The organism is Rhodopirellula sp. J20-39 (assembly GCF_057365095.1).
Genome location: NZ_CP195123.1, coordinates 2,295,206 through 2,352,876, shown reverse-complemented (window position 1 = coordinate 2,352,876; position 57,671 = coordinate 2,295,206). Strand labels below are relative to the sequence as shown.

Below are 57,671 nucleotides of genomic sequence, written 5' to 3'. Positions count from 1 at the left end.
AATCATCCACCTCGCCAAAACCGATGATCGTGAATCCATTGTTGGCGGCACACGCAACTTGCTCGAAGCAGCGGTCAAGCACGGCGTCGACAAATTCGTCTTCTTGAGTACCGCCGAAGTCTACGGTCCCGAGGTTCATGACCAGGTCACGGAAACGCAAGAACGTCCCAAGACAGGCCGGCTCTACGGCGACGCCAAAGTCGAAGCGGAAGAACTATGCCATGCATATCACAGCCGAGGTTTACGACCCACGATCCTGCGTCCTTCGTTGATCTATGGGCCATTCAGTAATTCTTGGACCACCGATTTTGCCAAGCGACTGGAATCAGGCAATTGGGGAACATTTGAAGAGTGCGGTGACGGCAAGGCCAACTTGATCTATGTCGATGACCTGGTTCAAGCGATCATGCGATCCTTGACCTACGAAGCAGCTCGCGGCGAAGCGTTCAACGTCAATGGACCGGAAGTCTTATCGTGGAACGAATACTTCCAACGCTTTAATGACGCGTTGGGACGCAAGCCACTTCCTGAGATCTCGGCGACTAAGTCAAAGCTTCGCACCAAAGTGATGGACACATTCGGTTTTTTAGCTGACAAAGTGGTCGATCGCTTCGAAGACAAGCTGATGGAAATCTATCTGCAAGGTGGATGGCCTACCAAGGTAATGAAGCGGATCAAGGGCACCTTGAATTCAACGCCCAGTGGCAATGAATTGAACGATCTATTTTCCCGCGATGCCGTTTACAACGACAGCAAAGCTCGTGAAACGATCGGCTACACCCCGAACTTCGATATGAATGAAGGGCTCCGCCGTAGCGTGCAGTGGCTGCACTTGAATGAAGTTTTGCTGGAATCCAATCCTGATCGAAGCGCCCCCGACGGTTCGGGCACCGACCAACTTTCAACGAGTCACCAACACCAGGAACTCGTCTCATGAAGATTGTTTGGATCTCTTACGGTTTTGAAGAATACAGCGTCCTGCACGTCAACGCACTTTGCGAACACCACGAAGTGTTGCTGGTGATGCCGCGCGCCGGTGAAGGGGAACGCGAATACGATATTGACCCACGCGTTAAACAACACCGTTTCGACAAACCACGTTTACGTGAACCGCTGCGTCAATGGGCATCGGTCCGTCAAATCGTGGCGGAGGTCCATGCATTCAGCCCAGATGTGGTTCATTTTCAACAAGGACACTTGTGGTTCAATGCGGCATTACGCCAACTGAAACGATACCCACTGGTGATTACAGTCCACGACCCACGACACCATGCTGGCGATGTGGATTCATTGAAGACGCCCCAGTGGTGGATGGACTACGGGTTTCGCAAAGCGGATCACGTAGTGGTTCACGGCGAAACGCTTGCGGTGGAAGTGAACCGTTTGTTTGGTTTCACTGAGGATCACATTCACGTGATTCCGCATGTCGCAATGGGCAGCATTGATAGCGAATCCAATATTCAAGAAGAGCCCAATACGATCCTATTCTTTGGCCGGATCTGGGAATACAAGGGTTTGCAAACCCTGATCGCGGCGGAACCACTGATCGCACAACAGGTTTCTGATTTCAAAATCATCATCGGTGGTGCCGGCGATGATTTCGAACAATACACCCGAGCGATGAAGAACCCAAATCGTTTCGAAGTCCATAACCGCTGGATTGATGACAAGGAACGGGCCACTTTCTTTCAAAGGTCTTCGATGGTGGTGCTGCCTTACAACGAAGCAACCCAAAGCGGTGTCGTCCCGGTCGCGTTCAACTACGCCAAGCCCGTCGTGGCGACACGTGTCGGTGCGTTAATCGAATGCGTCGACGATGAACAAACCGGATTGCTTGTACCACCCCGCGATCCACAAACGCTCGCCGATGCCATTGTACGATTGTTACAAAACCCGGAAGAGCGGATTGCCATGGGACTTGCCGGGAAGCAAATGCTGGATCGAGATTGGTCGCCGCCTGTGATCGCGGCACGAACCGCCGCTGTATATCAGCATGCAATCGATGGCCGCAGTGGTGCCTCAGCAACAAAGTCCCCTGCACGCACACGAGTCAAAAACGCTGGCAAGCCTCGTCCGGTTGGCCAACCCACCGAGGTGATGCGATGAGTTCGACAACATCCAAACTCAACGGTCCCATGCATGTCGGCGTTGTCGCCTCGTTAAAGCATGGCTTCGAACACTTTGTCTTGCGAGAGCTCACGTTTTTCGAGGAACGTGGTGCGCAAATCAGCGTGTTCCCAACCAAGCTCAACAAAGGACTCTATGGGCCGCGGCCAACATGGAAGCTGTACCCGTGGAACTTGGTATCACTGCTGATTGCCCAACTGTTGACCTTCTTGGGGTCGCCACTTAGATACCTTCGACTGCTAAAGACCGCACTTTCACACGGCGCTTTGATCGACTTCGTGCTGGCAATGAAATTCGTTCGCAATATGCAAGATGTCGACCTGGTCTACGCCACTTTTGGCGACCACAAATTATATATCAGCTACTTTTGCAAACAGTGGCTCGACATCCCGATGGTTTGCACGATCCATGCCTACGAGATCTACGAAAATCCGAACGAGTCGATGTTTCAACTCGCGATCTCGGATTGCGATCAAATCATCACGGTCACCGATTACAACAAACGCGAACTTCAAACTCGTTACGGTATCTCACCAGACCGAGTCGAGGTCGTGCGACTTTCGATTGATTTAGACAAGTACCAACCCAGCAGCAAATTTGTTGTTTTGATCGTCGGCTACTTTGCTCAAAAGAAGGGGCACCGTGTCCTGCTAGACGCAATCGCCAAACTCAACAATCCCGACATTGAACTTTGGGTCGTCGGCACGGGCCGCGATTCCATTGACAGTGTTGATGTCCAAAGCATTGCCAAAGAGATGAACCTGGAGTCGCAGGTGGCCTTCTTTGGCGGCCTTTCGGGAACCGCGTTGCGAGCGGTCTATCACGCTTGTGATGTGTTCTGCCTGCCTAGCCACTTCGATGATTTCGGTGGTGCCGAAGGCTTCCCCACCGTCATCATTGAAGCGATGGCATGTGGCAAACCGGTCATCAGCACCCGGCACGTTGAGATTCCCGCTTTGGTGGAAGAGATTCTTGTTGATGAAAAAGACGTCGCTGGTCTCGCTGATGCAATCGACCATGTCTACCGGTCAGGCGAAAAGCGGAGTCAAATGGGCATTCGCAATCGTGAAATCGCCGAAAGAGAATTCACCACGGCCAATGTAGAACGCACGGTACGTGCCATGGCGACGCTTTGCGGACGCGAACTGCAGGTGTTGCCAGACGCTCAATCGTCCCCCGATCCAGATCGAACATCCGATCAAAAGCTTGTCACCGGAGGCGTATCGTGAGTAAGCCCAAACGCATTTTGATGTTGCTCGAAAACGAGAGCATGCCGGACGATAATCGTGTATTGCTTGAAGCTGAATCACTCGACGAAGCCGGCTATCAGGTCACCGTTATCTGTCCCACCGGTGAATTTTCGGCTATGCACGAATTGATTGGCAACGTGCGGGTCTATCGCTACCCCAAGCCTATGGAAGTCGGCGGCTTCATCGGCTACGTCTGGGAATATGGCTATAGCCTTGCGATGATGTTTGTGTTTTCGTTGTACGTCTTCTTGCGGCGTGGTTTCGACGCGGTGCACGTGCACACGCCCCCAGACATGACCGCATTGATTGCGATCTTCTATCAGTGTTTTGGGAAAAAGTTCGTCTTTGACTTACATGACCTTTCGCCAGAATTGTATCTGGCTCGAGGCGGGAAGACAGAACCCAACGCGGTCTACAAAGTCTTGCGATTCTTTGAACGGTTGGCTTGCCGAAGTGCAAACCGTTTGATCGCCACCAATGAAACCCAACGCAGCGTTCAAATCGATCGTTGTGGTGCCAAACCCGAACATTGCTATGTGGTGCGCAACGGTCCCAATGAATTCTTCTTGAATGACGTCCAACCGCTTCCGGAATTCCAGACCCCAGGAAAGTTGGTCTTAGGCTATGTCGGCGTAATCGGAATTCAAGACGGCGTCGACTACATGATCCGCACGCTTGAGAAGCTAAAGAACAAGCACGGTCGCGATGACATTCAAGTCATCATTGTGGGCGGTGGCCCTGCGGCGGCCGACTTGATGACCTTGGCCGAAGAACTCGGTGTGGCGGACATGATTCACTTGACTGGGATGATTCCGTTTCCAACCGTTCCGCGTTACATCGCAACGTTCGATATCTGCTTCACGCCGGATCCTAGCAACGATTACAACGATAGTTGCACGACGATCAAAACGATGGAGTACATGGCATTGCGTAAGCCAACGGTCTGCTATCGCACTCGCGAAAACGTGCTGACCGCCGGTGAGGCGGCACTTTACGCCGACAACAACGACATTGACGATCTAGCCCGCGTCACGCTGCAGTTGATGGACGATGCAGGGTTACGAAAATCCATGGGCGAGTTTGCCCGTGCTCGGGTGGAAGATGGACTGACTTGGGCCCACCAAGCTCCCAAACTGATTGCCTGTTACGACGACCTGTTTGATATGCCTCCACGCCCCAACCAAGGTGCTTCTGCGGTAGGGTCCGATTCGCTCACCGAACACCGTGAACCAGCCAATGCGGCAAGCTAAATGAGCACGCCAGTCCCACTGTTAACCGCAACCGCGACTCAATCGTCAAGCAAGTCCTTGACTGATCCCGTTGCCGCTCGTGATGACGAAAAAAACGCAATGGGCGTCCTCTTGATCGGGGCTGACTTCCAAGCGTTGGGCGTTGTCCGTGCCTTACGTGAAGCGGACATTCCGGTCTACGTGGTTGCTCACGAAAGAGGAATCGCGAACTCATCACGCTACGTTAAGCGTCGATCTCGCAAGTATGACCTGATCGACGACGACCGCGGCGTCGAGTGGTTGCTCGAGCTCGCTGACCGAGAGTCGCTCAACGGATGGGCGATTTTTTGTGTTGATGACGACACGGTGGAGTTCCTCGCCAAGAACCACGAGCGACTGTCCAGCCGATTCGTAATGCCGGTTCCGGCTTGGGAAACGACCCAGCTATTTTTCGAAAAGGACCGTTCGAGTGTCGTCGCTCAAGCCGCCGGTTTGGCCGTGCCCATTGAATACCCAAGCGATTCACTTGAAGAGTTGCTAGCCAACGAGATTCAATATCCGGTCATATTGAAACCGACCTTCAAAAAGAACTACTACGGCAAAACGAACGACAAGGCGATTTTGGCTCCTGACGAAGAAACGCTGATTCGTGAATTCAAAGCCATGAATTCGCTAATCGACACGTCTCAAATCCTGGTTCAGGAGTTTCTAACTGGTGGCCCCAAGAACCTGTTTTCATTTGCTGCGATTTTTGATGGCGAAAACGTTGTCGCGGGACTGGCCGGCCACCGTCTGCGTCAGCATCCGATGGACTTCGGACACGCTACAACCTTCGCGGTTTGCAAAGAGATGCCCGAATTAGAGCAGCTCGCGACTCGATTTCTGCGAAGTCTGAATTACCGTGGAGTTGCCGAGGTGGAGTTCATGTTTGATGAACGCACGGGCACCTATAAATTCATCGAAATGAACGGCCGGTTTTGGGGGTGGCATGGATTATGCCGCGCCGCAGGCCTGAATTTCCCCCTAACACTGTTTCGAACACTTCAAGCCGTTCCTGTCACAAGAGTTCAACCCAACATTAACGCAACATGGGTCCGCATGCTGACCGATGCACCGACCGTCATGCGGGAAGTAGCTTGTGGACGGATGCGTCCGACCACGTTGTGGCAAACCTTTTTTAATCGCACACAAGATGCTGTCTGGTCATGGAAAGACCCCGCCCCATTCCTCGTTGAATGCATGATCGCACCTTACCTTTGGTGGAAGAAAGGGTTTTAGAACCGTTCTTTAGACCGCTCCCATCGCCCCGACTAATCTCTTCCCAACCCTGAATTCCCGCTATGTTCCTGGCACTCGCAACTTTCGTCGTGCTTCTCATTTTCCTCTCACTTCCAGCACGGAAGTGGGAATTGAAGGAAAAACACTACGTCCCGTGGAATCTATTCATCGCGACGGTTGGTGCGGGATTGGTCTACGCAGCCACACAAACGATTCCGGGTGTGCCTGCGGTCCTGGTGGCGTTTGGCACGGTCGTGCTGGGCGGTGTTTTGTCCGTTGCCGCGATCATGTTTTTCTTTTTCCGTGATCCTGAGCGGAATCCGCCTAACGATCCAGGGCTGATTGTATCGCCTGCCGACGGGACCGTCGTTTACATCAAAGAGATCGAAGACGGTCGATTCCCGTTTGCCGTCAAGAACGACAACACGATTCCACTATCGGAATTTTCGCGTGCGGACCTGATCCCTGAAAAGGGAATACAAATCGGCATTGCAATGAACTACTTAAACGTTCACGTCAACCGCAGCCCCATCGCCGGTGTCGTGAAGATGCTCGAACCGATCCACGGCAAGTTCTTGTCGCTCAAACACATCCACGCATTGCTGGAAAACGAGCGCACGTTGATGGTCTTCGAAAATGACAATCTGAAAGTCGGCATCGTCCAAATTGCTTCTCGTTTGGTTCGCCGGATTGTTCCCTACGTGCAAGAGGGGCAGACACTGGAACAAGGCCAGCGAGTAGGCATGATTAAATTTGGTTCACAAGTTGACTTGCTAATTGCTTATCGGTCTGACTTAGAAGTCAAGGTAAAGGTAGGCGATGAGCTAACCGCCGGTGAATCGGTTGTGATGACTTGTAGCCCGACACCGCCGAAAACGCACGCGGACAAGGAGATGGAGACCGCCCGCGCATGAGCACTGACCAACATTCAGTTGCCGTCATTGGCTTAGCCGGTCGTTTTCCTGGATCTGCTGATTCGCGAGAGTTCTGGCAGAACCTAGTCAACGGAGTTAGTGGCGTCACATCGGTGCAACCGCGGTCGTGCAGTTCGCTTCCAGATCAACCCAACTACGTTGCCAAAGCGGCCGTTGTCAAAGATGCAGATCACTTCGACGCGAAATTCTTTGGGATCTACCCAAAGCAAGCGATCGATATGGATCCCCAGCACCGTCTGTTTTTAGAAATGTGCTGGCATGCAATGGAAGATGCTGGTTACGTCCCTGACGCTGCTCCAGGTCGTGTCGGGGTGTTTGCAGGCTGCCACATGAACACGTATGTGTTCACCCGCATCGCAGCAGACGAAGAATTCCGCCGTTCACTCGCGGACTCTTATCCCGGCGGCAGTTTGACGGCCGAAATTTCCAACGACAAAGATTACTTGGCGACACGCGTTGCTTACCAACTGAACCTACGCGGTCCCAGCGTTGCGGTTCAGTCAGCATGCTCGACATCGCTGGTCGCAATCTCACAAGCCTGTGAGAGTCTTGTCTCGGGTTCCTGCGACATGGCTATTTCCGGCGGTGTGACGGCGACGTTCCCGCAAGAACAAGGCTACCTGCACACCGAGGACTCCATCATCTCGCCGGATGGAAATTGCCGGACGTTCGATGCCGAAGCACGTGGAACCATCTTTGGCGATGGCGTCGGTGCGGTGGTACTGAAACGACTTTCCGATGCCGTTGCGGATCGGGACGAAATCTACGCCGTCATTAAAGGATGGGGCGTTAACAACGACGGCGGCGACAAAATGGGCTACACAGCGCCCAGCGTGTCGGGGCAAGCAACCGCAATTCGTTTGGCTCACGCCCGCGCTGGCATTAAAGCGGATTCGATCAGCTACGTCGAAGCTCATGGTACCGGCACGCTTGTCGGCGATCCGATCGAAGTCCAAGCCTTGACCGAGGCGTTCCGCGACACCACCGACAAGAAACAATTTTGCCGTATCGCTTCGCTAAAAACGAACGTCGGACACCTCGATGTTGCCGCCGGCGTAACCAGCGTGATCAAGACCAGCATGGCGTTGAAGAATCGACAGATTCCGCCGATGCTCCACTTCAAGTCACCCAACCCCAAAATCGATTTTGAGAATAGCCCGTTCATCGTCAATACGGAACTGAATGATTGGGACACCGACGCGTTGCCTCGCCGCGCGGGCGTTAGCTCCTTTGGTGTTGGTGGCACGAACGCACACCTGGTCATGGAAGAGCCACCTGAGTTACCGCTGGCGAAATCACGTCGACGAAACCATTGGCTACGATTATCCGCTAAGTCACCAGCGGCACTCGAAGAAATGACCGACGACCTCGCTGAGTTCTTCGAGTCGAACCCCGAGACCAACCTCGCCGACGCAGCCTACACTTTGCAGGTTGGTCGCCAATCGTTCCGACACAAACGCTTCATCGTTGCTAGCGATGCTGCTGAAGCGGCCAACATATTACGAGGTCGCAGTGCCAAGGATTGCGTCACCAGTGACCATCGTGGCAGCGAAACACCGGTCGCATTCCTATTCCCCGGCCAGGGATCTCAGCATGCCAACATGGCTCGCTATCTATACCGCTGCGAGCCCGTATTTGCGAAACACTTTGACGCATGCGTCGACTGCCTGACGCCGCACTTAGGTGTGGACTTACGGTCGCTGTTGTTCCCAGCGGATGGTTTCCCGCGTTCACCGCGTTTGAACCAAACCGAGATTGCCCAACCCGCACTGTTCCTGGTTTCGTACGCCATGGGTCGCTACTGGCAATCGCTAGGAATTGATCCCGCTATCATGATTGGCCATAGCGTTGGTGAATTCGCGGCGGCGGCAATCGCCGGCGTGATGTCGATGGAAGACGCCGCGCGACTCGTCGCGATTCGTGGCCGACTGATGCAAGCCCTGCCCAGTGGTTCGATGGTTGCCATTCAGCTTCCCGCTGAAAAGGTTGAATCGATTCTTCCGGAAACGCTAGAGATCGCTGCAATCAATGGACCCGCATTTTGTGTTGCCTCAGGACCGACCGAGGCAGTCGAGAACTTCACCACGGAATTAGAATCAGGCAAGCACGGTGAAGACATCGCTTGCCGAATGCTGAAGACATCCCACGCGTTTCATTCAAGGATGATGGACGCGGCGATCGAGCCATTTGAAGCCGAGGTTCGCAAGGTCAAACTGAACGCACCGCTCTTGCCGATCATGTCTTCGGTCACGGCCGAGATGATGAGCGACGAAACCGCTACCGATCCGGTTTACTGGGCCCGTCAAATTCGCGAACCCGTTCGCTTCTCGGACGCACTCGCGAAAGTACTTGCTAACCAGTCCGGCAAGGTCGTCCTGCTAGAAGTCGGTCCCAATCATGCCTTGAGCACGCTGGCCCGACAACAACCATTGGACCCTAAGCGGCACCATGTCTTGCCATCGCTTCCACATGTCAAGCAAAGCGAAGCAGACGATCGATTCCTAGCAACCACGATCGGCAAACTTTGGCAGGCCGGCGTTACCTTCGACACCGCAGCGATTTATGGCGACGAGGCTCGGCGGCGCGTTCACTTGCCGCTTTATCGTTTTCAACGTGAGCGATACTCCTTTGAAACGGAGTTCGAGCAGGCAGCCGAAACTTCCACGTCGAACTTCAATACGAACAACGCGGCAGATCCCACGCTATCGGTTGAGACGTCTTCATCCGTAGCCGACGACCTCGATGCCAGAACGATTGATTCACCGACGAATTCAGCGACCGCTGATCCGTCAATCGTCGCGAGCGTCCAACCCAATCCACATACACACAGCATCCTTGCGAATACCATCATCACTCAACAGATGGAAATGATGGCCCGACAAGTGGCACTTCTACGCCAGTCGCAAGCAACGCCAACCTCCTCCTCTGAAAACACTTCGGGAGTTTGAAAACATGGATCGTCAAGACCCAAGATTTGTACAAGTTGAATCCGTTCTTGCGACGCTACTACGCGAACGCACGGGATACGACATCAACGATCTCGATCGCGATGCCACGTTCATGGAACTCGGCTTCGATTCCTTGTTCCTGATTCAACTCAGCCAACAAATCAAGCAACGTTTTTCGGTGAAGGTGAGTTTCCGCCAATTGATCGAAGAGATCACATCAATCGACGCATTGATCCCACACTTAGTGGAACAACAACCCGCTGGTGCGACGGCGAAAGTGGAAGCGGTAGCCGCTGCGTCTGCGCCAACCCCGGTGACTTCAACACCCAAACAAACGACTCCACGACCAGCAGTCTCACCCGCGGCAGCACCAGCCACCAGCCACCAGCCAGCGAGCAACGAGCTTGCCTCGCTCAATGGCAGCGGTTCGGCCACAATGAACGGTCAACCCAGTGGCCAGGTATCCGCTGCGACGACACCTGCCGGCACAACGTCAACGCCAACTAGCCCTACTACTACGCCAGCACCTCAAGCCGTTACTGCCACTACGTTGCCGCCCGCTGCACCACCGGTATTCACGGCTGCTCCTGTCATTCCACCCGCTCCCGCCAATCCAGCGGGCATGAGCCCAATCGCGGCCGGAAGTGCCATCGAGCAAATCATCCTGCAACAGAACCAACTGATGGCTCAACACTTGGCAATGCTGAGTGGGGTGCCTGCTTCGGCCCCAATCGCCACCCCGGCCGCGAATCCCACAACGCATCTCGCACCGGCAGTCATGGATCAAACATCGGCTCCTCAAACATCCACAGCATCGACCGTCCCAGCGATCACCGATGAAACCGGTTCGACATGCGAAACCGATTGCTGCGATATTGCTTACAGCGAAGTCCCCGAAGGCGTTGCCGAAGCGGTCAAGCCAGTCACCAAGCGAGAACGCTTTGGACCATACAAGCCCGTTCGCAAAGGCTTGAACAATGGACTGACCGATCGTCAGCGTGAACATTTGAATCAGTTCATGGATCGCTTCACCAAACGCACCGCGAAATCGCGTCAGTTAGCCGAGAAGCACCGACCCCACTTCGCCGATCCACGTGGCGTCGCTGGCTATCGCCGCATCTGGAAATCAATGGTCTACCAGATCGCGGTGGAGCATTCCAAAGGTTGCAAGCTACGCGATATAGATGGCAACCAATACGTCGACATCGCGATGGGTTTCGGGCTAAACCTATTCGGTCAATCGCCTGACTTTGTCACCAAGGCAATCCACGAACAACTTGACCGCGGAGTCGAGGTCGGGCCTCAATCACCCATCGCGGGCGAAGTCGCCAAGATGCTCTGCGAGTTTTCTCGCAAGGAGCGTGTCACGTTCTGCAACACCGGATCAGAAGCTGTCATGGCAGCCCTGCGTTTGGCCCGCACCGTGACCGGCAAATCCAAGTTCGTTTATTTCAACAAGGACTATCACGGCAACTTTGACCAAGTGCTGTGTCGCTCAACTTCCGTTGGGCAACGCCGGATTTCTTCACCAGCCGCCCCGGGTGTTCCACAAATGTTCGCGGACAATTCCATTGTCCTAGATTACGGCACACCGGAAGCCTTACGAATCATCGAACAAGAAGCTGACGACATCGCTGCGGTACTGATCGAACCGGTGCAGAGCGCCGATCCGTTCCTGCAGCCTAAAGAGTTCATGCACGAAGTTCGCCGGATCACTCGCGAAAACAACATGGCGATGATCATGGACGAGGTGATCACTGGGTTCCGTGCTGCTCAGGGCGGGGCCCAAGAGTACTTCGACGTTTGGGCCGACATGTCGACTTACGGCAAAATCCTGGGTGGTGGCATGCCGATTGGAGCACTTGCCGGATCGCCTGAATACATGGATGCACTCGATGGCGGTCAATGGCGTTATGACGATGACTCCGAACCCGAAGCTGACATGACGTTCTTCGCGGGGACGTTCGTACGTCACCCGCTCGGAATCGTGGCCGCCAACGAGATCTTGAAAAAGATCAAACAAGAAGGTCCGCAGCTTCAACAACGCTTGACCGATCGCACGACGTACTTGGTCGAAACGCTGAACACCTTCTTCGAGCACGAACAGTTTCCGATTCGCGTCGCGCAATTCGCGTCACAGTTCCGGTTCATGTTCCCACCGGATTTGGAGTACGCCGACATGCTGTACTTCCACATGCTAGACCGTGGCGTGTTCACACGCGGCTGGGGCGATAACTGCTTCCTTTCAACGGAACATACCGACGAAGACGTAGAGTTCGTTATTAACGCGATCCAAGACAGTTGTCTGGAAATCCGACGCGGTGGCTTCTTTCCCGATGCGGTGGACGAAGCGACCAGCATCGCGGCTTACGAAGCTCGCGAAGCCAACGGCCAAGAAAAAAAAAACGGCTTACTGAGTCTGTTCGATAACCAGTCGGCCGCCCCGACCTCCGTGCCCGCCGCAACACCAACCGGCGTGTCGAAATACACCAAGGCTTATCCTCCCACAAGCGACGCCATGTCGACGCTTGTTGAAATCCAGCCCGAAGGGACTCGAACACCGATCTTCTGCACGCCCGCAGCGGATGGATTCACACGTGTGTATCACGAACTGTCCGATCGTCTGGGCGAAGATCAACCCTTGTATGGTCTTGATTCCCCCGGGATCTACGGCGAAGCGTTGCCAGACACGCTGGAAGAGTTTTGCGCCGGGATGGTCAACGACATTCGTGACGTGCAACCTCATGGACCGTACATTTTGATTGGCTACTGCTCTGGCGGTACCGTTGCCCTGGAGATTGCGCACCAGTTGATTGCTCTGGGAGAACGGGTCGCCATGCTGGGAATGATCGAAACCTACAACTGGGCGACTGCCCCATCGACCAACCCAAGTCTGATGACACAATTGGGTTACGGGCGGCAACGAATCGATTTCCACCTTCGCAATTTCTTGCTATTGGATGCACCGGACAAAAAGGTCTTCTTGGCTGCAAAGTGGCATGCGTTAAAAATCCGAACGTCGGTTTGGAAAGGATCGCTCAAGTCGTTCTTCTCACGTAAGAAAAGAGTGAAACCAAAGGAGCTAGTCAACTTCAATGATCTGTGGCGTAAGCACGATGAACTTTGCGAACAATATGTGCCAAAGGTCTATCCGGGCAAGCATGTCCACTTCCGACCGGCTCGTGATTACAAATGCCATATGGGTGAAGAACTCCAAGCGGCTGGGGGCATGGAAGTGCATCGTATGCGAGCCTATCCCGCCGGCATGATGGTCAGCCCCTTCGTTGACGAACTCGCTGATGCGTTAACCAAAACAATCAACCAGGCAATCGCGGATGATGCCTCCCTGCACAACCGTGACGAAGCCCCTAAGGCGATCGAACTGGCTGGAGATCTAGCGCATGCTTGATCCAGCGTCTCCCCATATTCCCCTCCGGTTTGCCTTCGAAGGTCAGGCCGGCGAAGTGATGCAACAACACTTCGAGCTAGACCGTGAACAGGCCGTTCTATCAGCCAAGTTCCGCCTGTATTACAAACTACGCCCGTTCATTCCGATTCCCATGCGGCAATGGCTCCAGCGGGGACGCAACCAATCGCTGGAAACGCCAACGGATTGGTACATTCCCACTGAATTCTTAAAAGACTTCCAAACCGCGGTTCAAATCGATCCCAAACAATCCGTCATCCATCCTTGGCCGGACCAATTCCAGATTGCGTCGTCGCTAACTCACGATGTGGAAACAAATATTGGCTTTGGCTTGATCGACAAACTGGCCAAGCTGGAGGAACGGTACGGACTTCGATCCGCTTGGAACGTTATCCCATACAAGTACAAAGTTGACCACGGCTTGCTGCGTGACTTAACGCAACGAGGGCACGAAGTCGGTGTGCATGGCTACAACCACGACGGACGTCTTTTTGAATCAAAAAGAACTTTTGACAAGCGAACCGGCCCGATCAACCAAGCCATTGAATCCTATGGTTCGACTGGCTTTCGCGCCCCGATGGTCCACCGCGATCTCGATTGGTTGCAAGCGATCAACGTGGACTATGACGCTTCCTGCTTTGATGTCGATCCGTTCCAGGCGATGCCCGGTGGCGTTGGCGGTGTGTGGCCATTTATCGCAGGTAAGTTTGTCGAACTTCCCTACACCTTACCGCAAGATCACACGCTGCTGGTTTCGCTCGGTGAAACCACGCCCGACACTTGGATCCGCAAGTTCGAACTCCTTCGCACCGTCGCGGGCATGGCCATGCTTGTGACCCATCCCGATTATCTGGATACACCATCGCGGTTGGATGTCTACCAAGGCTTCCTGGAATACGTTGCGGAACAAACGGACTGTTGGCAAGCACTCCCGCACCAGATCGCAACTTGGTGGCGTTTGCGGGACGCGATGACAATCCAGCATGATGGCGATCAACCAAGTCCAGTCGGTGAAGCCGCAGGCCGTGCTCGAATCGTTTCGCTCGGCTCCTTGAGCCCCAAGATTAGCTAGCGACTGGTCTTTTCATGCTGCTCAACTTGGCGACGAAGCGCCGATCGTTCGCGGTTGTACTTCGCCTTTGCTCGCTGATATTCACCCGCTTTTTGATGGGCGTGAAAGGCACTGAAGAGTCCAAAACCGATAAATAGAATTCCAAAGAATGGAAAGATACCGGCACCACCAAACGGACTGTTCGAAGTAATCCCAAAGGCCATGATGGTCCAAAAGATTCCGAATACGGTGACAATCAACGCACCGATCGCAGCCGAACCGCTTTCCGGCAGATGCTTGGTGCCATTCTTCCCAGTGATCATGAAATCTTGCCGCTCCCGTTCCCAGTTGCGATCCAAATCCGCGACTTTTTGTTGGGCGGTTAGCTTGGCAATTTGATCAGTCAGATTCTGAGTTGTCTGTGTGAGTTTTTCGATGTTCTCTGTAAACGTCACTCCGGATTCGCGCCGGATATGCAACTGGGTTTGACAATGGTTGCACCGAACGAAGTTGGCCGATGCAGGAACATCCAGCGGGGCTCCGCAAGAATTACACAACAAGGACTCGACCGATACCATTGACTCACCCATTGAAAAATGCCAACACAATTACCGATGCCGCTTGAAGCGGTTACGGAGTGCCCGTCCCCAGTCGCTAATGTAGACCGTGACGCCCCATCTTGTAATGCAGCGTACGCACGCTGACACCCAATCGCTTCGCGGTGTTTTCGCGATGGAATTCACAAGCTTCCAAGGCCGCTGCGATGACTTCTCGCTCAGTGGCCTCAACCGCTTCAGCAAGCGAACCGTACGATAAGTTTCGTGCATTCGATGAAGCTGTTTTGCTCGCCAGTTGAACCTCCGAAGGCAACTGATCCGCATCGATAATATCGCCGGTGTGCGTGACCACCATTCGCTCAACCCAGTTTCGCAGTTGGCGAACGTTGCCCGGCCACTGATTCTCAACAAGTGTTCGCATCGCTTCGGAAGCAACATGCTTCAGTGGGCGTCGATGGCGTGTGCAAAAGTGTTGCAAGAAATGCTCGATCAACAATGGAATATCGTCGCGTCGCTGTCGCAGCGAAGGCACTTCAATGGGGATGACATTAAGTCGGTAATACAAGTCTTCTCGAAACGAGTTTTCTTCGATCAATTCGACGACTGACTTGTTGGTCGCTGAAACCACACGAGCATCCGCCTCAAGAATCTGCTCGCCGCCGACTCGATTGAAACGTCGCGATTCCAAAACTCGCAAAAGATCCACCTGACTCTTCGGTGACATCTCCGTGACTTCGTCCAAAAACAATGTGCCGCCGGCCGCTTGTTCGAAACAACCCGGTTTTTGACGAGACGCTCCACTGAAGGAGCCTTTTTCGTGTCCGAACAGCTCACTTTCGAGAAGCGTTTCTGGCATCGCCCCTAGATTAACCGCAACGAAGGGACCGTTAGAGCGATCACTCAGATCGTGCAATGCTCGAGCGACCAGTTCTTTACCTGTCCCGCTCTCGCCGTGAATCATCACGGTCGCTTCGGTCGCGGCGACTTGCCGGATTTGATGAAGCACGTCCTGCATCGCGGCGCAGTTCCCGATGATCCCCGACAGTTCACCAGCATCCGCCAAACGGCTACGCAGTTGAACATTTTCAGCTCGCAACTCCAAATGCTGGCGAGCCTTTTGGACCTGTTGTCGAACCAGGTTCAAATCCAGTGGTTTGGCGATGAAATCAAACGCGCCCGCTCGCATGGCATCGACCGCCGTTTCGACAGTACCATGGGCAGTGATCACAATCACCGCGACGGACGGACGCAACTTACGCATCCGTCGCACCAACTCGATTCCATCAATGTCACTATTCAGACGAACGTCTGCGATCACGAGGTGTGGCGAAGTTTCTTCGAACTTCGCCAACGCTTCGTGAGGATCCGCCGCAACGTCGATAACATCCACCTCCTTCACCAGTCCCTTCGCTAAACCGGATCGGATATTCGGTTCGTCATCGACAATCAATACTCGGAATTCAGTGTCGTTCATTTAGACACTGGGTCCGGGCTGGCGATTCTGGATACTGAGTTCCCCTTCGCCGTCGTCACCGTCATATCGCAACACAGCATGCACGTCGTACGGTTCCATCCGAGCGGCACCGCCCAACGATTCCAAATGGATCAAGAACGAACAGCCGACAATCTTGGCTTCGCACTTTTCAAGCAATCGCAAACAGGCTTCGATCGTTCCACCGGTGGCAAGCAAGTCATCTACAATCAAGACCTTTTGGCCAGGCTGAATGCCATCGACGTGAATCTGCAGTTCGTCGGTGCCGTACTCCAGTTCGTAGGCGAACGAGTGCAAATCAAAGGGAAGTTTGCCAGGCTTGCGAATCGGCACGAACCCAGCACCCAATCGCATCGCAAGCGGCGTGCCGAAGATAAAACCTCTAGCTTCCGCTGCCGCAACCACTTCCACACCGGAATCTAAGAACGGCTCGGCCATCAAGTCGATTGCACGATTAAGTGCTTCGGCATCCGCCAACAGCGGAGTGATATCGCGGAACAGGATTCCTGGTTTGGGGTAATCAGGAATATCGCGGACGAAGGATCGTAAATCTTTCATGAAAGTCCTAGCGGGATGAAAAGGATTGCAAGTGGAAGAGAGTTGCAGGATGAAGAGGTTCGATGGTAGGCGACGAAATTGAATGGGTGTCGAAACGAGCACTGAACCTAACGTAAGTGGCGTGACGCAAGTGGCATGCCTAAGCGGGTTCCTACATTATCCAGACGTGAATCATCTGAACTTTCTAAGCAACCGACGCGTTTCGATCCGCTGGCCCAGCAATACCAATTTACCAGCTAGGCGTATTCTTACTAGCGAACGCCTCGATCCCTTTTGCAGCAGATTCCGTTGTGCAAGCCGTTGCACTATCAGCCGCTGCCGCCGAGATCTGGGTCATCAAATTTTCACCGATTGTTTCGTTGAGCAATCGCTTAGTGGCTTGAATAGCCTGGGGCGATCCGAGCGAGGCCTGTTTGGCGGTTTCCGTCGCCGCAATCCAAACCTGTTCGCTGGCGACGGGTGGTCGACAAAGCAGGCCTACCGATTCCGCTTCATCGGCTTTCATTTCCGTCCCGGTTAGGCTCATCCGCGCCGCCAGAGATGCCTGAGTTCGAAACGCTAACAAAGCCGTAGTGATCCCACCCACCAAACCATGCCGGACGGCTTGGGCTGAAAACACCGCTCGGTTAGACGCAACGATCATGTCGCAAGCCAAAGCAATGGCGAAACCCGCGCCAATCGCGTGCCCATCGACCGCCGCAATCAACGGTTTGGGGAACCGCAGCATCTCTTCACAGGTTTCCGCGAGGTCACGCCAATACGTCAGCCATTGTTCGAGCTGCTCGCGTTCAGGCAGGTCGCCGATCGCTTTTAAAACCGACATATCCACACCACTGCAAAAGTTATTGCCGTGGGCAGTCAAGATCACGGCACGCACCCGCTTTTCTTGGTGGACGTCGCTGATCGCTTGGCGAAGATCGGTCAGCAACCCAGGGCTCAGCGCCCCGTGCTTTTCCGGACGGTCGATTAACAGAGTCGCGATCGACTCGTGAACTTTGACTTCAACGTGTTGCATAATCAAACACTATAGCAGCAACAAAAACACTCCGAACAGGATCCCTAGCACGCAAATCGCTTTCCGCTTCAGATTTTGTTCACCGACCATGCGACTACCGGCAATCAACGCGACTAGAACGCTGGTTCGTCGTAGTGATGATACGATCGACACCAGTGCATCGGGGTCCGCCAACGCAGTGAAATAAGCCATGTCGGCTGCCAGCAAGAGCGGGCTGATCCACAAAATCGAACGACGGAATTCAAACGCGTGCGTCGATCGGTCTGTCCCCGGGCGTTGACGATCTCGCCACCACTTCCACGCCAACGGAATCATGACAGGCAACAAATAAACGCTAAACCATGCCTGCACCGTAGCGGGTGAAAATTCGTATTCCTGCAACAACACTTTGTCATAGATCGAACTGACCGCGCCCAATACGGTGGCTCCGATCATCACAAACACCGCTCGATTGGTCGCAAACCGGATACCTTCTTTCCGCCCAACCACGGACATGGCCCAGAAAGAAATCAGCACGACGGCGATTCCAATCCATTGCTGCATCGTCGGCCGTTCACCCAAGTACCCGACCGCTAACAAGAGCGTCCAAAGCGGGCTGGTCGATCGGATCGGCGCGGCGATCGAGAGCGGCAACGCCTTCAGAGCATGAAACGCAAGTGTCCAAGATGTCCCAACCAGGACAGCCTTCATCGCCAACAAACCGTGGCTAGTTGCATCAATGGGATCCACAACCAACCATGCCGGCAAACCTTGGTTGCCTACCAGCGTTTGATACACCAACATGGCCGACCAAATCGCCGCACCAACACTGACGCTCATCAGCAAAACGATGGGCACCGCATTTGCGCGAACCGAAACCTTCTTTGCGACATCGTAAACCCCTAGCAGAGACGCGGACACAAGCGTCAATACCATCCAGGTCACGAAACACCCTCAAGCGGTCGATCCGCGACTGTGCCTGCCTTCGTTTCGACCGGTGTTTTTTGCCGGTTCGCTTCGAAGACATTCTCCCACCAATCAATCGCATCAGCCTGGTTCCATGCTGCCGCCTCGGGGAGCGATTCAAGGCTTTGCAACAACTGAGCAATGGACGCCGGACGATCTTCAGGTTGCCGAGAAAGGCACTTCATGATGACATCCTGCAAACCTTGAGGCAGCGGACGTCCCAGCCGCACTTCCGGTGAAACCGGTGGTCGCTCTAACTGTTTTAAGCATAAATCAATCGCCGATTCCCCTTCATAGGTCGACTTGCCGGTTAACAACGAATACCCGACAGCACCAATCGAATAAAGGTCGCCCGCTGGACTCGCTTGAGTCGCATCACGAATGGTCTCGGGCGCCATATACAGTGGCGTCCCGGTCATCGAATCCGATCGCGTCATCGTTAACGCCAAAGTATCGTCCGCTTTATTCAGTTCTTTCACCAAGCCGAAGTCCAACACTTTGATGTGATCGAAAGTGCTTGCTTTCGCGGACAACAAAATGTTCGCTGGCTTGATGTCGCGGTGGATCAAACCCGCCTCGTGAGCTTCCGCAATCGAACCGCAAATCTGGCGCAACAAATGGATCGTCCGCTCCGGCGACTGCGGCCCATAAAAATCAATCAACTGCTGAAGCGAAATCCCATCGATGTATTCCATCACATAGTAGAAAACTCCATGCTCGACCTGAGACGGCGATCGCTTGTTCCGCGATGCGGAATCCGCCCCGGAGTTAGTGTCGGTTTTCGATGAGGAACCAGCGCCACCTAGATTTTCAGCTTGGCCGTAGTCATAGATTGCAATCGTATTGGGATGTCGCAGGTTCGATGTCAGTTGAACCTCTCGACGAAATCGGGCAATCGATTGCCGGGACAACTGTTCGCCTTCGAGCACCTTGATGGCGACATCACGCCGAAGAAACTGATGCTTGCCACGGTACACCGCCCCCATCCCGCCCGCACCAAGCAACTCGGTCAGTTCGTATTGACCAAGATGCCGCACGTCTTGATCTCGGTCACTCAAACGCTGACGCAACCGGTCCGACAACGCGACCAACGCCGCCATGCCGATTCCGGCAATCGATAGTGCACCAAACGTGCCCGCGATCAACCACTTCAACAAGTTGATCGAACGGAACGCCTCTGTCCAATCGATCTCCGTAGCAATCCCGACATCCAGGTCTGGCAACCAACGCCATGCCCCCACCACTTTCACGCCGCGATAATCTTGGTAGCCCTGGGTATCGCTTCCAGCTGACCCCCGGATCGCTTGATCCGCCATCTTGGTCAACGGACGTTCGGCGAGCGCTTCAGCATTCAAATTCAAACCCGATGCACGAGAGTCGACGCCGGGCTCACGAAGATGCGTAGGGTACCAGGGGCTTCGGGCCCGGGTCGGCTGGTTCGGTCGCATGTCCGTGAATTGATCTTCGAAGCGACTTCGCGTCAGCAGACGTCCGCTGCGATCAAACAAACATGTCGCATCGGTAGGCGTGGTCACCAGAATATCACTTAGATAACCACGCGGATCGATCACCCAACCTACTGAACCGATCAGGTCAAATTGCCCGTTGCGGTCATCAAGAATCGGTGAAAGTGCAAACATGCATCCCAAGTCGAAAGTCCCAGCAGCGTAGTCAGGCAACACAACGGTGGGTTCGCCGACCTGCAATCGACTACGGTCCACTCCGGTCCACGGACACTGTTCACCAAGCCGACCGTCGCGGTCCGCCGCGATAACCTTCCCGTCCGAATCAGTCACGACCCAACCGACTGCTTCGCGGCGATTGGGCACCTCGCTGCGTAATCGCTCGATGCGCAACTGCTCAACGCGAGACTCTTCGATGCGCTGCGCGTCGTCGGCGATAGGACCACCATTTGCCGATCCCGAGTTCGATGACTCTCTAGCAGCCAATTCGACACGGACGAACTGCTCGACAACCGGGCTCGTCGCTAGCTGCGCCCCCTCTTTCTGCAACGTCAGAATGCAGAAGCGAAGCCGGGCCACGTTTCCTTCCAACACCGATTGCAAGGCATGTTGGCAAAGCCGCTTGGACGACTCATTGACTCGCCCAAAAACCCAAAACATGGGAACGAGCACCAACACCAAAAAGCCTAACGCCACGCAAACCCAAAAACGCCGACTCGTCGAGCGTTCGAGATGCGTTGACGAGGTCGCCGGCGTTTCGGATTGATGGCGAAATGGCATAGCAAGGTTCGAGGACGTCGGCCTCCTAGAGCTAGTCTTTTTGCTGTAGCTTGGCCAGAGATGCAAGGTCTTCCAGAGTCGAAGTGTCACCCGCTAGTTCTCGACCAGCGGCCACATCTCGCAACAAGCGACGCATAATTTTACCGCTGCGTGTTTTGGGTAGCGATGCAGTGAAGCGAATATCATCCGGTTGCGCCAGGGCACCAATTTGCTTTCGGACGTGAAGCTTCAACTCCTTAAGCAACTCGTCGTTGCATTCGCGACCGGTGGTCGTCACGAAGGCAGCGATGGCTTGGCCCTTCAAATCATCGGGGCGTCCGACCACAGCGGCTTCGCAAACATCAGGATGCGAAACCAGTGCACTCTCGACCTCAATGGTGCTGAGACGGTGGCCCGATACGTTGATGACGTCATCGATCCGTCCCATGATCCAGTAGTAGCCATCTTGATCGCAACGAGCGTTGTCACCCGTTAAATACTTGCCAGGTACGTCAGCCCAGTACTGCTCAACGAATCGTTTCTCATCACCATAAATTCCACGAAGCATGCCAGGCCAAGGTTGAGCGATGCACAACTTGCCACCGCTTTGGCTATCAACCAAGTTGCCGATTTCATCCACGATCGCAGGCACGACGCCTGGTAAGGGCTTGGTGCAGGAACCTGGCTTGGTGGGCGTGATTCCAGGCAACGGGCTCATCATGATGCCGCCCGTTTCAGTTTGCCACCAAGTATCAACGATAGGGCACTTACCACCGCCAATTTTTTCGTGGTACCACATCCATGCTTCTGGATTAATGCCTTCACCAACACTGCCCAGCAATCGCAAGCTGGATAGGTCATGCTTATCAACGTGCTCGTCACCCCACTTGATGAACGCACGAACGGCGGTTGGTGCCGTGTAGAGGATGGTGACCTTGTACTTTTCAACCAAATCCCAGAACCGATCTTCGGCCGGATGATTCGGCGCCCCTTCATACATCAAGCAAGTGGCACCCGCGGCCAACGGTCCATAGACGATATAGCTGTGACCGGTGATCCAACCACAATCGGCCGTACACCAATAGATGTCGTCTTCACGATGATCGAACACCCATTGGAATGTTCGCTTAGCCCACAAGTTGTACCCGGCGGTAGTGTGTAAAATTCCCTTCGGCTTACCGGTACTTCCCGATGTGTACAGGATGAACAGTGGCGTTTCACTATCCAGTGGAGTGGCGGGCAGCGTGCCGGGTTGCTTTTCGATCACATCGTGCCACCAAACATCGCGGCCTTCTTGCATGGGCGTGTCGTCTCCACCGGTCCGTCGCAGCACCAAGCATGTCTTGACCGTGGGTGATTTTGCCAACGCCTCGTCGACGGTGCGTTTCAAGGGCAAGACTTTGCCGCGGCGATACAAACCATCCGACGTGATCATCAACTTAGCCGACGCATCATTGTTTCGATCGGCGATCGATTCAGCGCTGAAGCCGGCGAAGACCACTGAATGGATTGCTCCGATACGAGCACAGGCCAACATCACGATCGCCAATTCGGGCGTCATCGGCATATAGATGCTAACCACATCGCCAGTACCAATCCCCAACTCAACCAAACCTTCGGCGCACTTTGCGACTTCGGTTTGCAATTGACGATAGGTCAGCGTGCGAGTGTCGCCAGGTTCGCCTTCCCAAATGATCGCCAACTTATCGCCGCGTCCGGCTTCCACATGGGCGTCCACGCAGTTGTAACAAGCGTTCGTCTTGCCACCGACAAACCACTCCGCATTGGGTGCTTCCCATTTGCAAACCTGATCGAATGGCTCAAACCAATGCAAATGTTCCTTCGCCTGTTCGCCCCAAAACTGATCCGGATTGTCACGCGCTTCGGCGTACAGCTTTTCGTATTGCTCGTTGGTTGAAATGACGGCCTTGTCAGTGAACTCCGCCGGCGGATCAAACAATCGCTCTTCAGTTAGGACGTGGTCGATCGAGCCAGATTCAGAAGATTGAGACATGACAGTGGTGGGGCAGGTAAGGAGGTGGGGGAATGATTCGATAGACAGCACAGTTGGCTAGTTCAGCCGACGACGCCTCATTCCAACACAACTCACTGCCGCTCGCACACTACGCTCGATCGAGCTAACTCAACCGGGGCGGCAAGCTCACCCTGAAAGGGGCAATGCAGATGGCGGAAAAGACATCAACTGGCTCGGTCCGACTGATAGTCTAGTGAAAATCAATCGCCCGTGGGAGACGATGGCGGAAAGCTCAGTCACATCACGCGTGTTTTGCAACAATCTTTAGCATTGCTGCGTGCAACGCCGAGTTACTGGCCAAAACGCTCGACTTTTCAATCGGCAGCGGGTCGCCCGTTGCACTGGTGATCGTTCCTCCCGCCTCGGTAAGGAACAACGCTCCGGCACCAAAATCCCATGGCGATAATTGATACTCAAAGAATGCATCCAACTTGCCGCAACCGACCATACACAAATCCAATGATGCGGTCCCAAAACGCCGGATTCCATGGATGTCGTGCGAGAAGCATTCTTCAATCGCAGCCAACGTCGATCGCATCATTTCGCCACGATCGTAATAGAACCCGCAACCAATCATGGCTTGCCCTAAAGTACCGACCGGACTGACCGAGACCGGCTTCCTATTCCGAAAGGCACCGCCGCCTCGCGTCGCGGTATACCAATCGTCCGTTACGGGATTGAATACCGCACCGGCCATCGCCACACCATTTTCGTAGTAACCGATTGATACCGCGAAATGCTCGATGCGATGCGCAAAGTTATTAGTTCCATCTAACGGGTCAATGATCCATAGGTGTTCTGCCGAAGCATCGCCGGACTGCAGTGACTCCTCCCCAAGCAACTCATGGCTGGGGTAGCGCGATCGAAGCAGGCCTTCAATCGCTGCTTCACTCTCTTCGTCCGCGTCACTGACCAAGTCATACGACTTACCTCCACCGGCTGACTTATCACGAATCGAAACACCATCGTCGAAATACCGCCGCAAGATGTCGCCACCGACCTTCGCGGCTTCAACCGCTGTTTCCAATATGGAATCGAGGTTACTCATCTTTAATATCTTCTTGGTTGAGAAACAAAGTAAGAGGGCAGGTCACAACAACACCCGCTAGCCGTGATGCGAATTTGCAAGCGTGAAAGAAACACGAAACCTATCGCTTCCGCTTCTTCTTCCCACCCGCCGATGGACCTTCGCCGACCACCAGCACTTCAACGACATCACCGGCGGGAATCATGATTCGGCGTTTGTCTTCGGTGTTGACGATCAATTGCCCCGCCAAAATATCCTGGGCAACGACATGACACTTGCCATCGCGAGTCAGAACTTTGCTTCCAATCGGCGGCAAATCTTCAGCTAACGATTCGTAAGTATCAAACTCATATCGCAAACAACACTTCAAGCGACCGCACCGTCCCGAGATCTTTGTGGGATCCAGTGACGCCCGCTGCAACTTGGCCATCTTCATCGACACCGGTGGCATCTTGCTAAGAAAGCGACTGCAGCAAACCTCTTGTCCGCAATCACCAAAATCGGCAAGCAACTTCGCTTCATCTCGGATGCCGATCTGACGCATCTCAATACGGGTCTGAAACTCCTGGCCGAGTGCTTTCACCAACGTGCGAAAATCGATTCGCCCTTCGGCAACAAAATAAACGACAACTCGCTCACCGCCCAAGACTCGCTCGACATCGATAAGCTGCATAGCCAATTGAAGCCGATCGACATGAGGCTGACACGCATCCAGGTCGCGCCGGGTCATCGCTGACATTTGCGACCAGTCACCTCGATCGGTGCCATCAAGTCTTCGCAGGATCCGGCCTTCGGTTGGCTCGCGAAGACCACCGATTGCGGCCGGTGTTGCTTCACACAACACCGTTGCGATTTCAGTTCCCCGATCACTACGAATCACCACCTCGTCGCCATAGCGAAACGCCTCCTTGGCGGTCATCACGCCAAGCAGTCGCATGCTGCCATACCGGCAAACATACTGAAGGTCCTTGCTAACACTAGCGTCAGACGAATCGGGTTGAGGTGCTGATTCAGGTTGGCTCACGCTAAGAGGCTCTTGAAGGCTTCGATGGTTTTCTGTGCGGCGGTGTCAGAATCAGGAAGCGGGAACGCTTCGGCGCACAAATAGCCATCATATCCGATCGAGCGAAGAGCTTCGATGATTGGTACAAAATCCGTATGCCCCAATCCCGCAGCCTGCCGGTTGGAATCGACGAAGTGAATGTGCCCAATCGCATCGCCACCCTGACGCAGCGCATCGGCAACATTGGCTTCTTCGATATTCATATGGAACAAGTCAGCCAGCAACTTGATGTTGTTGGTCTTTAGCCGTTTCAAGAAATCAACGCCCTCGGCAACGGTGCGAATCAAATTGGTTTCGTATCGATTGAGCGGCTCGTAGATCAACGGCACGTTGTAAGTCGCCGCGTGAGGACCGAGCTCATCCAAAGCCTCAGCGAGGTAATCCAGAGCGCCGTCCAAAGTAAGATCGCCCCCCCATCGCCCTTGCATCGACCCGATGATCGCCGGGGCGCCAACCGGACCACCAAAGTCAATCATCGAGCGCACAAAATCTCGAGCCGCTTTTCGCTTGGACGCATCCGGATCCGTCAGACTGAGACCGTGCTTGACCATCCCAGCACCGGTACCAACGGCAGCCACTTTCAGCCCAGTCCGCTCGGTCAACGCTTTTAGCTGATCGTGCGAAACGGCATCTGGACCAGGAGCGAAAATCTCAACGGCATCAAAGCCGAGCTTGGCCGCCTGATCGAACGCATCTTCAAGTCCGTTCCAGTAAACAAAGGGGCCGCCGCGTGCTTCTTCAACAAGGCTGACTGTAATGGCGGATTGAATCATCGAAAGGTCACTCTCGCGGAGGGAAGATGGGGAAGGGTTGAACGATCAAACCTATCGGTTGCGTTCCGAAGTTGAAACCCGGCGAAGGCTTCACGATCAAACACGACAACGGCAAAACGCCGCAAGCATAATCGGATCCACTGGCCTTTGTTTCCACTGGCCTTTGTTTGCGACCCTTCGGATTTCGACTCAAACTTCACCAGGCGAAACACCAAGTCACCGAACGACTCGCTGCCTCGCCAACCGCCCGAACGATTCAGCCTCGCCGAATCATCAACTGCAAAAGAACATTCCAGCTGAGGCGTGAAGCCAAAACCCTGGCGTCGAAGAGACCATCGGCTACTACGACTTCCCTTACAGCAACGACGCGATGGTAGCACGAAGCGATGGCGAACTATTAATATGCGACTGCAACTGCATCCGCTCGGTCGCGTCCGCTGCCGTGCCTTCTTGACCATCAGCAGGAAGAACTTGGATCTGGTCGTGGTCGTCGACCTGCAACGCCATCGGTTGTTCGGTCGTTAAACCGAGCTGCTCGATCAAGCCATCCAGAATTGCACCAATCGAGGCACCCCCTGATTCAGACGATGCCGCGACGCCACTCACCTCCGCCGACTCGTCCGAATTAGCGAACACGTCGGCAAAGCTACCGACCATCTCCGCTGATTCCTGGGCAACCTTGCCAGCCAACTTTGCAGTTAGCTTGGCCGCTTGCATGGCAGCTCCGATGGCGGCGGTCGGCGGAACCGACATCAGTGTTGATGCTTTGTTTCAAAACCCAAAGCCTTCAGCCAAGCTTCTAGCTTATGAGCGTCTTCATGAGTCTTCGCTTTGTGCTCGAGCCATTTTGGGCAGCGGTACTTGATGTCCGCGTGTCCGTTGTGCTCGTGCTTCTGCACTTCACACTTCAGCTTCTTGAGCGTATCGACAATTTGGTCAACTTGCTTAGCGTCGTGCTCGTGGCGGGTCTTCCACTTTTCACAGCGGTAGCTCACGATCTCGGCGGCCGATGCAGTGCTGGCTGGCGAGGTGGTCGAAAAAGCAACGGCGATGGCAACAGCCAACAGGGCGGTTCGAAACATTCGGGCGAAATCCGTAAGTAAGGTGGTCGGATAGGTGGGGAAGGGTTTGACAGGTGGGACGGGACGATCGGAGAGTTATGCCCGGCGGCGCCACGGATGCCTCGCAATAATGGCTAGCGGCACCCAGGGTCAAGACGAACTGTGGCAAGACTAGCTATTCGCTAGCCCGTTCTGGCTGGGCCGACGAATCGGTTCGAGGGTTGGTTCGCTTGCGAGATTCCGCGGCCCCCGAAGCAGCGCCCCCATCACCGCGAAGCTTGACCCGCTCAAGCGTAATCTGCGGCCCAGGCCGGCGGCCACGGCGAGCCCCCGATTCCACCGGGGTGAACCTTGAATTGGCTGGCTGAAGTAACTTGGTCAGGCAGTATTTATTGATACTCAATTCCAGCTCCTTGGCCTCACGGACGACGCCCTCATGCATGCTGCGAGGAAGCCGAACAGTGATCACCCGCTCCGGTTCGTAGGTACCGCTCTTGGAGTCGTCTTGGCTTCGCATCGCGGCGACCATTTCCAGCAACTCCGCGAACTCGCTAGTCGTCTCAAAATACCGGCGTGCCTCAGCGGTCTCGTAGAGCTGATCAACCACTCCACCCGGCGCGAGCATCTCACGATAGAAGACTACCCAACTGCCCGTTTTAGCGAACGCCTCTTCCGCCATCCTCAACGCCAACGGAGCCCGATCCTGAGCGGGCACTCCACTGGGGATCGGAGTCAAATCAAGCGACTCGCGATCGGCCACCGGGGCCGAAGTGGGCAGGCTCACGCCCGGCGCGCCGGCACGGCCAAGTTGACGCTGGGCCGCATCGCCTCCTGACCTGGCCCGTTTTTCAACCATCGCGACAGCGTCGCTGGCGTAAACGGGTTGGCCTTGTTCAGCGTCTTTCGATTTCGCGCCCAACGACTTTTCCTGAGAGGGCAGAGTCTTTGCCTGTGAAGTTTTTGAGCGGGACGTCTTGTCTGCGTCGCCTGAGGACGTCATGTCGGATCCGATGGTTGCACTCGTGGAAGGTCGATGTTCGCCAGCGAGACTGTGCCGGCGATTGGATAAGTGCATCTTGGAAACGCGATCAAACGCCCTTTCGCAACCATTGCTAGCAAAGGGGTTTACGAAGCAAACCACAGCTGCCCAGTTTTTAAGCAAGCGGGTCGGCGAGCCGACTTTCGGCGACTGCCCGTTTTTTAAGCACGTCGTTTTCGCGCGTTTCCAAGGTGTCCACCTGAAACGTTTGTGCGGAATTTAACGAAAAGAAGTTTTCCAAATGTTTCTCGAGTCGGCACCGATAAGTCGCCCTTCTTCACATCTTGCCATGCCCCGATTTCATCCGCTGGCCAATGTGGCCGAACGCTCCGCGGTCGGAACTATCTACCCCCGACCGCGAAGCGTTCGGCCACACTCGCTGCTTCCGCAATCCCCAGACGGACAATGAAAGACGAATGACCGGGTCTGGTTTTGAACGAGTTGCATTTCGCCAGGGACCAAATCCAGCTAGGCTGGGTGGCTACCGTTGATAGTGAATCGGCGGACACGAACTAGGGAACTGACGATGCAATTCAATGACGTGGTTTTGGCAGGGATCGGGGTCACGATTCCAGAGGAATGCTGGTCCAGCGACGAGATCGAAAACCGCCTTTCGCCACTCTACGAAAGACTCCGCTTACCCGAAGGGCGACTGGCCCTTATGAGCGGGATTGCCGAGCGCCGAGTGTGGCCCCAAGGCACGATGCCTAGCGGCCCCAGCATTCGGTCTGGCTTAGCGGCGATCGAAGCCGCTGGAATCGATGCCAGCCAAGTCGGCTCGCTGATCCACGCCAGCGTCTGTCGCGACTTCCTCGAACCAGCGACCGCGTCGCGCGTCCACCATGAAATGGGGCTGCGTCGGGACTGCCTTGTTTACGATGTCTCCAACGCATGCCTGGGTGTACTCAACGGCGCCATTCAGATTGCCTCGATGATCCAGTCCGGCATGATTCAAGCCGGAGTTGTCGTCGGCACCGAAAACAGCCGCCCTCTGCTAGAAGCGACGATCGACTCACTGAACACCGACACCTCGCTGACACGCCAATCCGTTAAACCCGCATTCGCTTCGCTGACCATCGGATCGGGCAGTTGCGCCTGGTTGGTTTGCCACCGCGACCTTTGCCCCGACGGGACACCACTGCAGTTCGCCGTCGCCGAAGCGAATACTGCACACAACGACTTGTGCCGCAGCAACCAAGACACCGCTGGCGCTGACATGCGTCCGCTGATGGACACGGATTCCGAAAAACTAATGGCCGAAGGAATCGCGACGGGCGTGTCAGCGATTGAACGACTGCTGTCCGAATCTGGATGGGACCGCCCATCGATCCAATCGACCGTCTGCCACCAAGTTGGCACACGCCACCGAGCCGCGATGCTCGAAGCGATGGGCCTCAGCCTGAAAACAGACTCGGTCTCATTCCCGGTCCTTGGCAATACCGGATCAGTCGCACTACCACTGACCGTCGCCACCGCGATCGAACGAGGCGAACTGACCGAAGGCAATCGGTCGGCGATGCTAGGAATCGGATCTGGAATCAACAGCGTGATGATCGCTTCGACCTGGGGACAAACTCGAGTCGCCGGCGAGTGGTCAGGCCTGCTTGAGTCACTTGAAAGAGTCACCCAGCCGGATGCCATGGCGGTACGATAGAAAAGAATACGCTGGAAGTAGGATTACCCAGATAAGCCACCGGACAAGCAACACGCGTCCCCACGACAATGCAAGGGCACGATGCCGCAGTCCAAACGGCTCCTGGCACTGGACATCTCCGAACTCTGAAACGGCCACAACTCCGCCACCCCCGATGCACACTCAACACAACACATTCACGCCGCCTTCCCGATACCAGCATCAACGCGAAAACGTCAGACGCGGAAACGCTCGACCTGAAACATCAACCGCGGCGTAGCAACCAAAGCTCGCTGCCCTACACGAACCGCGAACCCACCCGAGGACCTTGGTTGTGACTTACAAGACAAAACAAACCCACTGGTTATCCATTGCATGGAGCCTGACTTCATGGCGTTCGATCGCATGCCTGATTGTGGTAGTCGGAATCGCGTTCTGGCAAATCGCCGCAACCCGCCTGGCCGCCGCACAAGAAACGGCACCCACGGTATCCGAACCAGCAGCGACTGCGACAACCGAAAAAGCGGCTTCCCAATCCGAACAAACGGCGGCCCCGTCGGACGCCACGACTGACGATGCCGAAGAAACTAAGGATGAAGAAACAGCGGACGACGAAGACACAACCGAAAACGCACAAGATCTAAAGTACGTCCGGGTAAAGGAAAACGCGGACGGTGACCCGGTCGCTCTACAAACCGCCATCGTTCGATATGTCGGCAATCCAGGAACCCCGTTCGCGGGAACGGTTGTCGACCTAGTCGGCGTCGTTCACATCGGACAGGCCGAGTACTACGAACAACTCAGCGAACTGCTTAGCCAGTACGACACCGTGCTCTACGAATTGGTTGCACCAGATGGCACCCGCATCAAACCAGAAGACCTCCAAAAACGTCGCTCGCTGCTGGCGTCGGTTCAAACGGGCATGAAAGACATGCTGAACCTGGAATACCAGCTCGAAAAGATTGATTACATGGCTGAAAACTTCCGCCACGCCGACATGAGCCCCGATGAATTTGTCGAAGACCTTGAACGGCGCGGCGACAGTGTTTGGAAAATGGTTGCTCGAATGATGGGCGCCGGACTGGCCTCGCAATCAAAGAATGGTGGCGACATCGGAATGCTGATTGCGTTCTTCAGCAGCGATCGCCCCAAGCTGATGAAGCGGGCGATGGCCCGACAATTGGTGGATATCGAAATGGTTACCGCCGGCATGGACGATGCTGACGGCGAAAACACCTTGATCAAAGGCCGCAACCGAAAAGCATTTGAAATTTTGCGGGACGAACTGAGCAAAGAGACCGCCGAACCTCGGGACACCCCCAAACGCGTGGCCGTCTTCTACGGGGCTGGGCACCTTTTCGACATGGCCGAGCGGCTTGAAGCGGAATTCGACATGGCCGAGCAAGCCGACCAGTCACGCTGGCTGGACGCCTGGGATTTGACACGGAACTGAAGACGCCCTTACGCAAATCGCGCTGCGGTCACTTCCAAACACGGTTACAATACAAACTTTCAAGTCGCTCTCGTTTGAGCACTTCTCCTTTGCACTAAGTTCATCCATGACGTCGCCACTTAAAGCCATGCGGGATTTGCTCCGCGACGACCCCCGTTACAAGCTCGATGCTTACCAGTTCATTCGCGAAGCGCTTCAGTACGCTCACGAAAACCTGGAACAGATCGGGCCGCTTAGCTATGGCGAGAACGACCATCCCGATGTCGACAACCCACGTCACCTTACCGGCCAACAACTTTGCGAAGCGTGCCGGCTCTACGCCATCGACCAATATGGCTATCTCGCCAAAATGGTGTTGGCGAATTGGGGACTGAAGTCGACCAGCGATTTTGGCGAACTGGTTTACAACCTGATTCGCATTGAACAAATGCGAAAGAGCGAAAGCGACAACCGCGCCGACTTTGACGACGTCTACTCTTTCGAAGAGGCCTTCCAGCCTCAATTCGAATTAGTAACAGATGAGTCTGAGTGATTCGCCCTCCAAAATCCTACCTTAGCGATACGGGTTTGCTATGAGTCGTGGTGTTACCTGGTTGTTGCTGACCTTCAGCTTCGCTCACCTCCTAGCGACCCCCTCGTCGCTCGTTGCACAAGAAGCGGTTGCTTCCCAAACGCCGAAGCCAACCGAAGAGGCTCGGCGAACATACCTGGGACGAATCGTTGCCCAGCCAATGTCTCACTTTGGCGCCCCCTGGCTCATTCGCCCCGAACGCAACGATGAAGAAAACGCAAAAGAAGCCTTCGACCAACTGGGCATCGAACCCGGCATGACCCTGGTCGACCTGGGTTGCGGCAACGGGTTCTGGACCTTGCCGATGGCTCGTGAATGCAAGATCGCCACCGAAGCGACTACGCCCGACAAAGCCTCCACAAAAAAACGCAGGCAGGTTGCCGGTGAAGCAACGGACGCTTACGAGGGACAAGTCCTGGCCGTCGACATTCAGCAAGAGATGCTACAAAAACTACGCCGCAACATGGCGCGGGCAAAGATCGAAAACATCGTTCCAGTGCTTGGCGAAGTCGACAACCCTAACTTGCCAGCCAACGAAATTGACCTCGTGTTGATGGTCGATGTTTATCACGAGTTCTCGCATCCACAATCCATGCTTTGGGAAATCCGCAACTCACTGAAACCCAAAGGTGTGATTGCGTTGCTTGAATACCGGGCCGAAGACCCTGACGTACCGATCAAGCCACTGCACAAGATGTCGAAAGCCCAGATCATGAAAGAGTACTCCGCGTCAAACCTGAAACTGGTACGCGAGTACAACGACCTTCCCTGGCAACACTTGATGTTCTTCGCTCGAGACGACAGCCCGCTGCCAGCGATTACCCCCAAACCCGCTTTCTAAGACCAGCGACATTGGGACGATTGCAAACCTAACACAGCTCGCGATCAAGATGACGTTCGCGTGTTAACTTTCGCAGGCAACCCTCGCAGGCAACCCTCGCAGGCAACCCTCGCAGACAACCCTCGCAGACAACCCTCGCAGACAACCCTCGCAGACAACCTCCGCGGGGAACCTTGATATCGAGGTCGGTCGCGAAGACGCAACTCCATCGTTATGCGATCAGCTCAGTGATCACTTCACCTCCAAACTGGCTGAGCTGTTTGTAGCGACCGCCGTGGAAATAGGTCAGTTTGTTGTCGTCCAACCCAAGCTGATGCAGCAACGTAACATGCAAATCGCGAATCGGGTGCACACACTCGACGGCCTCTGCCCCCAACTCATCAGTTGCCCCAACAACGCCAGGCCGCACACCGCCGCCAGCCATCAACATCGTCATAGCTTTGTTGTTGTGCCCGCGACCAATCGAATAGACACCCCCGCGTTTGTTGTTATCGGGCGTTCGTCCGAACTCACCGGTCCAAATGACAAGGGTGTCTTCCAACATCCCTCGCTGTTTGAGATCACGAATTAAGGCAGCCATCGGTTTATCGACACTCTTGATTCGCGATGAGTGACCGCGTTCCAGGTAATCGTGGCTGTCCCAACCACCGCTAAAGATCTGCACGAACCGCACACCGCTTTCGACTAGTCGGCGGGCCATCAAACACTGCCGACCAAACGTCTTGGTTTCCGAATCGTTGAGCCCATACATGTCGATTGTGGCTTCGCTTTCTTGCGAAAGATCCATCACACCGGGGACCTCGGACTGCATCCGGAAAGCCAGTTCATAACTTTCCATCCGCGCCTGCAATTTTTGATCCTGAGCCCCCAACGATTGCAAGTGCGCCGCATTCAAAGCGGCAAGCTCATCCAGCGCTCGCCGTTGATGTATCTCGTTTTTAAAGGACTGCGGCGACAAATCCAAGATCGGTGAACCGGTCGGTCGCAAACGTGTGCCTTGATAATGCGGCGGCAAGAACCCGTTGCTCCAATTTGTCGAACCGCCCTGCGGAAGCGCCAACTCCGTCATCACAACGTAACCTGGCAAGTTTTGGTTTTCCGAGCCCAGCCCATAGGTAGCCCACGAACCTACCGACGGATCGCCACCCAACCGACTTCCGGTGTTAATGTGAAAGAGCGCTTCAGGGTGATTGAGCGATTCCGCTTGGCACCCCCGATAATTACACAACTCGTTGGCAACATAAGGGTCCGACAGGTGCTGCCACTGGTCGCACATCTCAATGCCATTGTCACCGGCGTGCTGAAATCCGAATGGACTTCCGACGAAAAACTTAAACCCCTTTTCCTGTCCACCGACCCGCTTGGACTCAGTTTTATGCAACCGAGTCAATTCCGGTTTGGGATCAAAAGTATCCATATGACCGGGGCCGCCTTCCATGAACAGCATGATGACGTTCTTGGCCTTGGCGGGATGCATCGGCGGCTTGGGCGACAACGGCCCGCCGGATGCGTCCTGCACATTACCCGGCTCACTCGCCGCGACCAGATCGGTCAGTGCAACCGCACCTAGTGAAGCCCCAAGTCCGTATAAAAACGATCGACGCTGGTGGTTTTGCATGGAGATAACTTCGAAATATGGTGAATGAATTGGACAAAAAAGGTGAGCGATTCAGTCCAGATAGATAAACTCATTCGTGTTCAGTAACAGCAAACAAACATCAGCAAGTGCTCGCGTATCGACGTCCACATCACTGGCTTTCAAATCGGAAACGTAGTTTTCAAACACAGGCAGGATCTCTTCGTACTCAAAGACGTCACCCGAAAATTCTTCCACCAACGAACGCGTGATCGTCGCTGGGTACTCCACCGAATCGGGCGTGCTGGACTGATGATATGAAACCATGTCGCGGTAATAGCGAAGCAATCGATCCGCCTCCGCCAAGGTAGGTTTACGTCCAAGAATCAAGTCGTACGCTCGTTCAATTTGATGACCGGGTTCGTCGCACTCTCGCTGCAACCGCACGGCTAACGCGATCGATCGATCGGTGATCAAGTCACTATTAAGCAATGCAAAAACTTGCGGCGTCACAGCAGCCGATTCTCGCATCTCACAAGACTCGTTCGGGTTGGGCAGATTAAAAAGCTCGCCGAAAGGATCCGCTTGGCCCCGCAGACTGTACGCGTAAACGGACCGCCGGTTTCGTTCCTCCGGCGAAGGCGATGGCTGGTAAGCCGGAGCCAACGAGAACTGAATCATCCTTGGCTGTAAGGCGACTTCCATATTGATCTCCGGCATGATCGGAACCCCACCATCGCAATGCTGAAGCTCGCCGGTGATCGCCAAGATGCCATCGCGAAGCTCTTCGGCACTGAGCCTTCGCCGTGGGAAATGCGAAAGCAAATCATTGTTGGGGTCGACCGTCGATAACTTGTCAGCATCGCTGGGCTTCGTAGATCGCTGATAAACCTGAGATAACATGATAGCGCGGTGAAGCCGCTTCATCGTCCAACCGTTTTCAATGAAGTTGGACGCTAGAAAATCCAACAGATCCGGATGCGTTGGCTTCGCGCCCTTCACACCGAAGTTGTTCGGGTTGGCGGCGATCGGCTTGCCAAAGTGGTACTGCCAAATTCGATTAACGATCGCTCGGGACGTCAGCGGATTCTTGGGGTTTGCGATCCAACGCGCCAACTCAATTCGCCGCCCCTCCATCTCATCAGTAATCCGGTAGGAATCTTCACGATCCAAACTGACTGGCAACGAGGTCGCGCTCAAAACGCCGGGCCCAACCTTATCACCTAAGGCCGTCAAACCTCCGCCTTGCAAGATGTAGTTAACCAACGTTCGTGGCTTTTGGCCGGCACGTTTTTTCGCAACCAAACGAAGCTTCTTAGCATTCTTGGATGAAGCCCCCGTGACGAAGTCGTTGTAGACGCTTTGCGCCAACGGTCGGTACCGCTCCAACCGTCGCGTCCAAATCCAAACATCTTGCTCGCGAACCTTCAGTTGCCCCTGTTCGGTGACGCTCAATCCAACATGTCGCGGCGGTTTTTCATCATCGGGAAGATCCCGGCGGTCTTCTTCATTCTGATACGGCAAGTCGTGTTCGTCGAACCAAGCTCGCGCAGCAGCCTCACGTTTTTCGACGAGTTTATCTCGTTCACTAGTGGCATAGTCGAGCAATTTCTGCACGTGTGCCTCACCAGCTTCAAACCGTTCTTGACTTTCGGCTGGTAAAAACGGAGCAGGCCGTTCCGCCATTTGTGTCGTTGCAAAAGCGGCATACATGCGGTAGTAATCGCGAGTCGGCAACGGGTCAAACTTGTGATCGTGACACTTGCAACACCGCATCGTCGTTGCCAAGAAAGTTTGGCCGGTGATGTTCACTAAGTCATCCAAGAAGATCTGGCGAGCCTCATCGGCTTCAACCATTGCGTTGTCCCAGGGACCGATTCGCAAGAACCCAGTCGCAATGATCTGCTCGGCCTCCTCGGCGGTGTAATCTCCCTTCAACCGTGCGGCCGTAACCGCGTCTTCATTGCCATGATTCCGACGCCGCACTGATGCATCAGCCAATTCGTCGCCTGCCAATTGCTCAACGATGAATTGATCGTAAGGCTTGTCGCTGTTGAAGCTGCGAATCACGTAATCACGATATCGCCACATGTTGGAACGTTCGTAGTCGTTCGCCATTCCGCCGGTATCGGAATATCGCGTGACGTCCAACCAATGCCGCGCCCAATGCTCGCCATAACGCTTACTGGCCAACAAGCGATCAACAAGCGATTCCCAAGCGGCAACCGGATCTTCTTGGTACGCCTGTTGGAAACGCGCGGTGTCCTCGGGAGTTGGCGGCAAACCAGTCAAATCGAAAGTCGCCCGGCGAATCAAATCACTCGGCGAGGCCGACGCCGAAGCCTCTAAACCAGCCTGCGACAATCGACGATTGACGAAGTAATTAATGACTTCCGATTCGCTCGGTTCAGCTTCGACAAGCGGTGCAGGCAAAAGTTCAGCAGCCGTTTTCACCGGTGCGAATGCCCACAAATCATCGGGTTGGTACCGCCGGTTCGTCCATTCTTCCGACGTGCCACCGCTCGTCGAAACGATCATGCCGTCGCTGTTTACCCGTTGCTGATTGTCTTCATCACGAAAACGCTGCTGAGTCGCTTCGTCCGGCCAAGGAGCACCAGCAGCGATCCAATTGCGAACCCAATCGACCTGCTGATCTGACAAACGGTCGTTTTCCTTAGGCGGCATCTCGATGCCTTCCCAAGTGATTGCTTCGATCAACGAACCCGCATCAGGTTCACCTGGGACGATTGCTACTTCATCCGACTCACCGCCTCGCAAAAGATCCGCTCGCGTCGCCACGCTATATCCGCCCTTCAGATTCGCCTCGTCGGCTCCGTGGCAACCCAGGCATTTGTCTTTCAACAACGGCAACACCTTGAGAGTAAACAGCCTCTCCGCTTGCTCGGCGACTGCAGTTTCCGAGTTGACTTCGAATTGATTCTCGATGGGTTTCGCCTCACCCCAAAGGCAAGTGTCCCCGCCAAGCGACGACGCCAAGACAGCGGCGCACGCAAAAATCACACTACCCTTCTTCGGCATTGGATTCAGCAACGATGAACGGTTACTCATGCGGGTTCCCAGTATGAAAAATTTCTTGAATCTCTTGTTCCGAGAGCACATCTGCGAAGATGGCAAACTCATCGAGAGCACCGTCCAAATTACGTACAACGAATTCGGGATCGGTCTTGTACATCGGCTCACTCCAATTCCCAATCGATGCAGCGCCAATCCGAATCGATTCAACCAATGTCTCGTCCAGAATTGGATGTCGGCTGACGACATCACCGTTGACATAGTGAGTCATCAGTCGCTGGTCCACGTCGTAGGTAGCCGCAAGCATGACCCAGCGACCACCAATCAACGCCGAATCGATCGGCGGTGAAAAGTAGATCTCACTGGATCGTGTCTTCCGACGTCCGTCCGCACCGCGAAGGGTTTTGATTGAGAAAAACAGGCGACCATCGTTCATGATCTGCCAGTGTGGTTCAAACTCCTCGTGACCATCTGTCAAAAAGAGCGAGTTGTAATTCCGATCAAGACTATCGATCTTCACCCAACAGAACATCGACAGACTGCTAAACTCGCCGGGAACATTCACTCGCACCCGGCTTCCCATCGGACTGAAGCTCAGCGCCCCTCCGTCACGCCCCCAACGATCCTGCGCTCGCCGCGAAGCCACCACTGCACCCGCGCTCGCTTCTTGAGTTGCGGCAATCGCCTGATTTGGCAAGCGACGCGATTGGTTGAACGGATCAACCTTGTAATACGCAAGCAATCGGCCATCGCGACGCAGAGAGTCGGAGTCCCCCTGCCAGAGTTTCAGTCGCTCAGCACGGCGCTGTTCGGCAAGCTGCTGAAACTCCGTGGGACCAACCGGTGCGACCGGGTGAGCATCGCTCTCTTCACTGGGCACTTCCGTTAGTGCCCCGTCATTTGCCCATGAGATGGTTGTCCCGGGACGGACCCGCTTTCGCATCGACCTGTCACCGTGCAACTCAATCTCTCCATCGACCACTTGAATTTTTGCATGATCAAGATCGGCATCGACTGAAAACTCAGTGCCTAGATCAACAATGTCGCCGGAAGATGTTTTGATACGGAATCCCTGTGCAGGCTCCGGAACACGTGCCCGTGCTTTCCCGCTACGAAGTGTCACTTGCATCGGCGAATCAATAGTGAAGTCAGCGCCACCCTCAACGACCATGTCCACGCCACTGAACAGCTCCAATCGAACCATCCCCGAACGCAGACGGATGTCGCCATTCGTCAACAGACTCCCCTCAGCAATAGGATCACTTGCCCAAACGACCTCTGACAGACCGGTAAGTAATCCGAATCCGCTAGCGGACTGCTCGGGCATGTTCGCAATCAGTGCTGCGTTCTCAAGCTCGCCACCATCAATGGCTACCGAACGATCTAACAATCCAGCAAATGAATAGATAAGCAACCACGATGCTGCCATTCCCGCCAACAAGAAAACCCACCAACGTCCGACCGGGCGGCGTGCTACTTGGGCCTGTTCGTTAGCCTCTAGCGATGCATCGGCGATACGAATTGACCGTCCGCTGATTTCAGCCGCCTCGTGCTCAAGCAACTGGTCCAACTGCAGCTTGCGGTAGTACTCCTGTCGCACTTGCGGGTCAACGGTCAACTCAGCTTCAATTCGCAAGAAGTCCGCTTCGCTAATATCACCCGCAATGAGGTCATCCAACAGTCGCGAACGTTCCTGTGCATCCATTCCGCGAGAATTCATGACGATTCTCCTGTGACAACAATCTGCCGTTCGATGCATTCAGCCAACGCCGATCGCAGCCGATGCAACTTCACCTTCAAACTACCGACCGATCGACTGGTACGTTTAGCAAAACCGACAAGCGTCTCGCCGGATTGATACCTCAGAAACAACAGTTCGCGGTTTTCTGGACTAACCGAGCCGAGACAATGCTGCAGCGCTTCGTGCCGGTCGAAGGTATCGTCTTGCCGAGTTTCCATTTCCGACGCAATGGTCGTTTCCAGCTCGACTGAAAAATGGAGACGTGCGTCGCGTGCTTGCTGCTTTCGGTAATTCAGAACTTCATAACGTGCGATCGCCATCGCCCAAGCACGAAAGTTCGTACCAGGTTGGAAGTCGTTACGCTTTTCCCAAATTTTAGCGTTCGCCTGTTGCACCACATCCATGACGGCGCGGTCACCGGGCATAAGCGACCGCACGTACATACCAAGGGTGGACTGACACTCGGTCAGTTGAGAAACAAATTCGGCGTGATCGGGATCGGAGCGTTCCATACCTCTATCATGCCCATGGCGGATCAGAGGTTAACACTCAATGTGCAAAAAGCGAAATTTTCGCCCTCAAACCGCCACGCGAAGCCAAAACCGAGGCTAGCTGAGGCCAATTGCGGGGAAAAAGGTGTTGTCATTGACCCGCCATTCGGCAGCTAGGAATGACTACTTTTTCGCTCGACGTTTCGCTTCTAGCAACCGCTCGGTGTAGGAACTACCTGGACTGGAGCTGTCCGGTGCTTGCGATTTGGTTTTGGAATCCACATCACGATTAGCCCCTTGCGACGATGCGTCGGTTCCAGATAACTCGTCCAGTCCAGACGTACCGTCGTCGGTACTTCCGGTCGCGGTCGGCTCGAATCGAGTCGATGCAGCCCGCCCAGCCATTGAACTCTTCAGTTCTTGCTTTTGTTGCCGCAGTTGATCCAGACGCTGCACCGCCACAGGGGCTACTTCAGCGTGGCCCATCAACGCACCAACCCAACGCTTCAGAAACTGGAAACGAATCGATACTCGTCGTACCAACACGTCACAAAAGAAAACGGTTAACGCAAACAAAACGACCCAAGGCCAAGCATCGCGAATGCGACGAGCAAGGGGCAGCCCACCGCGAAATGGGTCATTCTGCAGTGATTCGTCAGTGATCTCCACGCCCAATGGCGACGTCACCTGCCCCGGCTCACCACCGCTGGGACGCAGCGACGCAAGTTGCGCGATCAAAGCTTGATTCGTTTCCCGGTACCGAAATTCCTCGCTATAGGGAACCGTGACTCCTGTGCTAAGCGCGGAATTGCCCGCCCCCGGTATCACGTTCACAAAGTATGTGCCCGCACGATCGATCGGGAATCGACCAACGTAGCGTCCCGGAGCGGTTTGCTCCATTCGTAGAGAAACCGGCTGGAGCGCCGGATCAAGCACCGATCCCGCGACATCCAAGAAATTCAGAAACTGATCGTCGTCGCTCAAAGCGGTCACGATCACATCGACGTACCCGTCGTTCACTTTGGTGGCGAGCGAAAATTGGCCCGTGTCGCCGGTGGGTCGCATCAGCCACCGGACTAGTTGCGAGTGCAACTTTTCGTAACCCGGCCACTGCGCCCAACTGGCGGCCCACCGCTGTCCGGCATCGGTGGTCAAAACCGCTGAACGCCCAAGTCCGTAATTCCATGTCGCTAAGATGGTCGCGTTTTCGGGCGAGTCCGGACGAGGCGATCGCAAGACGACCTGAGCCAACGGGCTGGACTTGGTTTGCGTCATCACGAAACCACGGACCGGCGGCAAGACGGATTCAATTCCGTCCACCACTGGATGAGGGAACACGATCTCGGGCGCCGCGCCGCCAGGTGGTTCATAAACCAGCGGACGCGCAACGCGGCGAGCTTCCCGCTGGAAAATACCCGGCAAAGCACGGCCAGATTTTACTGCGTAATACTTTCCGCCGGTCTGGGACGCAATTTGCCGCAACCGTTGGCTTTCAGTCAGTCCATGCGAAGCGACCGCCACAGTACTAATTGTAATGTTGTTCTTTTTGAAATCGCTAATCACGCCGGGTGATGGGTCACTCGGGTCACCATCACTGATGATGATGCAGTGTTTGATGGAAGCGTTCACGCGGGCCAGCCCGGTTACCGCCATACGCATCGCAGGATCAAACTCAGGCATGTCGCCCGGCGTCATTTTCCCGACCGCGGCCATCATCGCTTTTCGATTCGGCCCCACTTCCAGCAAACCTTTCGAACCGTTCCACAACCAGCGATCACCGCTCATCGTCCAGTGCAAGACACCGGCTTGGTCGGCACCACCGAGTTGTTTGATCGCCGCCTTGGCAATTTCCTTCTGCCAATAGTTGCCCTGGGCCATCTCACTTGCGTGCATGATCAACGCCAACGCACCAACGGCTTGCACTTTGGTGTTCTTGATACGGAAATCAACGGGCATCGCTTTTTCAAGTTCAGTGCCAGCCCAACCGCCAGCGCCCAATGATTCCGGACCGCCGATCATCAGCAGCCCCGCTCCCAACTGTTGTGTGTTGCGGACAAGCATTTCAATCTGCTCGTCGCTGAACCGCGTAATGGTTTGAGTGCTATCGCCCGACACACGAGGCACGCCAGCCAGGATGACGGCATCATATGGCTGCAATTCTGCGATACTGCCGAACAAACGGTCCGCCGCCATCGGCGTGACCTCAATGTCAGCATCTCGCAGCGCACCCACCATCAATTCGTAATCGCCTAGCTCGCCGTCGCTGTGTATCAACAGCACACGTCCCTTGCCGCGTACATAGGTGTAACCGGTCGCCGAGTTGTTTTGCGTTAAGACATCATCCGCTTCATCATCGGCAATGAATTCCGCCTCGTAGGTATAAGCCGCCGGTTGATCGATCGAGTGTTTCAGTGGGAAGACGTTTTTCCCCGGTTCCAACTCAACAGTTTGTTCAAGCAGCAACGATTCTTCTCCCGCCACCTTCTGCTTAACCCTCAGTCGCCCACGGACCGGTCGAGCCTCGGCTTCCGCTGTCGTCGAGTTTTCGCCAGATTCTTGGCCTGGTTTACCGCCCATCGTCTTTCGGTCGCCTTGACGATCCACAACGATGCGAGCTTCGAACGGTTGCCCCTTGCGAATGTTCGATGGCAGATCGATCTTTTCGACCAAGATCTCTTGAGATGATTCGGTAAGAACCGGGACGATATCAATTCCGATCCCTGCGGAAGCGACCCGGGTGGCCATCGCTCGAGCACGACCGACGTTCTCATTCCCGTCGGTGATGATTACGATCCGCCGGGACGTGTCTTCGGGCATCGACGCTTGCGCCAAATTCAATGCCGCTTCCAAATTGGTAGCGTCGGTTCGGTCGAGCAGACTTTCCAAACGCCGCATCGGTGGAACATCGTCATCGTACGGCGGGATTTCGATCGTCGCGTCACGTCCAAACACGATCATGCCCGCCCGATCTCCGCGAGCACTGTTGCGGTGTTTGCGGACGCCTTCGATAACATAATCAAGCATCACGTTCCGCTTTTCCAGCGGAATGCTTTCACTTTGATCCAGCACGTACATGACTGTCACTCGGTCGCTAACCCAGACCATTTGGATGCCAGCCAACGCCGCAACGATGACGGTCCAGACAAGCGACCGCAAAATCAATGCGAAGACTCGGCGGATCGGCCCCAAGACACCCAGGTGTGACCAACCTAGCCACCAAAGCAACGGCAATACGGCGACCAACCACAGGTAGCCGGGCGATTCAAAGCCAATTCGAAAGGGAAGGGTCACAGATGTTTCCGCTGGTTTGATCGGCTGATTGGTCAAATTCCAAGTTGGGGATAGCGGTGAACGCCTCGATCTCTGGGTTCAACCCGATCCACTGGGTTCAACCCGATCCACTGGGTTCAACCCGATACCACGGTTCGCCCAAACGCTGGGTTCGACGCATGACCTGGGATTTGACGGCCCGTCGATGGGTGGACTGACAGTTTACCTGTCTAACGGCATAGACCTCGAGAACGTTGTCTACAATCTAGAGTATAGCGTTTCGTTCCAACCTGAGGATTCCGTTTGAAAATCGTCTTTTTGACTGCTGGTGCCGCGGGCATGTTTTGCGGAAGCTGTATGCACGACAACGCATTGGCCAAGGCCTTGATCGCTCGCGGTCATGACGTGCTGCTGCAACCGGTATACACGCCCATCCGCACCGACGATGACAGCATCGCTGGTGAACAGATCTGGTTCGGCGGGATCCATGTTTATCTGCTTCAACAATTTCCGCTGCTGCGATTTGTTCCGCGATTTTTGCGATCCTGGATGGATCGGCCAGGGATCATCCGGATGGCCACTCGACGAGCGGTCCAAACGGATCCGGCCAAGCTTGGCGAGTTGACGCTTTCGATGCTACGTGGGCAACACGGACGACAAGCCGAAGAAGTCGAACGATTGGTACGTTGGCTGGAAACGGAGATTCGTCCGGACGCCATCCTCTTGAGCAACTTGTTGATCGCCGGGGCGATCCCCGTGATCCGCCAACGCTTACCGAACACCAAGATTGTCACCGTGCTGCAGGGCGACGATATCTTCTTAGATCATCTGCCTGACGATATCCGAGCCGAAGCGATCGTGCTGTGCAGTGAACTTTCCAAGCACGTGCATCGTTTTGTAACCAACAGTGAATTCTACCGCGACAAAATGTGCAGTTGGCTAGCGATCGACGAATCGAAAGTGGACATCCATCCGCTATCGATAGACCTAAAACCGTTTTACAAGCCGCCTAATGAATTACCGGAAGCCGCGGCTAAGAAGAGCGGCGAATTTCGTGTGGGTTACCTCGCTCGGATTGCGCCCGAAAAAGGACTGCATGTTTTGGTCGAGGCTTTCAAGCTACTCGCCCATGACGCGCGGAATGACCACATCACACTCCATGTGGCTGGTTGGCTAGGTGAACACAACGCAGTCTATCTGGATGACCTTCGGCAAAGAATCGCCGACGCGGGTTTGGCGGGACGCTTCGTTTATCACGGCAGTCCCACGCTGGAAGAAAAAGTCGACCTCCTGCGATCCTTTGATTTGATGAGCGTGCCGTCACCGTACGAGGATCCCAAGGGTTTGTTCGTTTTAGAGGCACTGGCAGCCAAAGTTCCGGTTCTACAACCTGCCCACGGCGCGTTTCCAGAACTAATCGAAGCGACTGGCGGCGGCGAATGCTTTCCACCGGAAAACCAGCATGCGTTAGCCGAGCGGATCGTTCATTGGGCCAGGAACCCGGACTTGATCGCGGGATATGTCACCCATTCAAGTCAACGCCTCGAGGCAAACCACAGCATTGATGCGGCCGCCCAAAGAATGGAAACACTGTTAGTGTCACCGAATTAGCTCGGCTGCCCTTGCCCGCTTAACATGGCCACAAGAAGTTGGTTGCGAAGTCGTACCGGACTAAGTTGTGCCGGACCAAGTGGAACGACGTAGGTTGATTGCCGCTGCTATGCGACGTGAACCTGATTGACAACTAAGCGGCCTTCCGCAATCGGACGCATGGCTTCTTGCGCGAGTTGCTTGTGATAAAAACTGCTGACCCGTCCGGTGATGCGAATCTCTTCGACATCTTCATCAACACCTAAATGACGGATTTCAGCAACGGTGCTGCTCGCCAAAACGGCACGTGCACCCTTGGGTGGGAGTGTTTCCGGCAAGGACGCAACTGCGTCGACTCGAAGCAATCGTTCTTGCAGTGACGCTTCAAATTGAGCGATCACCAGCGACGACGACGTCGAGCTATTTTCGAGTAAGCGGGATACTGAAGTGGTTGTAGACATAGATACCCAATCCATACGGGAGCGTTAGTCAATTGCCTGGTGCCCTTAACTATTTCCGATAACAAGCGATCGAGCTACGGCAATTCCTCTATTTTGATTAGGCCGCCCAGAATCCACCCGTAAATTAGGAACAACAGGGGCCTTAGGTCATTTCAAGGCGACGCTAAAGAGCTTTACGAACGATTGGACGCCTTTAGCACATCAATAACTTGACTCTCGTTCGCTGTGACGTAAATCCAAACAGCGTCGCTGTCGGCTTTGAGCAAGCGATCGGGTTTACCGTACGAGCAAAAGTAGTTTGAAATGATTTTTGACATTATCACCGCGTTCGGATGTGGCGGCGCCGGACTGTGCCTAGGCTGGGTGATGCACGCATTGCATCGCAGCGGAGTTGCGGCCAGCGACGCGAAAGCGCAATCGCAAGCCGCGGCATCCACTCCAACCGCTAAACCTCAACCATCGACAGTTCCCGACGCTCCCGAGAAATCGGTCACCGCATCGATCCCAGCGGAAAAGCTATCAGCCGTGGCAGGCCGGATCCGCTCTTTTGCCGCTCAACTGGCCGCGAGCGTGGATGCTCACCAAAGTCGCGTCGACCGGGTCAGCTCCACTTTGATTGCCAGCGATCTGTCCGGTGCACCGCCTGTCATCCTGGAAGCGGTGGAAGAACTATTGTCCGCTAACGAGACCATGCGGGAACAACTGCAAAATTCGCAAGAACGGTTGCGTGAACAATCCAAACAATTGCAATCGGCCGAACAACGCGCACAAACCGATGCACTTACTCAACTTGCAAACCGGGGTGCCTTCGATGATCGCTTGCTACGTCATTATGACAAGGGCGCATCGCGTGCTGGCACTCTGATTTTGCTGGATATTGATCATTTCAAGGCATTCAATGACGAGCACGGCCACCGATATGGTGACGAAGTCTTGCGTCAGGTTGCTCGGATGCTGGAAGCGAGACTGGAACCTTACGGACTGGTTTCGCGATTCGGTGGCGAGGAATTCAGCGTCTTAATTGGCGACACCGATTTCCATGAAGCCATCGACTTGGTTGAGCAGACTCGGATCGCAATCAGCAACCGCGACATTCGCTTCGAAGACAAACGGTTCCAGGTCACACTCAGCGTCGGCATTGGCCAGCTACAAGCCGAACAATCGATGGACGAATGGCTGCAAATCGTTGATGACGCGCTATATCGATCCAAAGAAGCTGGGCGAAACTGCTCTCACTATGTCGACGGACGCCGGTTCGTTCGAGTTGGCAAACAGGAACCGGCCACTCCGACCGATGTCGAGCAACCTATTGCCGCGATTCCGACCAATTTGATTGAGCCAGAAGCAGCGAAAACTGCGGCCGAATCGTCCCAACTGAACACCGAGGCTGAAGCGACCATCCAGGCCGAATTAAGCTCATTAAGTGGTCAAGTCAACGACGCAGTCGGCGGGGTCTTCGACGAACCAGAAAAACCAGACGCTTTAGAAGAATTCACGTCCAGCATCATACAAGCTGACCAAATGCCGCCGCCTAAGGCACTCAGCTATCTGCCGGACCGCGAATCGATGCTGGATGGAATTTGGGAAACCGTTGAAGGTAACCGTTCGTCGAAGCGGCCGCATCAGTTAATGGCCGTTACCCTGTCAGGTCATCCGGGCGGGGCGATGATGCGATCGCTCCTTCAACTCGTGCGGGCGGCGATGCGCAGCCAAGACCGAATTGGCTGCCTGAACCACTCGACTTTATTGATCTGCATGCCCGAAAGCAGTCCGGAAGACTCCTTGCGACGGGCGGAACAAATTTGTTTGGCGGCCGGATCGATCGGCGTCCCACTGGCTTCCAATCAAAAAGCAAACCACGGCGAACGACTTTCGATCGGTATCATGGAATTGGCCGGTGGTGAGGCCCAACAATGGACTGCCGAGTCGCTCAACCAAGCGATCAACCAAACTCGCGCCGTCGCCATGTTGGCTTCCCAACAAGGCAACGGACCGAAAAACATGCCAATCAATGCCCAAAAGTGCGGTGTGAAAGGCGGAACCGTATCACTCTACAGTCTCGCGTAGACGCTGCGGGAAGTCGGGGAACGCGGCACGAACGCGAGTCCAGTTCGGGATCGCAGGGTTCCCACTGGGGTCATTCGCAAAGATCTCACCGGCCTCGGTCACGCACTGCGCGAAGGCTTCGATAGTGACTTCTTCACTGTGACGATCGTAGTGCAACGAGTTGACCCGGGCATCGGCTCCATATTGGCGAATGCAGTCTTGAGCAATTCGCAAGAATGAAGCTCGCAACGTGACAAACGTCGAATGCGAGAGCACGATGCCTTGGCTGGCGAGTGTGCGATAGACCGTCGTAAGGATATCCAGTGCCATTTTCATCAAACCGCGGCCGGAATCATTAACCGACAACTCTTGATGTTTGTGCTCGTATAAACAAGCCAAGTCGACCTGGCACACACGCTTGAGAGCGGTGTTGCGATAAACTTCCGACAGTGTGCCGACTTCGAGTCCCCAGTCGCTGGCAACCCGATTGCTTCGTGCCAGGTTGCGGGTCAGCGAGAATTCGCCCGACAGCGGATAGCGGAAATTGCCCAGAAAGCGGACGAATTCGTTTTCAGGGAAACACTGCATTAATGCCCGCAATAGTGGCGCAACCAATAGTCGAACCACACGCCCGTGCATGCGGTCGGTCACGCGTGCGTAATAGGCCTTACAAAATTCATAATCCAAACTGGGATGAACCATCGGCAAGCACAACCGAGCCAACAGCATCCGGCTGTAATCCACGATATCGCAATCGTGCAGCACGAAGGTTTCGATATTGGGATCGTCCAACAAGTAACCAAACGCTGTCCAGACGCTACGTCCTTTTCCCGGTGTCGACAACGGGATTCCGGCGTCGATCAGCTCATCATAAAGGCCCTGGACGGCTGGGCCGTCGGTCCAGAGCACTTTCGCTCGGTCGCCCAACCCCGAGATTTTAGCTTTCGTTTCGTCATAATCCGCTTGATCCGGAGCGACACCGAGGCTGACGACGATGGATCCGATGTAATCGGCTTGCGTGAGCTCTTCAACAATTTTCGTGAACGGTTCAGCACGCATGTCCGAAGCCGTAACGGGCAACACCAAGCCAATTTTTTGCTTAGTTGTCGATTCACGCAGCATCGACTCGAGATCTTCGAGACCGGCGCTCCGTAAGTCGTGAATGGTGGTGATCAGGTCATGTTGATAGAAGTCAGGCATGAATAAACGGGTCCAAACACGAGGAAAACGGTTCGGCGGCCAGCATCTGGAACCACCGGGACGCCACTACTGTGACGGACCCGACCGGCCGATTCAACAGAGCAACCTTCTAATGGTGGGATGATTGCCTAGTAATACGGATGAAGACGATTTCACTACCCCACGCATTCGGGCGAAAATAGTGTTTGGGGGTATCTCAATCGCTGCGAACTAAACGGGAGTCGATTTCTAGAAAAACTATTCGGGGATTTCCAACCGGTGACAATCTGTATCCTAAGTTTGTGTATCCCCCTCTCTCGGATTTTCCCCGCTTCCATTGCCATGTTCACCAGCGAACTCATTGCCATCAGCGTTTCGACGCTATCGCCAACGATGGCGATCGGCACCGATTTGTATTGTCGGATCGACAATACGGATCGCGTTCAGCTGTACCGCGGCGCGGACTATCCGATGCAGCCAGAGGACCTGAACAAATTAAAATCGCGAGGAGTTAACCAGCTCTTCATCGAACGCGAATCGCGAACCACCTATCAGAATTACCTACGCGACATCGCGGAAGGTGGTGGCGACGAAAACACCGGAAACGAACAACGCGCAGCCGCTCTTAACGAAGTCGTTCTCGACGTGCTGCAAACGAGCTTCCGCGAAGGAAACGCCGACAACACCGTCGACACGGCAGCACAACTTGGCGGCATCGCTGCAAATTTGGTGACACGGGAAGACTTTGGTTCCGAAGATCTCTTCCGCGTTATGAACCACGATTACGCCACCTTCACCCACAGCGCCAACGTCGCCTATTACTGCGGAATCTTGGCGACAAAACTGGGTTACAGTCGCGAGGACGTCGAACTGATCATCGCCGGCGGATTACTACACGACCTTGGTAAGTTAGAAATTTCCGACGCGATCTTGACCAAGAATGGCCGGCTTGACGACGATGAATTTGAAATCATCCAAAAGCACCCACTTGACGGGTTTTGCCAACTGGCGCATCGCCGCGACCTGACGCGTGCCCAGTTGATGATGGTTTACCAGCATCATGAACGGCTTGATGGTGGCGGCTACCCGGTCGGTTTGGTTTCCGAAGAAATTCACCCTTGGGCCAAGCTGTGTTCCGTTGTTGATATTTACGAAGCGGTGACCAGTCATCGCCCATACCGCACACCGATGCCGCGCAGCCAAGCGATTGACCTGCTACGCCGCGAAAGCGGAAAAGCCCTTGATAAGGAGATAGTAGAATGCTGGATTTCGATTATCCAACCTACTACGCCGACTTAGTTCGATCGCATGACTGGCAAATCGAATTGCCAAACGGGTACGACAACTTCTTCTATGAAAAGGGAATCGTACAACCTGATAGCCAAGAAAAGCGAACCAAACAGCGTCGCATCGTTCGCCTTCGCGGATTCATGGTTAGCGAGAAATCACTTCCTGCCATTGAGCGCGAACGCGTTTTGGTTGGAATCTATACCAAAGATTTTTCCAACAACGCTTGCGCCGTGCTGTCACCCCAGGAATGGTTCCCTGGCGAAGCAGTGCGTTTAATCTTGCCCACGTTCCGCTTGAACTTGTGTGTGGTTCGCTGCCGGCGACTAGGCCGGAACTGCTACGAGACCGCACTCACTCTATTGTCGCGGCACGACGCCGACCGCAGTGCTTTCATCTGTGACGGACGCTTTCTGCGCTAGGTCACCGGTCGGTAACGAACCTTCGGTTGGCTGTTCTGTTGGCTCCTCTCCCTTCAATTCATGGTTGAGGATTTCGAGCAACGTTTGTAGGAACACGACGACCATCGGCCCCACCAAAATCCCGATCGGCCCAAACACCGACACGCCGCCAATCACGCTCAATAGAGCAAACAGCGGGTGCAATTGGCTGCGACCGTGCAGCACAAAAACCTTGATCACGTTGTCGATCGACGAAACGACCCCCGCACCCCAGATTGCCAGCAAAACCGCTGGCATCATGCGTTGTTCCACCACGCCGAGCCACAATGCGCAGGGAGCCCACACCGATGCGGCGCCCAAGAAAGGCACCAACGCCATCAGGCTGGTTAGGAAAAGCAGCAAGATAATCTGATCGAAACCACAAACCCAAAATCCCAACGTCGCTAGGATTCCCTGGACGACAGCCGACAAAACGCTAGCCAAAACAACGGCCCGACTGGTCCGGTCAAATTCCATTAAAAGTTGATGCTCGTACACGTCGTCCATCGGCGACAACCGCATCAACGTGATGATCATCGCGGGCCCATCGATCAAGAAAAAGTAGACCGCTATCACCAGGATCACGAGCCCAAAAATGATCTGGGCCAGGAAGCTTCCTGTCGCACTGGTCAATCGCACGAATCGTGGCTGCAACGACTCTCGAGCACCACGGATCAGTCGAGCGAAATCGGTCTCATCGGGATTGGCCAGCAACTTCAACTGACTCTTCAACGCGCCGCCCAATTTTCGCTGCATCCATGTGCGAATGGCTGCCGCCGTTACAACAGCATCCTGTTCAAATTGTTCAGAAACGTTCAGTCGCAATAGCGGATTGACTGAATCCATCGCCGCTTCATCAATATGCAACTGATCGGCCTTACGCAACTCTTCAGCGAACCGGGCGAGGTGGTTGATCGCATTATCAGCAGCCTCGGTCGCATCGTCAGCACTAGGTAAATCCGTCTGCAGGAACTCGATGATGGCAGCCGCTTTGTCAAGCTGCTTGGCTTTGTAGCTGTAGTCCGTTTTTGGTGCGAAGTCACTGGAGACATCAAGGGAAGGGTCTTCCAGCCCAAGACGATCAACGATCCGGTCCAGCTCGCGAAAATGTTCCGCGTGCGGCAATTCCAAACTGAGCTGCGATCGGACTCGATCCAGAGCCACCGACATGCTCCCGTTCATCTGCGATAACAAGACAGTGAACTGGGTCGTCGCGATAGACACTAACATGCCCAAAGGCATCAAGACCACCAATAGCACCAGCGACGTTGTCAAACCGGCAGCGACTCGCGGGCGGCGACCGGTCTTTTCCAAAATCCAACCATGCACGGGCCGGAAGATAACCACCAGTAACGCGGCCAAAAAGAGTGGAACGAAGAAGCCGATCATTAACTGATAAAACAGCACTCCCACCGCCAGGATCCCGAACACCAACATCACCACGGACATGATCCGCGATAGGGAAGGAAGCTGCGGGAACAAGATCTGTTTGCCGCGAGGGGTCTCTTTCATCTTGCCAACGACGGGTTCTTCCGCGGCCGGGCTACCGGGATTGCCGTCTTGAGAACCTCCGGGGCCTTTGGGGCTGTGGGAATCTTGTGGGTTCTGGGAAGAATCCTGCGGTTGACCAATGTCAGATCCGCCGTTGGTCGTGGAGGAACGTTTGCGTCGCTTAGTCATCGAGGGTTCGTCCGTTGATCGGCCATTGGGGGGCATCAGTATTTTCAGATCAAGAAAGTATCAAACCCCCGCTCCATTGGCGACAACATAACCCGTTGAACTCCGTCGGCCGGTCCAGAAACCATTTTGGGCATCCCACGGCCGCGAATTTTGAATACACTGATTCCGCTCCGACTACTTGGCCTGGAAGTTTTCCCTTCCAGCTTTGAGCGGTGAATCCACCTTCAGGTTTCTACAGCGTTGCCCGTCAACGCCGATTCTTTTGCCGGGTTGCCAAGCATGCGAACGCGGGTGTTCTGGAAATGGTCTGCCAGCGCGGACAAGTCGAAGCCGCAAATCACACCGAAGTGGATTGCACTGGTTTGCGTATCGGCCAGCATGGGTGTATTGGCCAGCTTGGGTTTTGCAGCCACTGGAGCCATCGCACAAGAGTCTGCCAAACCGATTGTCTCGATGACCGTTGATTCCCACGGCGGCGTCAACGCGGTTCGCCAAGCGACAAGCGTATGGCCACGTTTGGCGGCTGAATTCGAAACGCCCTACGCGTTGATGCTTAGCGTGGGTGATTGGCAACCGCACCATCGCTTCATTCTGCAAGAAATCGCTCGCAAAACACGAGGCCATTTACCCCTCGTTGTCCTGTGCTCCGATTCGATCCAGATGAAAGAGACGACGCGTTGGCTTGGGGAAACCGAAGAGAAATTTCCTGAGCTTTATCTGTGCATGATGCCGACGGACACGGTTTGGTTGCGTGACTTTGGTCCCACGTTCATGCAAACGGCGGATGCGTTTGGTAAACCAATTGGCGCGAACGTGCTGGATTTCTATTACGTCGGCAGTCGACCTTTGGACGATCGTTTACCGCAGGTATGGGCGAACCAAACCCAATCGGAAGTCGTGACCGTGCCTTGGACGATTCAAGGCGGCAACTTGATGAGCAACGGACATGGGTTGGCGCTGACGACCACACGAATTTTTGAAGATAACCACATCGAATTCGAGCAAGCGTATCCTGGCCAGGATCCGATCATGGATGGGAAACGAATTGTGGTCGAGGCGTTCGCCGACGCGTGCAATTTATCGCAATTGGTTGTCTTAGAACCTTTGCAATCCGAAGAGACTCGGCACGTCGACATGTTCACGACGTTCTTGTCACCGAGAGACGTGTTGGTCGCTCGCTTGGATCCGAGTCTCGATCCGATCAACTCGGCCATTTTGGAACGGAACGTCGAAAGACTCCGTAACATTCGCGTGAACATGGGCGAGGAGGGCGAGGTGCCAATGCAGGTCCATCGAGTCGCCATTCCGGCTCGTCAGGACACTTCGTGGAGTGCCTACACCAATGCGATACTGGCAAACGACTTGGTCTTGATGCCCATTTTTGCCGATGAGTCGCCCGAGATGATTCGCCGCGCCGTGCAAACTTATCAAATGCTGTTGCCGAACCATCACGTGAAAACGATCGACATGTCGACCATGAAAAAGTTGCAAGGTGAACTGCACTGCTTATCTCTGCATGTACCCGCTTTTGCCCAGATGCCTAAAACGGTCTATCGATACGACGACGCAGTTAACTTCTATTTCCCGCAATAGTGCTTTCACTAGAATGAATCTTCGGTAGTGGACGAGGCAACGAATCCGTTTCGTTGAGCGGCGCGGAAGGACACACGTTGCCTGTCCACTGCGGTCACGCTTAAAAATGGATGGGTCGAAAGATTCGCGGGCGGCACAGTTACGATCTCCCATCGGTGCCTGCACGAAAAAAGGCACGCTCACCGGAGTGAGCGTGCCTCGACTAATTTTACTTAGCAATCAGAGTTGCTTAGCTGCAACCCATCGAGTTGCCGCAGTTGTGGCACAGGTAACAGTTGCCGTTTCGAACCGTGATGCTGCCACAGTTATCGCAACTGGGGGCATCGGTTTGGAAACGCGAGAACTGATCCGTTTGGGCGTTCAGGTTGATGTCCTTGTTCCCGTTGGCCGATTGATCGTTCGCACCGGAACCGTTCGACGTGCCGAGCGTTGCCATCATGATCGCTCTTTCAGCGATTGCGACAGCGGCACCTGCGTCGTTTTGCAGTTCCATCATGACCGAACTTTGGCGAGCGGCTGGCTTCTTGGCCGAATCAGCGACGCCGGCGACGGCGACGCCATTTTCGACGGTCACTCCACCGAACACGTCACTGCCGTTGGTCGCTTCAGGGCCATTGCCCTGTGACGATTGTGGTCCGTGATCGTGACCGGACATGAATGTCACACCCAACCAACGAGCGATGTAATCGACAACGCTCTTGGCGATGCGGATGTCTTTGTTGGACGTGTGTCCCATCGGCTCGAAACGAGTGTGGCTGAACTTGTTGACGATCACATCCAACGGCACGCCGTATTGAAGCGAGATCGAAAGCGCGGTGCCGAAGCTATCCATGATCCCACCAATCGTGGACCCTTCCTTCGCCATCGTGATGAACATCTCACCAGGGCGACCATCGGGGTACAGTCCCACGCACAGGTAACCTTCGTGACCGGCGATCGTGAACTTGTGGGTCAAGCTTTGACGCGTGTCGGGCAAACGTTCGCGGCGTGGTTTGTAAACGATTTTCTCAACCGTCTTCGTGATCACTTCAGCCGAGCCGGACTTTTCTTTGTCGTCCTGCTTCGTGTTCAGAGGTTGAGATTGCTTGCTACCATCGCGGTAGATTGCGATCGCCTTGAGCCCCAGTTCCCAGCCCCAGAAGTAAGCGTCAGCAATGTCTTCCGGTGTGACATCGGTAGGCATGTTGACGGTTTTGGAGATCGCACCGGACAAGAACGGCTGAGCCGCTGCCATCATGGTGATGTGCGCACGCCAAGGAATGCTGCGTACACCGTTGGCTGGCTTGAACGCACAGTCGAACACCGAAAGATGCTCGTCCTTCAGTCCCGGTGCACCTTCGATGGTGTCGTTTTCGTCAACAAACTTCAGGATGTCTTCGATGCTCGATTCGCTGTAACCCAGCTTCTTCAAACCAAGCTTGACGGTTTGGTTGACGATCTTCAGCATCCCGCCACCGGCAAGTTGCTTGTATTTCACCAACGCGATGTCTGGCTCGATACCGGTCGTATCGCAATCCATCATGAAGCTGATCGTTCCGGTCGGTGCCAAAACCGTAGCTTGAGCGTTGCGGAAACCGTGCTTCTTGCCGATTTCAGTGACTTCGTCCCACAGCTTTTGTGCGGCTTCCTTCAATTCCGGTGGTCCACCGTCATGAATGTCGTCACAAGCGGCGCGGTGCATCTGCATCACGTTGTGCATTGGCTCTTCGTTACCGGCAAAGCCTTCGAAGGGTCCTACCACAGCAGCCATTTCGGCGCTGGTGCGGTTAGCTTCGCCGTGCAATAGCGACGTCAGCGAACCACATAGTCCGCGAGCAGCATCGCTGTCGTAGGCCAGTCCCGACGTCATGACCACACTACCCAAGTTCGAGTAGCCCAGTCCAAGAGGTCGGTACAAGTGTGAGTTGCGAGCGATCGGCTCAGTCGGGTAGCTGGCGTGGTCAACCAGAATGTCTTGAGCGATGAAGAACGTTCGGGCCGCGGCACGGAAACGATCGACATCGAAGCTACCGTCTTTTTCGACGAACTTCATCAAGTTGATACTGGCAAGGTTGCATGCCGTGTCGTCCAGGAACATGTATTCGCTGCACGGGTTCGATGCGTTGATCGCACCGCTGTTAGGGCAAGTGTGCCATTTGTTGATTGTGGTGTCGTACTGCACACCTGGGTCGCCACAGTGCCAAGCACATTCGGCCATCTTGTTGAGCAATTCCTTGGCGTCGTAGCTTGGTGCTTCGTTGGTCGGCTTGTCGGTGATCCAACGGGTTTGCCATTGTCCGTTCTTGCGGACGGTTTCCATGAAATCGTCGGTCAAACGCACTGAAAGGTTGGCGTTTTGGAAACACACGCTGCTGTAAGCTTCGCCGTTGAAGTTCGACTCGTAACCTTCACGGATCAAGGCGTGGGCTTTCTTTTCTTCCGCCCATTTGCACTCGATGAACTCAAGAATATCTGGATGCCAGACCTTCAAGGACTGCATCTTAGCCGCCCGGCGAGTCTTGCCGCCACTCTTCACGACGCCAGCGATCGAGTCGTAAACTCGCATGAACGAAAGTGGGCCCGAGGGTGTACCACCGCCGGAAAGCTTTTCACGTTGGCTGCGGATGGTCGAAAGGTCGGTGCCGGTGCCGCTACCGAACTTGAACAACATCGCCTCGCTGCACGCCAAACGCATGATGTCTTCCATGTTGTCGTCCACGCTTTGGATAAAGCATGCCGACCCTTGTGGAAACTCGTATGGGTTTTCTGGTTGGGCGGTGTCTTCGATTGTCTTGTCCCAGTGCCAATTGCACATGTCGCCTTTGACGTCGTACTGGGCATGCAAGCCGACGTTGAACCACACGGGACTGTTGAACGCACCGTGCTGGTGCAGGCACAACCAAGTCAGATCGCGATAAAACCGTTCGCCGTCTTCAGGAGTATCGAAGTAACCGTCGGCCAAGCCCCAATCGCTGATCGTCCGGGTCACACGGTGGATCAATTGACGAACGCTGCGTTCCCGCTCGCCTTCGGTCGATGGATCACCGTAGAAATACTTCGAGACAACCACGTTGGTAGCCAATTGGCTCCACGAGCTAGGCACTTCGCAATCGGTTTGCTCGAAGAGAGCCTTGCCGGTTTCGTCCTTGATCGAGGCGCTTCGCAAGTCCCACTGGGTGGTCGCGAATGGAGTACGTCCGTCATCGGGGCAAAAAGTGGCGGCAACTTTCAAACCGGCTCGCTTGCCGCGAGCTTCGGCGCTGAACTTCTTCTTGGCGTACTCGACCCCGTGCTGGGAATCGACCTTTTCTAGGGCCGGGTCATTTTGAGTGGAGGTTAAACGAGCATCATCTTGATACCCGTTCGCGTCGGTGTCGTTGGCAAAGCGATCAGATTGGGTTGGCAAAGCGGTGGACATGGTTGGGTCAGTGACTCCTAGAGGGTTTCATCCTTGGGCGGGAACCGATTGAGCGTCTCCGTGGTCCTCACGAAGATCCGCCGGAGGTCTTTGAATTGGCAGCAGCCAATCCAGGACACGAGCGGAATACAAACGGCGCCAGCCAAACAGAATCGAGGTAGCAGGCGAAATATAAAAACGATTCAGTCTCGTCGAACGGTTCGCTGTGGAGCGATGCGGCTGCGGAGGGAGCAAGCCGCTAGCACCGGTGATACGCGAATCAGCAAAAACGCCACAAGACGTTTTGCTGTCACTACCGGTAGTGGCTTCCATGCCTTCGAGGCACTACATGTGGACGACAGGGAGAATGTTAGGGAATCGTGAGGACGTGTCAACGAGAAACTTTTGCCATTACCTAAGTTGCTTGCAACGAATCAGTTGCGACCGGGGCTGTCTTCCACCACAAATGCTACGCCTGACCCTTTTTGCAACCTAAGTGCCTACCCGGGACGGAGGTTAGAAAACGGCCGAGCGTGCAAAAACTGGCCGTGGAAAACTTGTCACAAATCAAAATTTTCTCACTTCCTTCAACAAGTTTGAATCCAGTTGGACCACCGCCCGTTCAAAATGGTTCGCTTGGGGACTTTGTGACGTGCGACTATTTCCAAGGACACTTAGTCGACCTATCCGATTTCGGCTCGGAGTCCTAGCGGGCCACCCCACATTTGCCGTTTGGCGGATACCCTAAGATGCGTTCTGGAACGGTTTGGCCTGAAGTCCAGAATCCGAAATTTTTGCCGATCAGCTCGACTTCTCTGGCCTGCGGCATTCCGTCGCTGGCTGCTTTTGCAGTCCAACGTCGCCTTCGCGTTCAGTCCATCGTGTTCAGTCCATCTTGGTTCCCGCATCAATCTGCCATCCATCACTTTGCCTTCCACAACCTCGCCTTACACAACCCGCTTTCCGCCACCCTGCCGTCCGCTCCCCCGCTGTCCTGGGCTTCCTTGCCACGGACATCCGCCTACCCAGGACTCATGATGATCATCCAACCGCCCGCGACTTATACCGAGTTGTTTTTCCATCAGGCAGCCCATCGCATGCAACTCATAAAAGCTGTTCCAGTAACGCTTCGGATCGGTTGTCTATTGATGCTGCTACTCGCCGGCACCGGCCAACTTGTTGAAACGGCCCAGGCCCACGATGGCGACGGTTCACATTCCCATGCCTCCACACCCGATGCGCCGACCGCGACCGAAGCCGGCGCGAATGACTCGTTCATGACCTCACGGCCGTCCACCGTCGTGCTGCCCCCGCCCGAGTCAGGCGACGATGTTTTTCACTTCGTGGTATTCGGCGATCGCACCGGTGGCGTGCCCGC

General features: G+C 54.7%; 41 protein-coding genes (2 of these 41 running past the window's edge). 19 read left to right on the top strand and 22 right to left on the bottom strand.

Annotated features, from left to right (window positions below; genetic code table 11):
- From ACR3ZL_RS08515 to ACR3ZL_RS08475, 9 genes are all read left to right on the top strand, one after another.
- Positions 1–937, top strand: the end of a protein-coding gene (locus ACR3ZL_RS08515) for an NAD-dependent epimerase/dehydratase family protein (protein WP_486173376.1). 1,280 nt of this gene lie to the left of the window's left edge; only the last 937 of its 2,217 coding nucleotides appear in the window; its start codon lies beyond the left edge, outside the window; the stop codon is at positions 935–937.
- Positions 934–2,106: a glycosyltransferase family 4 protein gene (locus ACR3ZL_RS08510; RefSeq protein WP_486173375.1), complete on the top strand. Its 1,173-nt coding sequence runs from the start codon at positions 934–936 to the stop codon at positions 2,104–2,106. The genes ACR3ZL_RS08515 and ACR3ZL_RS08510 overlap by 4 nt, the downstream gene beginning before the upstream one ends.
- Positions 2,103–3,356: a glycosyltransferase family 4 protein gene (locus ACR3ZL_RS08505; RefSeq protein WP_473648295.1), complete on the top strand. Its 1,254-nt coding sequence runs from the start codon at positions 2,103–2,105 to the stop codon at positions 3,354–3,356. Before ACR3ZL_RS08510 ends, ACR3ZL_RS08505 begins: the two co-directional genes overlap by 4 nt.
- Complete coding sequence (locus ACR3ZL_RS08500; protein WP_473648296.1) at positions 3,353–4,627, top strand: glycosyltransferase family 4 protein; 1,275 nt, start codon at positions 3,353–3,355, stop codon at positions 4,625–4,627. The genes ACR3ZL_RS08505 and ACR3ZL_RS08500 overlap by 4 nt, the downstream gene beginning before the upstream one ends.
- Complete coding sequence (locus ACR3ZL_RS08495; RefSeq protein WP_473648297.1) at positions 4,628–5,884, top strand: carboxylate--amine ligase; 1,257 nt, start codon at positions 4,628–4,630, stop codon at positions 5,882–5,884.
- A gap of 62 nt (positions 5,885–5,946) precedes the next feature.
- A complete protein-coding gene (locus tag ACR3ZL_RS08490) occupies positions 5,947–6,798 on the top strand; it encodes a phosphatidylserine decarboxylase (RefSeq protein WP_473648298.1) in 852 nt (283 codons plus the stop codon).
- On the top strand, positions 6,795–9,767 hold the full coding sequence (locus ACR3ZL_RS08485) for a type I polyketide synthase (protein ID WP_486173374.1): 2,973 nt from the start codon (positions 6,795–6,797) through the stop codon (positions 9,765–9,767). Before ACR3ZL_RS08490 ends, ACR3ZL_RS08485 begins: the two co-directional genes overlap by 4 nt.
- A 4-nt stretch (positions 9,768–9,771) precedes the next feature.
- Positions 9,772–13,176: an aminotransferase class III-fold pyridoxal phosphate-dependent enzyme gene (locus ACR3ZL_RS08480; protein WP_486173373.1), complete on the top strand. Its 3,405-nt coding sequence runs from the start codon at positions 9,772–9,774 to the stop codon at positions 13,174–13,176.
- Positions 13,169–14,266, top strand: a complete 1,098-nt coding sequence (locus ACR3ZL_RS08475) for a polysaccharide deacetylase family protein (RefSeq protein WP_486173372.1) — start codon at positions 13,169–13,171, stop codon at positions 14,264–14,266. The genes ACR3ZL_RS08480 and ACR3ZL_RS08475 overlap by 8 nt, the downstream gene beginning before the upstream one ends.
- Here ACR3ZL_RS08475 and ACR3ZL_RS08470 read toward each other — a convergent pair.
- The 13 genes from ACR3ZL_RS08470 to ACR3ZL_RS08410 all read right to left on the bottom strand — a co-directional run bounded on the left by ACR3ZL_RS08470 (position 14,263) and on the right by ACR3ZL_RS08410 (position 28,068).
- Positions 14,263–14,835, bottom strand: coding sequence for a zinc finger domain-containing protein (locus ACR3ZL_RS08470; RefSeq protein WP_486173371.1), 573 nt, complete (start codon positions 14,833–14,835; stop codon positions 14,263–14,265). The two genes, ACR3ZL_RS08475 and ACR3ZL_RS08470, sit on opposite strands and share 4 nt — an antisense overlap.
- Before the next feature lie 64 nt (positions 14,836–14,899).
- Positions 14,900–16,276, bottom strand: a complete 1,377-nt coding sequence (locus ACR3ZL_RS08465) for a sigma-54-dependent transcriptional regulator (protein ID WP_473648311.1) — start codon at positions 16,274–16,276, stop codon at positions 14,900–14,902.
- The gene (locus tag ACR3ZL_RS08460) at positions 16,277–16,852 is read right to left on the bottom strand and encodes an adenine phosphoribosyltransferase (protein WP_473648312.1); all 576 of its coding nucleotides are present in this window, start codon (positions 16,850–16,852) and stop codon (positions 16,277–16,279) included.
- Positions 16,853–17,081: 229 nt separating this feature from the next.
- On the bottom strand, positions 17,082–17,867 hold the full coding sequence (locus ACR3ZL_RS08455; RefSeq protein ID WP_486173370.1) for an enoyl-CoA hydratase/isomerase family protein: 786 nt from the start codon (positions 17,865–17,867) through the stop codon (positions 17,082–17,084).
- Between the two features lie 9 nt (positions 17,868–17,876).
- Entirely contained in the window at positions 17,877–18,782 is a 906-nt protein-coding gene (locus tag ACR3ZL_RS08450; protein ID WP_486173574.1) for an EamA family transporter, read from the bottom strand.
- A 5-nt stretch (positions 18,783–18,787) separates the two neighbouring features.
- Complete coding sequence (locus ACR3ZL_RS08445; RefSeq protein ID WP_486173369.1) at positions 18,788–21,055, bottom strand: serine/threonine-protein kinase; 2,268 nt, start codon at positions 21,053–21,055, stop codon at positions 18,788–18,790.
- Positions 21,056–21,086: 31 nt separating this feature from the next.
- A complete protein-coding gene (gene acs, locus ACR3ZL_RS08440) occupies positions 21,087–23,048 on the bottom strand; it encodes an acetate--CoA ligase (RefSeq protein ID WP_473648318.1) in 1,962 nt (653 codons plus the stop codon).
- Positions 23,049–23,310: 262 nt separating this feature from the next.
- A complete protein-coding gene (locus tag ACR3ZL_RS08435; RefSeq protein ID WP_473648319.1) occupies positions 23,311–24,117 on the bottom strand; it encodes an inositol monophosphatase family protein in 807 nt (268 codons plus the stop codon).
- A 100-nt stretch (positions 24,118–24,217) separates the two neighbouring features.
- Positions 24,218–25,120, bottom strand: coding sequence for a PSP1 domain-containing protein (locus ACR3ZL_RS08430; RefSeq protein ID WP_486173368.1), 903 nt, complete (start codon positions 25,118–25,120; stop codon positions 24,218–24,220).
- Positions 25,117–25,932 carry a TIM barrel protein gene (locus tag ACR3ZL_RS08425; protein WP_486173367.1) on the bottom strand — a complete coding sequence of 272 codons (816 nt, stop codon included), beginning with the start codon at positions 25,930–25,932 and terminating at the stop codon, positions 25,117–25,119. Before ACR3ZL_RS08425 ends, ACR3ZL_RS08430 begins: the two co-directional genes overlap by 4 nt.
- A gap of 354 nt (positions 25,933–26,286) precedes the next feature.
- Positions 26,287–26,685, bottom strand: a complete 399-nt coding sequence (locus ACR3ZL_RS08420; RefSeq protein ID WP_473648323.1) for a hypothetical protein — start codon at positions 26,683–26,685, stop codon at positions 26,287–26,289.
- On the bottom strand, positions 26,685–27,014 hold the full coding sequence (locus tag ACR3ZL_RS08415) for a hypothetical protein (protein WP_473648324.1): 330 nt from the start codon (positions 27,012–27,014) through the stop codon (positions 26,685–26,687). The genes ACR3ZL_RS08420 and ACR3ZL_RS08415 overlap by 1 nt, the downstream gene beginning before the upstream one ends.
- 154 nt (positions 27,015–27,168) lie before the next feature.
- Positions 27,169–28,068, bottom strand: a complete 900-nt coding sequence (locus ACR3ZL_RS08410; RefSeq protein ID WP_486173366.1) for a hypothetical protein — start codon at positions 28,066–28,068, stop codon at positions 27,169–27,171.
- A 490-nt stretch (positions 28,069–28,558) separates the two neighbouring features.
- On the opposite strand from ACR3ZL_RS08410, the gene ACR3ZL_RS08405 reads away from it, so the two are divergent.
- The 4 genes from ACR3ZL_RS08405 (at position 28,559) to ACR3ZL_RS08390 (ending at position 32,530) form a co-directional block, all read left to right on the top strand.
- Entirely contained in the window at positions 28,559–29,686 is a 1,128-nt protein-coding gene (locus tag ACR3ZL_RS08405) for a 3-oxoacyl-ACP synthase III (protein WP_473648327.1), read from the top strand.
- A gap of 421 nt (positions 29,687–30,107) precedes the next feature.
- Entirely contained in the window at positions 30,108–31,118 is a 1,011-nt protein-coding gene (locus tag ACR3ZL_RS08400; RefSeq protein ID WP_473653369.1) for a hypothetical protein, read from the top strand.
- 106 nt (positions 31,119–31,224) lie between these two features.
- Complete coding sequence (locus ACR3ZL_RS08395; RefSeq protein WP_473648328.1) at positions 31,225–31,650, top strand: Minf_1886 family protein; 426 nt, start codon at positions 31,225–31,227, stop codon at positions 31,648–31,650.
- A gap of 40 nt (positions 31,651–31,690) precedes the next feature.
- Positions 31,691–32,530 (top strand): class I SAM-dependent methyltransferase, encoded by an 840-nt coding sequence (locus tag ACR3ZL_RS08390; protein WP_473648329.1) that lies wholly within the window; start codon positions 31,691–31,693, stop codon positions 32,528–32,530.
- Between the two features lie 211 nt (positions 32,531–32,741).
- On the opposite strand, the gene ACR3ZL_RS08385 is transcribed toward ACR3ZL_RS08390, so the two are convergent.
- From ACR3ZL_RS08385 to ACR3ZL_RS08365, 5 genes are all read right to left on the bottom strand, one after another.
- Positions 32,742–34,148: a DUF1501 domain-containing protein gene (locus tag ACR3ZL_RS08385; RefSeq protein WP_473648330.1), complete on the bottom strand. Its 1,407-nt coding sequence runs from the start codon at positions 34,146–34,148 to the stop codon at positions 32,742–32,744.
- A 51-nt stretch (positions 34,149–34,199) separates the two neighbouring features.
- A complete protein-coding gene (locus ACR3ZL_RS08380; RefSeq protein ID WP_473648331.1) occupies positions 34,200–37,175 on the bottom strand; it encodes a PSD1 and planctomycete cytochrome C domain-containing protein in 2,976 nt (991 codons plus the stop codon).
- Complete coding sequence (locus ACR3ZL_RS08375; RefSeq protein ID WP_473648332.1) at positions 37,168–38,859, bottom strand: LamG-like jellyroll fold domain-containing protein; 1,692 nt, start codon at positions 38,857–38,859, stop codon at positions 37,168–37,170. The genes ACR3ZL_RS08380 and ACR3ZL_RS08375 overlap by 8 nt, the downstream gene beginning before the upstream one ends.
- Positions 38,856–39,392, bottom strand: a complete 537-nt coding sequence (locus ACR3ZL_RS08370; protein ID WP_486173365.1) for a sigma-70 family RNA polymerase sigma factor — start codon at positions 39,390–39,392, stop codon at positions 38,856–38,858. The genes ACR3ZL_RS08375 and ACR3ZL_RS08370 overlap by 4 nt, the downstream gene beginning before the upstream one ends.
- A 162-nt stretch (positions 39,393–39,554) precedes the next feature.
- On the bottom strand, positions 39,555–42,662 hold the full coding sequence (locus ACR3ZL_RS08365; RefSeq protein WP_486173364.1) for a VWA domain-containing protein: 3,108 nt from the start codon (positions 42,660–42,662) through the stop codon (positions 39,555–39,557).
- Positions 42,663–42,944: 282 nt separating this feature from the next.
- Here ACR3ZL_RS08365 and ACR3ZL_RS08360 point away from each other — a divergent pair, with 282 nt between their 5' ends.
- On the top strand, positions 42,945–44,252 hold the full coding sequence (locus ACR3ZL_RS08360) for a glycosyltransferase family 4 protein (RefSeq protein WP_486173363.1): 1,308 nt from the start codon (positions 42,945–42,947) through the stop codon (positions 44,250–44,252).
- 107 nt (positions 44,253–44,359) lie between these two features.
- Here the strand turns inward: ACR3ZL_RS08360 and ACR3ZL_RS08355 are convergent, their stop codons facing one another.
- Positions 44,360–44,692, bottom strand: coding sequence for a hypothetical protein (locus tag ACR3ZL_RS08355; protein WP_473648336.1), 333 nt, complete (start codon positions 44,690–44,692; stop codon positions 44,360–44,362).
- Between the two features lie 303 nt (positions 44,693–44,995).
- On the opposite strand from ACR3ZL_RS08355, the gene ACR3ZL_RS08350 reads away from it, so the two are divergent.
- Positions 44,996–46,759, top strand: coding sequence for a GGDEF domain-containing protein (locus tag ACR3ZL_RS08350; protein ID WP_473648337.1), 1,764 nt, complete (start codon positions 44,996–44,998; stop codon positions 46,757–46,759).
- Here the strand turns inward: ACR3ZL_RS08350 and ACR3ZL_RS08345 are convergent.
- Positions 46,739–47,938 carry a glycosyltransferase family protein gene (locus ACR3ZL_RS08345; protein WP_473648338.1) on the bottom strand — a complete coding sequence of 400 codons (1,200 nt, stop codon included), beginning with the start codon at positions 47,936–47,938 and terminating at the stop codon, positions 46,739–46,741. The two genes, ACR3ZL_RS08350 and ACR3ZL_RS08345, sit on opposite strands and share 21 nt — an antisense overlap.
- Positions 47,939–48,259: 321 nt before the next feature.
- Here ACR3ZL_RS08345 and ACR3ZL_RS08340 point away from each other — a divergent pair, with 321 nt between their 5' ends.
- Together ACR3ZL_RS08340 and ACR3ZL_RS08335 are read left to right on the top strand one after the other, a co-directional pair.
- Positions 48,260–49,216 carry an HD-GYP domain-containing protein gene (locus tag ACR3ZL_RS08340; RefSeq protein WP_473648339.1) on the top strand — a complete coding sequence of 319 codons (957 nt, stop codon included), beginning with the start codon at positions 48,260–48,262 and terminating at the stop codon, positions 49,214–49,216.
- Complete coding sequence (locus tag ACR3ZL_RS08335) at positions 49,177–49,626, top strand: hypothetical protein (RefSeq protein WP_473648340.1); 450 nt, start codon at positions 49,177–49,179, stop codon at positions 49,624–49,626. The genes ACR3ZL_RS08340 and ACR3ZL_RS08335 overlap by 40 nt, the downstream gene beginning before the upstream one ends.
- On the opposite strand, the gene ACR3ZL_RS08330 is transcribed toward ACR3ZL_RS08335, so the two are convergent.
- A complete protein-coding gene (locus ACR3ZL_RS08330; RefSeq protein WP_473648341.1) occupies positions 49,564–51,324 on the bottom strand; it encodes an AI-2E family transporter in 1,761 nt (586 codons plus the stop codon). The two genes, ACR3ZL_RS08335 and ACR3ZL_RS08330, sit on opposite strands and share 63 nt — an antisense overlap.
- Before the next feature lie 240 nt (positions 51,325–51,564).
- Between ACR3ZL_RS08330 and ACR3ZL_RS08325 the strand changes: the two genes are divergently transcribed.
- Positions 51,565–52,917, top strand: a complete 1,353-nt coding sequence (locus ACR3ZL_RS08325; RefSeq protein ID WP_473648342.1) for an agmatine deiminase family protein — start codon at positions 51,565–51,567, stop codon at positions 52,915–52,917.
- Between the two features lie 229 nt (positions 52,918–53,146).
- Here ACR3ZL_RS08325 and ACR3ZL_RS08320 read toward each other — a convergent pair whose 3' ends face one another.
- Positions 53,147–56,314, bottom strand: a complete 3,168-nt coding sequence (locus ACR3ZL_RS08320; RefSeq protein ID WP_486173362.1) for a vitamin B12-dependent ribonucleotide reductase — start codon at positions 56,312–56,314, stop codon at positions 53,147–53,149.
- A 728-nt stretch (positions 56,315–57,042) separates the two neighbouring features.
- Between ACR3ZL_RS08320 and ACR3ZL_RS08315 the strand changes: the two genes are divergently transcribed.
- A protein-coding gene (locus ACR3ZL_RS08315) for a LamG-like jellyroll fold domain-containing protein (protein ID WP_473648343.1) crosses the window boundary here: on the top strand, positions 57,043–57,671 show its 5' portion. Its footprint extends 1,942 nt past the window's final position; 629 of the gene's 2,571 nt are visible here — the first part of the coding sequence; its start codon is at positions 57,043–57,045; its stop codon lies off the right edge, out of view.

Excerpts from the sequence above, each read along its gene's own strand:
- ACR3ZL_RS08510 (WP_486173375.1), top strand. The coding sequence starts at position 934 with ATGAAGATTGTTTGGATCTCTTACGGTTTTGAAGAATACAGCGTCCTG.
- ACR3ZL_RS08455 (WP_486173370.1), bottom strand. The coding sequence starts at position 17,867 with ATGCAACACGTTGAAGTCAAAGTTCACGAGTCGATCGCGACTCTGTTA.
- ACR3ZL_RS08350 (WP_473648337.1), top strand. The coding sequence starts at position 44,996 with ATGATTTTTGACATTATCACCGCGTTCGGATGTGGCGGCGCCGGACTG.
- ACR3ZL_RS08435 (WP_473648319.1), bottom strand. The coding sequence starts at position 24,117 with ATGAGTAACCTCGATTCCATATTGGAAACAGCGGTTGAAGCCGCGAAG.
- ACR3ZL_RS08490 (WP_473648298.1), top strand. The coding sequence starts at position 5,947 with ATGTTCCTGGCACTCGCAACTTTCGTCGTGCTTCTCATTTTCCTCTCA.
- ACR3ZL_RS08480 (WP_486173373.1), top strand. The coding sequence starts at position 9,772 with ATGGATCGTCAAGACCCAAGATTTGTACAAGTTGAATCCGTTCTTGCG.
- ACR3ZL_RS08470 (WP_486173371.1), bottom strand. The coding sequence starts at position 14,835 with ATGGGTGAGTCAATGGTATCGGTCGAGTCCTTGTTGTGTAATTCTTGC.
- ACR3ZL_RS08370 (WP_486173365.1), bottom strand. The coding sequence starts at position 39,392 with ATGGAACGCTCCGATCCCGATCACGCCGAATTTGTTTCTCAACTGACC.
- ACR3ZL_RS08345 (WP_473648338.1), bottom strand. The coding sequence starts at position 47,938 with ATGCCTGACTTCTATCAACATGACCTGATCACCACCATTCACGACTTA.
- ACR3ZL_RS08375 (WP_473648332.1), bottom strand. The coding sequence starts at position 38,859 with ATGAATTCTCGCGGAATGGATGCACAGGAACGTTCGCGACTGTTGGAT.
- ACR3ZL_RS08405 (WP_473648327.1), top strand. The coding sequence starts at position 28,559 with ATGCAATTCAATGACGTGGTTTTGGCAGGGATCGGGGTCACGATTCCA.
- ACR3ZL_RS08380 (WP_473648331.1), bottom strand. The coding sequence starts at position 37,175 with ATGAGTAACCGTTCATCGTTGCTGAATCCAATGCCGAAGAAGGGTAGT.
- acs (WP_473648318.1), bottom strand. The coding sequence starts at position 23,048 with ATGTCTCAATCTTCTGAATCTGGCTCGATCGACCACGTCCTAACTGAA.
- ACR3ZL_RS08495 (WP_473648297.1), top strand. The coding sequence starts at position 4,628 with ATGAGCACGCCAGTCCCACTGTTAACCGCAACCGCGACTCAATCGTCA.
- ACR3ZL_RS08390 (WP_473648329.1), top strand. The coding sequence starts at position 31,691 with ATGAGTCGTGGTGTTACCTGGTTGTTGCTGACCTTCAGCTTCGCTCAC.
- ACR3ZL_RS08330 (WP_473648341.1), bottom strand. The coding sequence starts at position 51,324 with ATGACTAAGCGACGCAAACGTTCCTCCACGACCAACGGCGGATCTGAC.
- ACR3ZL_RS08485 (WP_486173374.1), top strand. The coding sequence starts at position 6,795 with ATGAGCACTGACCAACATTCAGTTGCCGTCATTGGCTTAGCCGGTCGT.
- ACR3ZL_RS08415 (WP_473648324.1), bottom strand. The coding sequence starts at position 27,014 with ATGTTTCGAACCGCCCTGTTGGCTGTTGCCATCGCCGTTGCTTTTTCG.
- ACR3ZL_RS08445 (WP_486173369.1), bottom strand. The coding sequence starts at position 21,055 with ATGCCATTTCGCCATCAATCCGAAACGCCGGCGACCTCGTCAACGCAT.
- ACR3ZL_RS08420 (WP_473648323.1), bottom strand. The coding sequence starts at position 26,685 with ATGTCGGTTCCGCCGACCGCCGCCATCGGAGCTGCCATGCAAGCGGCC.
- ACR3ZL_RS08460 (WP_473648312.1), bottom strand. The coding sequence starts at position 16,852 with ATGAAAGATTTACGATCCTTCGTCCGCGATATTCCTGATTACCCCAAA.
- ACR3ZL_RS08450 (WP_486173574.1), bottom strand. The coding sequence starts at position 18,782 with ATGGTATTGACGCTTGTGTCCGCGTCTCTGCTAGGGGTTTACGATGTC.
- ACR3ZL_RS08505 (WP_473648295.1), top strand. The coding sequence starts at position 2,103 with ATGAGTTCGACAACATCCAAACTCAACGGTCCCATGCATGTCGGCGTT.
- ACR3ZL_RS08475 (WP_486173372.1), top strand. The coding sequence starts at position 13,169 with ATGCTTGATCCAGCGTCTCCCCATATTCCCCTCCGGTTTGCCTTCGAA.
- ACR3ZL_RS08395 (WP_473648328.1), top strand. The coding sequence starts at position 31,225 with ATGACGTCGCCACTTAAAGCCATGCGGGATTTGCTCCGCGACGACCCC.
- ACR3ZL_RS08355 (WP_473648336.1), bottom strand. The coding sequence starts at position 44,692 with ATGTCTACAACCACTTCAGTATCCCGCTTACTCGAAAATAGCTCGACG.
- ACR3ZL_RS08320 (WP_486173362.1), bottom strand. The coding sequence starts at position 56,314 with ATGTCCACCGCTTTGCCAACCCAATCTGATCGCTTTGCCAACGACACC.
- ACR3ZL_RS08465 (WP_473648311.1), bottom strand. The coding sequence starts at position 16,276 with ATGAACGACACTGAATTCCGAGTATTGATTGTCGATGACGAACCGAAT.
- ACR3ZL_RS08425 (WP_486173367.1), bottom strand. The coding sequence starts at position 25,932 with ATGATTCAATCCGCCATTACAGTCAGCCTTGTTGAAGAAGCACGCGGC.
- ACR3ZL_RS08385 (WP_473648330.1), bottom strand. The coding sequence starts at position 34,148 with ATGCAAAACCACCAGCGTCGATCGTTTTTATACGGACTTGGGGCTTCA.
- ACR3ZL_RS08340 (WP_473648339.1), top strand. The coding sequence starts at position 48,260 with ATGTTCACCAGCGAACTCATTGCCATCAGCGTTTCGACGCTATCGCCA.
- ACR3ZL_RS08410 (WP_486173366.1), bottom strand. The coding sequence starts at position 28,068 with ATGCACTTATCCAATCGCCGGCACAGTCTCGCTGGCGAACATCGACCT.
- ACR3ZL_RS08335 (WP_473648340.1), top strand. The coding sequence starts at position 49,177 with ATGCTGGATTTCGATTATCCAACCTACTACGCCGACTTAGTTCGATCG.